Source organism: Bradyrhizobium sp. JHI2711 (assembly GCF_056156565.1).
In genome coordinates this window covers 445,359-498,986 of sequence record NZ_JBPZPT010000001.1, presented here as the reverse complement: position 1 = coordinate 498,986, position 53,628 = coordinate 445,359, and the positions used below count along the sequence as shown (strand labels likewise).

Below are 53,628 nucleotides of genomic sequence, written 5' to 3'. Positions count from 1 at the left end.
TCGCGTGAGCTTTAATTAGCAGAAAACCAACGCATTTGTGTTGCGACCTCGTCAACTGATTCTGCTTATGTTAGACTTAGGTCTCAAAGCAGGGAGGTCACCACGATGTCAGCGGTTGCTGAAGTGATGTCGACCGTAGCGCTAAGGCGTGATCCGCGTTGCAGCGAGTTGCCGACCTGTCCCGTCTGCGCCGACTCCATGGTCGCCGCTGAAGCATCTGCCTACGTCTCGGACCACATCATCAGCTACCTCTGGACTTGCGACAATTGCGGCTACGGCTTCGTGACCAAGCATGCCGTGAAGCGGCGGCTCGTGTGCAACTGAGTTTGGACTGTTGAGCTAGCGCGGGGCGATATCGCCCCTCGCCCAGTCCGCGCGCGTACGCTGATAGAACTCCTCGAAATTTCCTTGCGCGATCGCGTCCCTGATGCCCTGCATCAGGGACTGGTAGTACGCGACATTGATCTCGGACAGCAGCATCGCGCCCAGCGTCTCGCCGGCCTTGACGAGATGATGCAGATAGGCGCGCGCGCAGTTCCGCGTCGACGGCCATGAGCTCTCTTCATCGAGCGGGCGTGGATCGTCGGCATGGCGCGCGTTGCGCAAATTGACCTGGCCGTAGCGCGTGAAGGCGACGCCGTGCCGGCCGTTGCGGGTCGGCATCACGCAGTCGAACATGTCGATGCCGCGCTTCACCGCCTCGAGGATGTCGTCGGGCGTGCCGACGCCCATCAGATAGCGTGGCCGCTGCTTCGGCAGCAGCGGCGCGGTCTCGTCGATCATCGCCAGCATGACCGCCTGCGGTTCGCCGACGGCGAGCCCGCCGATCGCATAGCCATGGAAGCCGATCCCGACCAGGCCTTGCGCGCTCGCATGGCGCAGCTCGGGCACGTCGCCGCCCTGCACGATGCCGAACAGCATGTAGCCATCCGGGGCGCTCGCGAAGGCGCGCTTGCTTCTCTCCGCCCAGCGCAGCGACAATTGCATCGCGCGCTCGATGTCGGCGCGCTCGGCAGGCAACCGTACGCATTCATCCATCTGCATGGCGATGTCGGAGCCGAGCAAACGCTGCACCTCGATCGACCGCTCCGGCGACAGCTCGACCTTGGCGCCGTCGATGTGCGAGCGGAACGTGACGGCGTGCTCGCTGACCTTGCGCAAATCCGCCAGCGACATCACCTGGAAGCCGCCGGAATCGGTCAACATCGGTCCGTTCCAGCCTGTGAACGTCTGCAGGCCGCCGAGCGCCGCGATCCGCTCGGCGCTTGGACGCAGCATCAGATGGTAGGTGTTGCCGAGCACGATGTCGGCGCCGGCATCGCGCACCTCGCGCCAGTGCATGCCCTTCATGGCACCGGCGGTGCCGACCGGCATGAAGGCCGGGGTCCGCACCACGCCATGCGGGGTGGTCAGGCGCCCGGTGCGCGCGGCCCCGTCGGTGGCGAGCAACTCAAAGTGATTGGGAAGGTCATTGTCGGGATTCATGGCGGTGCTTATTGCGTGTCGGAGCAGGCTGATCAACCCGCCGACCGCGCTTCGGGCCGGTTTGTGCATCAGACTGGACAACGACCCACACAAGGATCGTGTGCCCGCACCCTTGTCAAACGAAACGATACAGTGTAGTTTTTGTCTGGGGGCTGGAACGAGATGCCGCGGCGAACTTGCCGGCGGCGGTAGATGCGTGATCGCCAGCCACCGACAATGCCGTACCCTCCGTGTTCGACCGACGCATCCGTCTCCTCGCGTGACCGGATCAGGCAGACTGGCGTCGGGCTGATCGGATCGGTGGTCCTGATCTGCAGCCTGGCGCTCGGCGCCTGCACCGCCCTGCCCCGCACGCCCTACACGGCCGCTGAAGCCAGCGCCTCGCGCGTGCTGGATATCGACGGCCTCCGGCGCTACGCCGACGAGCCGGCCACCAAGTTCAGCTTGGAGAAAGACAACAGCACTGCGACGAGAACCTATCTGGCGCTGTCCGGCGGCGGCGCTGACGGCGCCTATGGCGTCGGCGTGCTCAACGGCTGGACCGCGGCCCGAACCCGCCCCACCTTCTCGGTCGTCTCGGGCGTCAGCACCGGCGGCCTGATCGCGCCGTTCGCGTTTCTCGGACCGCAATATGACGACACGCTGAAGGAGGTCTACACCAGCGGCATCGCGGAGAGCCTCCTGAACGATCCCAGCATCATGCGCGTGCTGTTCGGATCCGGCCTGTTTGGCAACACTAGGCTGCGCGAGCTCGTTGCACGCTATGTCGGGCCCGAGATCATGGCGCAAGTCGCGCGCGAGCACGCCAAGGGCCGCAGGCTGCTCGTGGTGACGACCGACCTCGACACGCAGCGCACCGCGATCTGGGACATGGGCAAGATTGCCGCGGTCGGAACGCCCGAGGCGCTCAAGCTGTTTCGCGACGTGATGGCGGCCTCCGCCAGCATTCCCCTGGTGTTTCCGCCCATCATGATCGATGCCGAAGGCGGGGGCCGCAAGTTTCAGGAGATGCATGTCGATGGCGGCGTGACCGCGCCGGTGCTGACCTTGCCCGAAGCTCTGCTGTTCCAGAGTGGCCGTCTGCCCGGCAATGCGAAGGTGGACATCTACATCCTCGTCAACAAGAAGATCGAACGCAACTTCGAGCTCGTCTCCAACGGCACCATCGACGTCGCCTCGCGCAGCCTGTCGGCGATCACCCAATCGCAGACGCGCTCGATCATCTTCTCGACCTACGATTTCGCCAAGCGCAACCGGCTGGGCTTCCATCTCTCCTACATCGCGCGCGACTATCCTGCGCCGCCGTCGGAAGGGTTCGACACAACCTATATGCGGGCGCTCTACCAGTACGGATACGAGAAGGCTGCATCCGGCCAGGCCTGGACCTCGACGCTGCCGTGATCCCTCGTGACGGAACGAGGCAATACCGAAACCGTTGACGATATGGCCAATTCGGCCAGATTCGCGATGACGCCTCCGCTCCTGCGCGATATAGAGCGAATGACCGATATCACGACCGCGCAGGAATCATTGGGCATGGGATTGACTGCGACCAGGACAAGACCGGCAGCGCCACGGCGCGAGGTGCCGAAATCGCGTGGTGGTCGGCCGACGAAGACCGCTGCGATCGAGCGCGATCTGCGGCTGATCGAGGTCGCCACCCGCCTGTTCCTTGATCGCGGCTTTGATGCGACCTCGCTCGATGCGGTCGCGGAAGCTGCGCGGGTCAGCAAGCCCACCGTCTATTCCCGCTATGGCGACAAGCGCGGCCTGTTCGCGGCCGTGCTGAGGCGCGAGATCGAGCGCTGGCTTGCGCCGCTGTCGGCGGCGGCGGAGACGCAGCTCTCCAGCGCCTCGAACATCCCGGTCGAGCAGCGGCTGGTCGAGATCGGACGCGAGATGCTGACCTTCACCTGCGGCCCGGATGCCGTCGCCTTCAGCCGCATGATGACGGCACAGGCCATCAACTTCCCCGACGTCGCCAAGCTCGGCAAGGAGGAAGGCTGGCTCAAGGCCGTCGCCACCACGGCGCGCTTCTTCGACCATCTGGTCGCGCAAGGCGCGCTCGATGTCGACGACACCACCATCGCAGCCGAGGTGTTCCTCGACGTCGTCGTCGGCCACACCCACCGCATGGCGACGTTCGGAACGGCGCTGGAGCTGAAGGCTGCCGAGAAGCGCATGCGCGCGGCGATCAAGCTGTTCCTGGCCGGCGCGCTGGGACCTGCCGACCGCGTCCAGGACACCTCGAAACTCGCGCCACGGCGCCGCTCCTCCCGCTGACAATTCCGTGAGCTTGCGTGCTTTCCCCAGGCGGCGACGATGCGGCGTCATTGACCGAAATAAAACGATACGGTATGGTTTCATTACAGTCGGTTCGGGCCGCATTTTTCACCAGCCCCAAAGAGGTCCGGACCCGCTTCGATCGCCGCGGCGGGTACAGCCCGCCGCGGCGCTCCGCGGCCGGCCGATGCCCAAGGCCGGCCGCGAATTCTTTACGATCATCCGGCACACTCGCTGGCCGAGGGTTTCGAGCATGACGACTGCCCAACGATGGACCTCGCACCTGCTTGCGATCGCATTGCCCGCGTTGCTCATCGCTGCGCCGGCACATGCTGTCGTGACCGCGAGCACGCCGACCGCGCTTCACAGCGACACAGATGGTGATGCCGAAGCGGACCGCCAGGCAGTCAGCCGCGAAATAGAGCGATTCCGCGGCTCCTCGATCACGATCAGCCAGGCCATGGCGATTGCCGAAGCCCGCCATGCCGGCGCCACCACCGCCGATGTGAGCTTCGATGGCGGCTCGGGCGTGCCGGTCTACCGGGTGAAGACACTGCACAACGACCGGATCTGGCGCCACACCATAAATGCTGCGACCGGCGAACTGGTCGGCGGGGAAGCGGCCCTACCCCTCACCGAGCTCGACCGCGAGGACCGCAGCAACCTCGCAGCGCTGGGTGCGATCAGGCACCGCCTCTCCGATGCCGTACGCGTCGCCGAGCGCGCCGCCGCAGGCAAGGCCATCAGCGGCGGGCTGGTCCGCGAGCGCGGCCGGCTGAACTTCTCGATCGTCGTCGTCAGCGGCGACGACCTCAAGGAGGTCACCCTGGAGCCGCCTGGCGCCAAGGGGAAATAGCGGGTGCCAAATAGCGGCAGGCTGCCCCCGGCATCGGCCGGGCCGAAAAGCCATTGACGGCCGCAAGACTCTCCCGCATAAGTCGCCGCCATGTTCACGACTACCAAACGCACGACCAAAACCACCACGGCCGAAGGGGCCCGGGGAGGCGTGCGCGCGTAGGTCGTCGACTTAAACGCATCAGCTCTACGGCAAGCCCCGCCCTCGATGGTCCGGGGCTTTTTTGTTGTCTAAATTCTCAATGCAACGGAGGACAAAGTGAGTAACGATCCCGTCGTCGCGATTGTCGGCGTCACCGGTGCGGTGGGCGCCGAATTCATCGCCACCATGGACAAGCGCGGCTTTCGCGTCGGCAAGCTCAAGGCACTGGCGAGCGCCCGCTCGGCCGGCAAGACGGTGTCGTTCCGCGGGCAGAGCGTGGCCATCGAGGAGTTGACCGAGCGCTCCTTCGACGGCGTCGACATCGCGCTGTTCTCCGCCGGCGGCAGCATCTCCAGGAAGTATGCACCGATCGCGGTGAAGGCCGGCGCCGTCGTGGTCGACAATTCCTCGGCCTTCCGCATGGACCCAAACGTGCCGCTGGTGATCCCCGAGATCAACGCGAGCCGCATCCGCGACCACAAGGGCATCATTGCGAACCCGAACTGCGCCGCGATCACTGCGCTGGTGCCGCTGTGGCCGATCCACCAGCAGAACCGCATCAAGCGCGTGATCATCTCGACCTATCAGGCGGCCAGCGGCGCCGGCGCCGCCGCGATGGAGGAGCTCGTCGAATCCACCCGCGCCAACCTCAACGGGCAGGTCTATACGCCGAAGGTGATGCCACACCCCTACGCCTTCAACCTGTTCAACCACAACACCGCCATCGACCCCGAGACCGGCTACAACGACGAAGAGACCAAGGTCATCAAGGAGACCCGCAAGATCTTCGAGGACGAAAGCATCGCCGTCGGCGTCACCTGCGTGCGCGTGCCGGTGCTGCGCGCCCATTGCGAAGCCATCACCTTCGAATGCGAGAAGCCGATCAGCGAGGACCAGGTCCATGCCATCATGGCGCGGGCGCCCGGCGTCAAGGTGGTCGACGACCGCGCCAAGAACTACTTCCCGATGCCGATCGACGCCTCGGGCCAGGACGACGTCCTGGTCGGTCGCATCCGCAAGGATCTCAGCGATCCCACCGGCCATTCGATCTCGATGTTCGTGGCGGCCGACCAGCTGCTCAAGGGCGCGGCGCTCAATGCGGTGCAGATCGCCGAGCTGTTACCGCAGAAGGTGATGGCGTAACGGGAGGTGCGTAGGGTGGGTTAGCCTAGCGGATGCGCGAAGCGCGGCCGCTGGGCGTAACCCACCTCTTTCATATCCGCGGAAACAGAAGCGGTGGATTACGCCTGACGGCTAATCCACCCTACCGCTCGGCCCGAAGCAGCAAACACGCATCGCCATACGAATAGAACCGGTATCCGCTCGCGATCGCGTGAGCATAGGCCTGCTTCATCGTCTCCAGCCCCGAAAATGCCGACACCAGCATGAACAGCGTCGACTTCGGCAAATGGAAATTCGTCATCAGAATATCGACTGCGCGGAAGCGATAGCCGGGCGTGATGAAGATCGACGTCTCGGCGGCGAATGGCTGGATTGTGCCGTCCTCGCGCGCTGCGCTTTCGAGCAGCCGCAATGACGTGGTGCCGACGGCAACGATACGGCCGCCGGTCTCCCGCGCGGCGTTGAGCCGCTGCGCCGTTGCGGCCGAGATCGTGCCCCACTCGGCGTGCATCTTGTGGGCTTCGGTGTCGTCGACCTTCACCGGCAGGAACGTCCCTGCCCCGACATGCAGCGTCACGCGGTTGAGGCCGACGCCGCGGTCGCGCAGCGCCTGCTCCAGCGCGGGCGTGAAATGCAGCCCCGCGGTCGGCGCTGCAACTGCGCCTTCATTCGCCGCGAACATGGTCTGGTAGTCAGCGAGGTCCTGATCGTCTGGCGTGCGCTTGGAGGCGATATAGGGCGGCAGCGGCGGGCTGCCGAGATCGGCGATGGCCTGGTCCAGCGCCGGGCCGTGGAACGAGAACGCCAGCGTCACCTCGCCCTCGGTGCCCTTGGCCTCGACCTCGGCGTCGAGATGACCGAGCAGGCAGACCTTGCCTTCGTTGCCGAAGCGGATGCGGTCGCCGGGGGCGAGCTTCTTGGCCGGCTTCACCAGCGCCTGCCAGCGCGAGCCGTCGAGGCGCTTGATCAGCGTCGCCTCGATCTTCGGCTCGGTGTCGCGGCCGATGCGGCGGCCCTTCAATTGCGCCGCAATCACCTTGGTGTCGTTGACGACGAGCTGGTCGCCGGGCCTCAGCCATTGCGGCAGGTCGGAAATGATCTGATCGCGCAGCGCGCCATTCTCGACGACCAGCATCCTCGCGGAATCGCGCGGGCTCGCCGGGCGCAGCGCGATGCGCTCGGGCGGCAGATCGAAATCGAAGAGATCGGTGCGCATGAGCAGGCTTGGCGCGACACAGCCAGACCCTCATGGTGAGGAGGCGCTTAGCGCCGTCTCGAACCATGAAGGCCGGGTTGCAGCAGTGGGGCCTTCATCCTTCGAGACGCGCGTTCCGCGCTCCTCAGGATGAGGATCGAGTGACTATTCCTTGTCCGCGGCCATCCGCGCCTTGACGATCTTGTCGGGGTTCTGCACCGGCTCGCCGCGCTTGATCTTGTCGACGTTCTCCATGCCCTCGGTGACCTTGCCCCACACCGTGTACTGGTTGTCGAGGAAGCGGGCGTCGTCGAAGCAGATGAAGAACTGGCTGTCGCCGGAATCGGGATTGGCGGCGCGGGCCATCGAGGCGGTGCCGCGCACATGCGGCTCCTTGTTGAACTCGGCCTTCAGCTTCTTGCCGGAGCCGCCGGTGCCGGTGCCGTGCGGGCAGCCGGTCTGCGCCATGAAGCCCTCGATCACGCGGTGAAACACGATGCCGTCGTAGAAGCCCTCACGGACCAGCTCCTTGATACGCGCGACATGGCCGGGCGCGAGATCGGGGCGCATCTCGATGGTGACGGGGCCCTGCGTGGTCTCGAGGATCAGGGTGTTTTCGGTGACGCTCATGCTCGTCTCTCTTGCGTTGGGGGTGAAGTCTTGTCGGGTGACGTCTTGCGGCTGCGGAACTGGATCGCGAATGGACGTCCCGCGGCGGCGCCGGCCATTGCATCGGTAAATGGCACCGGCGTGCAGCGTTGCAACGCCTCCATCACCGCGATCCGGTATTGCAGCCGGTCGTTGTCAGAGGCCTCCGCGGATTCATAGGTAATCCTCGGATGGCCCAGAATGTTTCCGGCCCGGTTAAAGCTCACCAGGACGGTGATGTCGAGTGGGCGGGCCCTCGCCGGCGACGGCGGTCTCCAGCAGGTGCGCAGGTGCCGGAAGATGTCCTGGATCGTGTCGACCTGGGCGGCCTCCACGGCCGCAAGGGAGGTGGCGAGCAACAGCACCGCGGCAACCAGCAGGAGCCTGCCACCGCGGCGCGCCATGGCCGCGCCTATTTGATGTCTGAGGCGACCTGCACCTTCACCATCTTGTCGGGATCGGTGACGGAGCCGCCGGGCGAGCCGGGGGGCGCCTTCTTCAGCTTGTCGACGACGTCCATGCCCTGCACCACCTCGCCGATCACGGTGTACTGGCCGTCGAGGCTGCCGCCGTCGGCGAACATGATGAAGAACTGCGAGTTGGCGCTGTCGACGCTGTCGCCGCGCCGGGCCATGCCGACGATGCCGCGGGCAAAATGCACCTTGGAGAATTCCTGCTTCAAGTTCGGGTATTTCGAGCCGCCGGTGCCGTTGCCGTTCTGGCCGTCGCCGGTCTGCGCCATGAAGCCGTCCATGACGCGGTGGAACGGCACGTTGTTGTAGAAGCCTTCGCGCGCCAGCTGCTTGATGCGTTCGGCATGCTGGGGCGCGATGTCGGTCCTGAGCTTGATGACGATGCGGCCCTTGGTGCTGTCGATGACGATGGCGTTGGCCTTGTCGAGATTTGCCGGCAATTGCTGCGCCACCGCCGGCGCCGCGAACAGAAGCGCGGCAAGAACTGCGAGAATTCGGATCATGACAACTCCGGATCAGAGAGAAGAGGAAGCGCGCCGTTTTCAGGCGAATTTGGCCTTGAGCTGTGCCGCGACCTGCGGCGGGACGAAGGCCGAGACGTCCCCGCCCATGCCGGCGATCTGGCGCACCAAAGTGGCGGTGATCGGGCGGACCATGGGAGAGGCCGGCAGGAAGACCGTATGCACCTCCGGCGCCATGGCCTCGTTCATGCCGGCGAGCTGCATCTCGTAATCGAGGTCGGTGCCGTCGCGCAGGCCCCGGATCATGATGGTCGCGCCGTGCTTGCGCGCCGCGGTCACCGACAGATCGTCGAACGTCGTCGCCTCCAGCACGCAGCCGGCCTGCGCCGCGATCGGACCGCAGACGTCCTCGAGCATCTTGAGGCGCTCCTCGGTCGAGAACAGCGGCTTCTTGCCGGGATGCACCCCGATCGCGACCACGAGCCTGTCGCACAAGGAAACGCTGTGCCGGACCACGTCCAGATGGCCGTTGGTGATGGGGTCGAAGGAACCTGGGTAGAAGGCGATGCGCGGCATGGCCCCGTCCTACCGCGCCCCGCCCGGGCCGGCAAGCCGGGCAGGTTCCTAGCCCGTTTCCGGTCCAGCCCCTCCGAAAATGTCCCGTTGGGCGTCAGCGGCAGCCGGTTTGTTTCGTCTCGGGGCGGCCACGAAACAAAACGGAGCGCGAACGAAACCATTTCCCACATCGGCGAAGACGTCCGGAAACTGGCCATGGTTACTAATCCGGCCAACGAATGACGGGCCGCGTACTGGGCGTAGGCGGCCGCATCACAGGGGACTGTCATGATCAAGACCATTTCAGCGATCGCTCTGTCTGCGTGTGTTGCCGCGGCCCTCACCCTCCTGCCCGGCTTTGCTCCGAAGGTCGAAGCCAGCGTGCCGCAGCCGCTGGCCAAGAGCGACCGGCTCGACATCCGCAGCATCGGCCGTGACTGCTCGCAGCAGGCCTGGCCGAACTTCGAAGCGTCCTGCCTGCGTAGCGCCGGCACCAAGGCCAACGTCCGCGAGGCCCGCCTCGTGACCGCCAACCGCACGCCGTAATCGGATCTGTCAGGTTCGCGTCGGGCGGGTCCCTCAAGACCCCAGGAACATTTGTGACGTCTCGTCGCAGACTACGCGACGCTCGCGCCCGTCGGAATGGCCCGACGGGCGCGATCTCGTTCAGGGGCACTATCGGCTGCGAGGAACGGCGGGTGGATGAGTCCCGATTCGCCAGCCTCTATTCCCCGTTCGCTCCATTCCCGTTCTCGGCCTCTTCCGTGATGTGCTCGACTGACACCACGTGCTCGTCCTCGGCGGTGTCGAACACGATCACGCCTTGCGTCGAGCGGCCGGCGATGCGGATGCCTTCGACCGGGCAGCGGATCAGCTGGCCCTTGTCGGTGACCAGCATGATTTGATCCGCCTCCTCCACGGGGAACGAGGCGACGAGATTGCCGTTGCGGTGGTTGACGCTCATAGCGACGATGCCTTTGCCGCCGCGGCCGGTGGTGCGGTACTCGTAGGACGAGGTCCGCTTGCCGTAGCCGTTGACGGAGACGGTCAGCACGACCTGCTCCTGCGCCGACATCTCGACATAGCGCTCCTGCGGGAGCTGGAAGCTGCCCGAGGTCTCCTCGGCCTCGGCATCGGCCGGCGCCTCGTCTGCGGCGGCTTCGCCCGCGACCGCGCGGCGCATCTTCAAATAGGCCGAGCGCTCGTCCGAGGTGGTGTCGACGTGGCGCAGGATCGCCAGCGAAATCACCTTGTCGCCTTCGCCGAGCGCAATGCCGCGCACGCCCATCGAGGTGCGCCCGGTGAATACGCGCACATCGGTGACGGGGAAGCGGATGCACTGGCCGCCCGCAGCGGTCAGCAGCACGTCGTCGCGCTCGGTGCAGATCTGCACGTCGACGATCGCCTCGTTGTCGTCGAGCTTCATGGCGATGATGCCGGAGCGGCGGACGTCAACGAAGTCGGACAGCTTGTTGCGCCGGACGTTGCCGCCCGTGGTCGCGAACATCACGTCGAGCTGGCCCCAGGTCGATTCATCCTCCGGCAGCGGCATGATGGTGGTGATGCGCTCGCCCTGCTCCAGCGGCAGGATGTTGATCATGGCCTTGCCGCGCGCGTTCGGCGCGGCCATCGGCAGCCGCCAGACCTTTTCCTTGTAGACCTGGCCGCGCGAGGAGAAGAACAGCACCGGAGTATGGGTCGAGGCGACAAAGAGCCGGCTGACGAAGTCCTCGTCGCGGGTCTGCATGCCGGAGCGGCCCTTGCCGCCGCGGCGCTGCGCCCGGTAGGCCGACAGCGGCACGCGCTTGACGTAGCCGGCGTGCGAGACCGTGACGACCATGTCCTCGCGCTGGATCAGGTCCTCGTCCTCGACCTCGCCCTCCTGCTCCATGATCACGGTGCGGCGGGGCGTTGCGAACTCGGCCTTCACCTCGGCAAGCTCGGTCTTGATGATGTCCAGGATGCGCGCGCGTGAGCGCAGGATCGCGAGATAGTCGCCGATCTCCCCGGCGAGCTTCGACAGCTCGCCGCCAATCTCGTCGCGGCCGAGCGCGGTGAGACGTGCGAGACGCAATTCGAGGATCGCCCTCGCCTGCTCCAGCGAGAGGCGGATCGTGCCGTCCTCGTTGATCCGGTGACGCGGGTCATCGATCAGCGTGATGATGTCCTCGACGTCGCGCGCAGGCCAATCGCGCGTCATCAGGGTGTCACGGGCCGCCGCCGGTGTCGGCGAGGTGCGGATCACCTTGATGATCTCGTCGATGTTGGCGACCGCGATGGCGAGGCCGACCTGCTCATGGGCGCGCTCACGCGCCTTGCGCAGCTTGTACTTGGTGCGCCGGGTAACGACCTGCTCGCGGAAGCCGACGAAGATCGTCAACATATCCTTCAAGTTCATCGTCTGCGGACGCCCGGAATCGAGCGCAACCGCGTTGACGCCGAAGCTCGTCTGCAGCGGGGTGAACTTGTAGAGCTGGTTCAGTACCACGTCGGGCACGGCGTCGCGCTTGAGCTCGACGACGACGCGATAGCCCTCGCGGTCGGACTCGTCGCGCAGATCGGAGATGCCCTCGATCTTCTTTTCCTTGTAGAGCTCGGCGATGCGCTCGACCATCGTCGCCTTGTTCACCTGATACGGAATCTCGGTGATGACGATCGCCTCTCGATCCTTGCGAATGGTCTCGAACGTGACCTTGCCGCGCATCACGATGGAGCCGCGGCCGAGATGGTAGGCGCTGCGGATGCCCTGGCGTCCGAGGATGATGCCGCCGGTCGGGAAATCCGGGCCGGGAATGATGTTGATGAGCTCGTCGATGGTCAGCGAGGGATTGTCGATCAGCGCAATACAGGCGTCGATCACCTCGCCGAGATTGTGCGGCGGGATGTTGGTCGCCATGCCGACGGCAATGCCGCCCGCGCCGTTGACCAGCAGGTTCGGGAACCGCGCCGGCAGGACCACCGGCTCCTTCTCGGAACCGTCGTAATTGTCCTGGAAGTCGACGGTGTCGCTGTCGATGTCCTCGAGCAGCTTCAGCGCGATCTTGGTCAGGCGGGACTCGGTGTAGCGCATGGCCGCCGCCGGGTCGCCGTCGACCGAGCCGAAATTGCCCTGCCCGTCCACCAGCAACTCGCGCATCGAGAAGTCCTGCGCCATGCGCACCAGCGCGTCGTAGATCGCCTGGTCGCCATGAGGGTGGTATTTACCCATGACGTCACCGACGATACCGGCGGACTTCTTGTGCTTCTTGTCGGGCGTGAAGCCCTGCTCGTTCATCGAGAACAGGATGCGCCGATGCACCGGCTTCAGGCCGTCGCGCGCATCGGGCAGCGCGCGCGACACGATCACGCTCATGGCGTAATCGAGGTAGGACTTCTTCATCTCGTCGAGGATGGAGACGGGGCGAATGTCCGAGGGTTGCGCCGGCTGGTCGCCGGGCTTGTTATCGTCGTCAGCCAAGGGGAAATCCGGTGAGGTTTTATCTGGGAATCATATAGCGCATCACACCCCTGATAACCACCCTTGCCGAGCTTTGGGGAAGCGCTTTTTCCCACTGTTTTTCCAGAGACTTACGCCCTTCGCGCCACGGCCGCGGACGGGGCCGGAACGGACTGGGCGGAACCGGCTCTCACGCCCCGAAAGTCACCCGGTGCATGATGCGCCCAGGCACCAGCGTGAACAGTCCCGCCACCACCAGGGCGCCGAAGAAGATCAAGATCATCATCCGCCGGTGGTCGGCGACGCGATGGGTGCGCGCACGCCATACCGCCAGCGGCAGCACCGCCAGGGTGAAGATCGACAAGAAATGGATCGGGCTGAACGGCCCGACCAGACGGATCTCGTGGATCCAGAACGACGAGGCGGCCACGAACACCATCAGCACCACCCAGATCCAGCCGATAGTCCGGTGCGGCAGCGTGCCCTTGGGGGCGGAGAACTGGAAGAGGCCAAGCACAAGGGCGGCCATTGCGGCAAAGGCATGCAGCGGGACCACCGGCGCGGCCTCAAGCAGCGGCGCAAGGCTCATGCAGGGCTTCCTCGTGTCCGGCGGAGGCGCACATAAGCTTAGGCCGGAAAAGCCGTGGACCAAAGAACTGTATTTATGTAGCAGGAACTCTCGGAAGCCCGCCCGAGAAGCACCGACCAATCATTCCCGCCGATACCTGCCCGATCGTCTCCGAGAGCGGCAAAGTGACCAACGTCCTTTTCGTCTGCAGCGCCAATCGCCTCCGCAGCCCTACCGCCGAGCAGGTGTTTTCGACCTGGCCGGGGATCGAGACCGACTCGGCCGGCATTTCGAACGGCGCGGACGTCTTGCTGTCCGCCGAGCAGATTGAATGGGCCGACGTCATCTTCGTCATGGAAAAGACCCACCGGACCAAGCTGAACCGGAAATTCCGGTCCAGCTTGAACAACAAGCGGGTCATCTGTCTCGACATTCCGGACGACTATGAATTCATGGATCCTGTCCTGGTGCGGATCCTTGAAAACCGAGTCGGCCGTTATCTGCGCCGAGACTAGCCGCCTCTTCCCAAGTCCTAGAACGGGATATCGTCGTCCATGTCGCTGTTGCGGCCGCCGCCGGCGGCAACGGGACGGCGCGGCGCGCTGCTGACGGGTCCGGAGGAGCCGAAGTCGCCGCCCGGCTCGTCGCCGAAGCTGCCACCTCCGCCGCCGCCACCGCGGCCGTCCAGCATCGTCAGCGTTGAGTTGAAGCCCTGCAGCACGACCTCGGTCGAGTATTTCTCGACGCCGCTCTGGTCGGTGTACTTGCGGGTCTGGAGCGCGCCTTCGATGTAAACCTTTGCGCCCTTCTTCAGATACTGTTCGACGATCTTGCAAAGCGGCTCAGAGAAGATCACGACGCGATGCCACTCGGTCTTCTCCTTGCGCTCGCCGGTGTTCTTGTCGCGCCAGGTCTCCGAGGTCGCGATGCTCAAATTCGCGATCGGCCGCCCGTCCTGGGTGCGGCGGATTTCGGGATCCTTGCCGAGATTTCCAACCAGAATGACCTTGTTGACGCTTCCCGCCATCGCCGCTCTCCACTCCGAATGCCACTGAATTTCAAAAGGGCGAATCCGCTGCCCGCGTTCCTCTGCGCCCGCTAGGGCGACCCTATACGCTTGCGGACACCGATCAGCCTGCCACCCCCAAGGTTATCCCCACATATAGCATCGCGCGCACGTTTGTTCCAGATTTGTTCTTCATCATGGGCGGGCAGACATTTTCCCGCGTGCCGCGAAAAACGTCAGCCCCGAATGGAACCTTTTCGAGTTCCCTTGAATAGGAAAAAACTCTTAACATTCATCAAGATGGAACCTGTCAATAGTCTGGCGAGTGTGGCTTTCCGGAGACGGACTCTGCCCTTTCCTTAGGCTACCTTTGCCTTGGAATTGATTCATATGGGTGTCGCGTCTGATCAGCCGCTTCAGGGACTTTCATGAAGCGGACGAAACTTGGGGAGACTGCAATGAATAAGATTCTTTTCGGCGTAATCTGTGCAATGGCATTGGGGCTGTCGGCTCCGGCAAGCGCGGCGGATATGGCTGCGCGTCCCTACACCAAGGCTCCGGCCCCGGCGGTCGCCGCGGTTTACGACTGGAGCGGCTTCTACATCGGCGTCAACGGCGGCGGCGGCACGAGCCGCAAGTGCTGGGACTTCGTGACCCCGGTCACGGGCGTTCTGGTGGCTGAAGGCTGTCACGATGCGACCGGCGGCACGGTCGGTGGTCAGATCGGCTACCGCTGGCAGTCGGCCAATTGGGTGTTCGGCCTCGAGGGCCAGGGCAACTGGGCTGACTTCTCGGGGGACAACGTCAGCCTCCTCTTCCCTGGAAGCGCTTTGGTCACCGGTGATCGTAACCGCTCTCACATCGATGCTTTTGGCCTGATCACGGGCCAGGTCGGTTATGCCTGGAACAACGTGCTGCTCTATGTGAAGGGCGGCGCCGCCGTAGTCGGGGACAAGTACGACGTCTATGCCGCGCCTGGCACGCCTGGCGCCGGCACGCTGCTGGCGTCGGCTCGCGAGACCCGCTGGGGCGGCACCGTTGGCGCCGGCCTGGAATTCGGATTTGCTCCGAACTGGACGCTCGGCGTCGAGTACAACCACATCTTCCTCGGCGACCGTACGATCGCCTTCACGACGCCTGCGGGCGTTGCCTTCGGGAGCGATCGCATCAGTCAGGACGTCGACATGGGTCTAGTCCGCCTGAATTATCGCTTCGGCGGCCCGTTGGTCGCGAGGTACTGATATCCCACCTATCGTGAGCGAAACGAAGGGCCGGCCCCAGCGCCGGCCCTTTTTTTTGCAGCACGACGGCTGGACGTAGATAAGTCAGCAACCATCACCTTTTCCGCTGTTGTGGCTTTTCGGAGACACAACTTGCGGCTTTGGTGGTGTAAAGACGGCGTCAGTTGGGCCGTTTGAGTCCGCTGCCCTTCCGCCACGGAAGGCAACAACAGAAACTGGGACTGGGATTAAGTTGAAAATGAAGAAGGTTTTGTTGGCTTCGGCCTGTGTATTCGCCCTTGCGGCCCCCGCTTCGGCTGCTGATCTGGCAGCCCGCCCCTACACCAAGGCCCCCGCGCCTGTGGCCTCGGTCTACAACTGGACCGGCTTCTATCTCGGTATCGTCGGCGGCGGCGCCTGGGAAAACAGCTCCGATGATCCGCGCATGCAGGGCGGTTTCGTCGGCGGCACCGTTGGCTACAACTGGCAGACCTCCAACGTCGTGTTCGGCATCGAAGCTGATGGCGCGTGGGCTGACGTAAACGCCTCGGCGACCGGTCTTGTTGATTTTGGTGGCGCCCTCGTTCCCACGACGGTCAGTTCGCGTATCGACGCGCTCGGCACCGTGCGTGGTCGCATCGGCTGGCTCGCTTCCCCGAGCGTCCTGCTGTACGCCACGGGTGGTTACGCCTGGATCAACAACAAGATCAGCGTCAGCGCGCCCCCCGTTCTGAGCCTCTCGGAGAGCCAGTTCCATTCGGGCTGGACGGTCGGCGCGGGCGTCGAGGCGATGTTTGCTCCGAACTGGTCGGTCAAGGGCGAGTACCTCTATCGCAGCCTGGGCGGCGAGACCTACTTCTCGGGCGTCTTCCCGGTCAACACCGGCACTCTCGACCTCCACACCGTGCAGGTCGGCGTGAACTACCACTTCGGCGGCCCGGTCGTCGCCAAGTACTGAGCTTCGTCTCTGACGCATCATCGTCACGAAAGGCCGGCCTCGCGCCGGCCTTTTTGTTTGTTGCGGCCGCCCGTTCGCTCGCGTTTTCGGAGGGATGTGACCTCTAGGTGACACAACCTTTGGCTTCAATGGTGTAAAGCAATGACGTTGCTTGGGTCATAAGTCCGCTGCTCTTCCGCTCTCCGGAAGACCGGAATGAGAAATGGAAGTGGGGAATGGATATGAAGAAGCTTTTGCTGGCTTCGGCCAGCTTGTTCGCACTCAGCGCGTTGGCACCGGCCTCGGCGGCCGATTTGGCGGCCCGCCCCTACGCCAAGGCACCGGTGGCGCCGATCGCGGCGTACAACTGGAGCGGTTTCTACCTCGGCGCCAACGCCGGCGGTGGCTGGAGCCGCAACTGTTGGGATCTCACCAGTGTCGGCCCCTTCGTGGTCGCTCCGGCGGTGGCCGAAGGTTGTCACAATGCGACCGGCGCACTCGTCGGCGGCCAGATCGGTTATCGCTGGCAGTCCGCCAACTGGGTGTTCGGTCTCGAAGCCCAGGGCGACTGGGCTGACCTGAAGGGTTCGAACATCAGCTCGCCTGCCGCGCTCGCGCCGCTGGTGAACGAGACCAGGATCGACGCCATCGGCCTCTTCACTGGCCAGGTCGGTTATGCCTGGAACAACGTGCTTTGGTACGTGAAGGGCGGCGCTGCCGTCACTCACAACAAGTACACTGGTAGTTTTGGCGGCGTTACGCTCGACACCGCGAACGAAACGCGCTGGGGCGGTACCGTCGGCACCGGCATAGAATTCGGCTTCGCTCCGAACTGGTCGGTCGGTGTCGAATACAACCACCTGTTCATGGGCAGGCACAACGAGACCTTCACCTTCCTCGGCGTGACCACTCGCACCGACAGCATCAAGCAGGACGTGGACATGGCTACCGTTCGACTCAACTACACCTTCGGTGGCCCGGTGGTCGCGAAGTACTGATCACGATCGACGTCACATCGTCACGAAAGGCCGGCCTCGCGCCGGCCTTTTTGTTTTGGCTGGGTGCTCCGCGAGCGGTTCCGCGCGTTCCTGCTGCCAGATCCCGCCAGCACGCCAACAATCCGTTGACGATTCGCAAGTCCCACTGGAAATCCGCCGCCGTTCTTCCTACGTTCGCTGCCATACCCATCGGCGCCGATCCCGGTTCCGGGCGCAGCGCGCCTTTTTTGTTGGCGCGATCGCGCACCTTTGGGCTTCCTTGAGGGCAACTCGGATGGATGAAGTGATCAAGGCGAAGCGCCAACAACAGAACGCGGGCTCCAGCCTGCGCGCAATTACGATCCGCGGCGCGCGCGAGCACAACCTCAAGAATATCGACGTCGAGATTCCCCGCGACAAGCTGGTGGTGTTCACCGGGCTATCCGGCTCCGGCAAATCCTCGCTCGCCTTCGACACCATCTATGCCGAGGGCCAGCGCCGCTACGTCGAATCGCTGTCGGCCTATGCCCGCCAGTTCCTGGAGATGATGCAGAAGCCCGACGTCGACCAGATCGACGGCCTGTCGCCGGCGATCTCGATCGAGCAGAAGACGACGTCGAAGAACCCGCGCTCGACCGTCGGCACCGTCACCGAGATCTACGACTACATGCGCCTGCTCTGGGCCCGCGTCGGCGTGCCCTATTCGCCGGCCACGGGCCTGCCGATCGAGAGCCAGACCGTCTCGCAGATGGTCGACCGCGTGCTGGCGTTGCCCGAGGGCACCCGCCTCTATCTGCTCGCCCCCGTCGTGCGCGGCCGCAAGGGCGAGTACAGGAAGGAGCTCGCCGAATGGCTCAAGAAGGGCTTTCAGCGCGTCAAGATCGACGGCACCTTCCATGAGCTGGCGGAAGCTCCTAGCCTCGACAAGAAATTCCCGCACGATATCGACGTGGTGGTCGATCGCATCGTGGTGCGTGCCGATATCGGCCAGCGCCTCGCCGAGAGCTTTGAGACCGCGCTAAAGCTCGCCGAAGGCCTTGCCGTCGTCGAGTTCGCCGATGCGTCCGCGGCGGCTGCGCCTGCGGAGGAAAAGAAGAAGACCGCGAAAATCCACGACAAGAGCGGGCCCGAGCGCATCCTGTTCTCGGAAAAGTTCGCCTGCCCGGTCTCCGGCTTCACCATCCCCGAGATCGAGCCGCGCCTGTTCTCCTTCAACAATCCCTACGGCGCCTGCCCCGCCTGCGGCGGCCTCGGCGTCGAGCAGCATGTCGACGAAGACCTCGTCATCCCTGAGAAGGATCTGACGCTGCGCAAGGGCGCGATCGCGCCCTGGGCCAAGTCGTCGTCGCCCTATTACGTGCAGACGCTGACCGCGCTCGGCAAGCACTACAAGTTCACGCTCGACACCAAGTGGAAGGATCTGCCGAAGAAGACGCAAAACGCGATTCTCTACGGCTCGGGCGAGGACGAGATCAAGTTCTCCTACGAGGACGGGGTGCGCTCCTACGACACCAAGAAGCCGTTCGAAGGCGTCATCACCAACATCAACCGCCGCTACCGCGAGACCGAGAGCGAGTGGGCCCGCGAGGAGCTGGCGAAATATTTTCACGACGTGCCCTGCGAGGGCTGCAAGGGCTTCCGGCTCAAGCCCGAGGCGCTCTGCGTCAAGGTCGGTGGCAAGCATATCGGCGAAATCTCGGAGCTGTCCGTGAAGGGCGCCGGCGCATGGTTCGAGACCGTGCCGGAGGCGCTGAACGCGCAGCAGAACGAGATCGCGGGCCGCATCCTGAAGGAGATCCGCGAGCGCCTCACCTTCCTGCTCGACGTCGGCCTCAATTATCTGACGCTGTCCCGCTCCTCCGGCACGCTGTCCGGCGGCGAGAGCCAGCGCATCCGCCTCGCCTCGCAGATCGGCTCGGGGCTCACAGGCGTGCTCTACGTGCTGGACGAGCCTTCGATCGGCCTGCACCAGCGCGACAACGCCCGCCTGCTCGATACGCTGAAGCGGCTGCGCGACCTCGGCAACACCGTGGTCGTGGTCGAGCATGATGAGGACGCCATCCGCCTTGCGGACTACGTGCTCGACATCGGCCCAGGCGCCGGCATGCATGGCGGCAACATCGTCGCCGAAGGCACGCCCGCCGAGATCATGCGCAACCCGAAATCGCTGACCGGCAAATACCTGACCGGCGAGCTCGAGGTCGAGGTGCCGGAGCGGCGTCCGCCGAACCATCGCCGCACCATCAAGGTGGTGAACGCGCGCGGCAATAACCTCAAGAACGTCACGGCGGAAATTCCGCTCGGCCTGTTCACCTGCGTCACCGGCGTCTCCGGCGGCGGCAAGTCGACGCTGCTGATCGATACCCTCTACCGCGCCATCGCCCGCAAGCTGAACAATGCCAGCGAGGGCGCCGCCCCGCACGACCGCATCGAGGGCCTCGAGCACATCGACAAGATCATCGACATCGACCAGTCGCCGATCGGCCGCACGCCGCGCTCGAATCCGGCGACCTATACCGGCGCGTTCACGCCGATCCGCGAATGGTTCGCCGGCCTGCCGGAAGCGAAAGCACGTGGCTACGAGCCCGGCCGCTTCTCCTTCAACGTCAAGGGCGGCCGCTGCGAGGCCTGCCAGGGCGACGGCGTCATCAAGATCGAGATGCACTTCCTGCCCGACGTCTACGTCACCTGCGACGTCTGCAAGGGCAAGCGCTACAACCGCGAGACGCTGGAGGTGCTGTTCAAGGGCAAGAGCATCGCCGACGTGCTCGACATGACTGTCGAGGAAGCTGCCGAGTTCTTCAAGGCGGTGCCGCGCGTGCGCGAGACTTTTCAGACATTGCACCGCGTCGGCCTCGACTACATCCATGTCGGCCAGCAAGCGACGACGCTCTCGGGCGGCGAAGCCCAGCGCGTCAAGCTGGCAAAAGAATTGTCAAAGCGCGCCACCGGCCGCACGCTCTACATCCTGGACGAGCCCACCACCGGCCTGCACTTCCACGACGTCAAGAAGCTGCTGGAGGTGCTGCACGAGCTGGTCGCGCAGGGCAACACGGTCGTCGTCATCGAGCACAATCTCGAGGTCATCAAGACCGCCGACTGGGTCATCGATCTAGGGCCCGAAGGCGGCGACGGCGGCGGCGAGATCGTGGCGTGGGGACCTCCGGAAGACATTGCGAAGGCGCCGCGAAGCTATACGGGCAAATTTTTGGCTCCGGTGCTGGAGAAGGCGCGAAAGCCAAAGCGGAGGCGTGCGGCGAGCGAGGCGGCGGAGTAGATTGCGCTGCATCGAAGCCGCAGGGCTGTAGGGCGGATTAGCTGAGCGTAATCCGCCACTATTCGATCGGGAAAGAACCGACATGTCCGCTGGACTCGTCCAAACCTACCGCGCCTTCGCCCACAACAACGCTTGGGCGAACCATCGCCTGCTCGCCGCCTGCGCTGCGCTATCCCAGTCTGAATTCGAAGCCCCCCGCACCGGCTTCTTTCCAAGCCTGCAGCGTACGCTGAACCACATCTACATCATCGACTTCTTCTACATCGATGCGCTTGAAGGGGGCTGGCTCGGACCGGCAGCCTGGAAGAACGAGGTGCCGTACCCCTCGTTAGCCGAGCTCAAAACTGCCCAGGCCGCAATGGACAACCGCCTGATTGCGATCTGCGATGCGCTGACAACTGAACGGCTCGACGCCTTCGTCCGGATCAACCGCGACACGACCGTGCAGACCGAACGCTGCGACCGACTGCTCATGCATCTCTTCCAGCATCAAATTCATCATCGCGGACAGGCGCATGCCATGCTGTGCGAAACGGATGTCGCGCCCCCGCAGCTCGACGAGTTCTTCGCGGAAGGCGAAGCGCCGCTGCGAGCCGCCGAATTCGCCGAACTCGGCTGGACCGAGGAGACCGTTTGGAAATCCAGGACGTAAGCTACGCCGGGAACTCCGGCGGCACATGGTCGGTCAGCCACACACCGTTCTCTGCGCGAAAAAACTTGAATCCCTTGGCATGCATGCTGCCGGCATCGACCTTGAAGATGTGCGGCTTGCCGTGGCGCTGACCGACACGCTGCGCAGTTGCCTCGTCGGAGGACAGATGCACCTGCTGGCGCGCCTGCGGCTTCAGGCCCTCGGACAGGATCGCCTCGACAAACCGTGTCGCCGTGCCATGATACAGGATCGACGGCGGCTCCTGCGGCGCCAAGCCAAGTTCAACCGAGACGGCTTGCGCGGCGCGAATGCGATCAGTTCCAGGGGATAGCGAGAAACGCTTCTTGTCGCTCTCTGCGACGACGCGCAGCAGATCGTCGCGGCCAAACTTTGTGCCGGCGGCATTTGCCTTGGCGATCAGGTCGTCGATGCTGGCCCACCCGTGCGAATCCAGCACCAACCCGATCGTTTCCGGCTGGTGGCGCAGGACCAGGCTCAGAAATTTGCTGAGCTGGGTGTCATTGATCGGCATGGTTACACTTCCAGTCCCGCATCACTACACTCAAGTGGTTGGCAAGGCCAGATGATCGATCTGGAGGGAGCAATGAGCCAGTCGAACCTATACGCTATTTCGGAACGCGATCCTCGCCGAGCAACAGGTGACTTGCGTCTACGAGGGTCGCCGTCGCGAGCTCTGTCCGCATATCATCGGCACCGACAAGTCCGGTGACGAAGCCGTGCTGGCCTGGCAGTTTGCAGGCGAAAGCAGCAGGCGCTGCCGCAATGGGCGCTGCCTGAAGCTGGCCAATGTCAGTGGGGCCCGGGCGCGGGATGGCCGCTGGCATGAAGGCGGCTCGCATAGGAGCACCCAGACCTGCGTGACGAATATCGATCTCGACATCAATGTCGATGTTCGTAAGTTGCGGTGAGGGAGCTACAGGGGTCGAGATCGGAATCGAACCTCGTCGATCACGACGTAACGGCCGATCGCAGGGTTGATTTCGATCCGCTCGTGTCGCATGGCTGTCCTCGAACTCCACGAATATTAGCACGCGACCTCACGCTTGTCAGCGAGCTCAAAATCCGGCCTCATGCCCTATTCCCTCGCCATATTCGACCTCGACGGTACCCTCGCCGACAGCTTCCCGTGGTTCCTGCGCACCATCAACGACGTCGCGGACCGCTTCGGCTTTCGCCGCGTAAAGGACGAGGATGTCGAGGAGCTGCGCCACGCCTCGTCGCGCGAGATCCTCGCCAAGCTCGAAGTGCCCATGTGGAAGCTGCCGGCGATCGCGCGGCATGCGCGGCGGCTGAAGGCGGAGGCGGCTTCCGAGATTTCGCTGTTCGCAGACGTCGAGACGATGCTGCGAACCCTGGCCGAGAACGGCGTGCAGCTCGCGCTGGTGACGTCCGACAGCGAGGCCAATGCGCGCGAGAAGCTCGGGGACGCCGCAGCGCTGTTCTCGCATTTCGACTGCGCAGCGTCGCTGTTCGGCAAGGCCGCGAAATTCCGCCGGGTCATCCGCCGCGCCGGCGTCGCGCCTAGCAGGGTGATCTCGATCGGCGACGAGGTCCGCGACATCGACGCGGCGCGGGCGGTCGGGATCGCCTGCGGCGCGGTGTGCTGGGGCTATGCGGCACCGGCGGCGCTAACGGCGCTTCGGCCCGACCATGTGTTCGAGCACATCCGTGACATCGCGCCGGCGCTGATCGGCGTCACAGCTCCGATGAGGGCTTAACACCACCGCGCGGCCGTATTGCTTTTCCATCGAGAGCCCGGGCCGGCCCTCACTCACTCGCCGGATCGACCGGCAGCCTTGCGCGAGGCTCCCGCTCCGATCTCCCGGTTCAGGCACGCAAAAGCCTCTTTCACGTAGACGGCCAAGGGCCGCTTGCCCTGGTCGCGATTCCAACTGTCCATCGCAAGCCGCAAGGCTCCGACCGACATCATGGCGACCACGCGCAGCGCAGCCTGCCGATGCGGCTGCGGCCACATCTGGGACAGCGCCGCGAACACGGCAGCTTCCTTCTCGACGTATTTCGCCTGCTGCCGGATGCGAAGCGACTCGTTCGCGGACATCAGGCGCTCGATCACTTTTGTTTGCTTGTAATCGACCGGGAAGCGGGCTGTCAGCTCCAGCAGGCCGTTCCTTGCGGCATCGAGCGGCGACTGCTTGGTCGTTTGCTCGAGCACGGCGGCACGCAAGGTCTCGCTGAAACCACCATCCTGCCACGCCAGGAGGATCTCTTCCTTGGACTTGAAGTAGTAGAAGAACGTCCGCCGCGAGATCCCCGCCGCCTCCGCGATCGCGTCGAGCGTGGTGGCATCATAGCCCCTGGTCAGAAACAGTTTAAGGCCCTGCTCGGCGATACGATGCAGCGTTTCGCGCCGCTTCCGCTCGCGCAGGCCTTCCTCCTTCCGGCATGAACTTTTCATGACCTGTTTTGCCATGAAATCGACCAGTTTGCAAAATTACACTAAGTGCAATACGTCGATTACACTTGGTGCGACTTCATACAAGGTGCCTTCATGGTGAACGGGTTGAGCGACACTTCCTCTCAGCATGTGCGATCCGCGCACGCGAATGGCGCGGACGGTGCGAGCGGAGCGACAAGCCTGACCCGACGGCGGTTCGGTGCCGCGCTGCTGGCGGTCGCCGTCACGGCCACGCTCGCCGCGCCTCCAGCCCGGGCGCAGTCCGCGCCCCCCGCGGTCGTCGACTTCGACTGGGTCGATCCGGCGCGTTCGCGGCCCGTTCCGGCGCGCCTGCACTGGCCGGCGGATGTTGCGCCGGGATCGCGCGTGCCGCTCATCGTGTTCTCCCATGGGCTCGGCGGCTCTCGCCGGGGCTACAGCTATCTGGGGCGATATTGGTCGGCCCGCGGCGTCGCCAGCCTGCATGTTCAGCATGCCGGCAGCGATTCCTCGCTCTGGGCGGGCAATCCCCTCGCCGTCGTGGACCGCCTGCAGCGTGCCGCTCACGAGAGCGAGGCGCTGGCGCGAGCCCTGGATCTGCGCTTTGCCCTGGATCGCATGCTGTCGAGTCCCCATGGTGCCCACGTAGACCGCCGGCGCATCATGGCGGCGGGGCATTCCTATGGGGCGAACACGGCGCTTGTTGCGGTTGGCGCCCGCGTGATGCGCGACGGCAAGTGGGTCGAGGCGCGCGACCCGCGCTTTGCCGCCGCCATCGTCATTTCGGCCCCTCCATTCTATGGCGAACCCGATCTTGCCTCGGTGTTGAGCAGGATCACCGTTCCAACCCTGCACGTGACGGCGACGAAGGACGTCATCCAGATCCCCGGATATTACTCACCCGCTGCCGACCGGCTGGAGGTCTTCAACGCCATTGCCACACCGCGCAAGCTGCTTGCCGTGTTCGAAGGCGGCTCGCACAGCATCTTCACCGATCGCTCGTTCACCGGTGGTCCGGCGCTCAACCCGAAGGTGAAGCTCGCGACGGCCGAGCTCACCCTGGCCTTTCTCGACCTGGTTTTCGATGGCAACGGTGCCACGCTGGCGCGCTGGAACGTGACCTGGCAGCCCATGCTCGCCTCGGCGCCGGGCGCCGCACCTTCTCCCCTGCCCGTCGCGCAGTCCCGGCGCGTGGCCCAGGGAGTGGCGACCGGTCTCGTTCCCTCGCCATGAGGTGGCTCGCAGTTGCGGTCTTGAGCTCGATGGCCGCCGGTTGCGCGGCGGCTCCGCTGGAACGAGCGGGGTCGCTGGCCTCCTACGACGATCTCACGCCGTCCGATGGTCTCTTGACCAAGTCGCAGCTCCGGATCAGCAAGGCTGATGTTCTCGCCGCGAAGACCGCTCGCATCGAGCCGACCGCGTTCACGGCGACCGCAGCCAGCCAGCCGTTCACGCCGCAGCAGCGCAGGCTGATCAAGAACGCAATCAACAGAGCGATGTGTCTTGCGCTCAGCGAGCGCTTCCGGATCGTAGCTCCCACGGAGGCTGCGGACTTGAATGTTCGCGCCGTCATCACACAGATTGCGCCGACCGATGCGGCGGCAGCCGGCGTCTCCAAGGTCGCGAGCGTCGTGCCGTCCATCGTCGCTCCCGGCGTGCCCATTCCGGTGCCGCGCCTTCCGATCGGACTGGGAAGCCTGTCCGTCGAGGCCGAGGCCCGTGACCGCAGCGGCAACCAACAGGCGGCCATGATCTGGGCGCGCGGAGCGAACTCCTTCACCAGCGCTCCGCGTGTATCGAGCGATGGCGACGCCTATGACCTGGCCGAGGCTTTCGGAAGCGATTTCGGGAGGTTTCTCGTTGCCGCGGAGAGCCCGTTCGGGAAGGTCCCCACGCCGCCTTCCGTCGACAGATTGAGCGCCTCTCTCGGTGGTGCGCCCAAGGAAGCGATCTGCGAAACATTCGGCCGGGCGCCAGGATTGGCAGGCCTGGCCGGAGAAAGAATCGGGCTGCCGCCGGACTGGACCGACCGAGGCGCGCCGGAGAACACGATCTTGGAAGCGCAGAACGTCAATTGAGCTCTGGCGGAATGGCCGCTTGAATTCGGCCGGCCGGAGCAAGCGGCCTCGGGTTGTGACGAACTACTCCGTCCTGCGCAGGAACGCCCCGAACGCCCTTGGGCCGTCGCCGGTCTTGATCTCGCCGATCACCTTGAGCTCGGCCGCATCGATGATGCTTAGCGTGTTGCTTTCCCAGCAGGCGACAATGACGCGCTTGCCGTCGGCAGTCGCCGCAATGCCTTCGGGATAGTCGCCGACATGGATGCGCTTGACCGGCTTGAGGCTCGCCAGGTCGAACACGCTGACGGTGCCGCCATATTGGTCGGTGACGAAGCCTCGGCCTAGCGTCAGCGCCACCGCATATGGGCGCATGCCGACCGGCACGCGGCCGATCTCGCGGCCTTCCGCGATATCGATCACGGAGACATCGTCGGAGCCGACATTGGCGGTGTAGGCGCGCTTGCCCTCGGCATCGATGGTGACGCCGAACGGGCGGGTGCCGACCTTGATCACGGCCTTGCGTTGGCGCGTTGCCGTTTCGACCACCGAGACGCTGTCGTCGTCGCGGTCCGCCGAGAGCAGCAGCTTGCCGTCGGGCGTCACCGCAAGACCCGACGGCGAGGCGCCGACCGCGATGCTGGCGACAACGCTGCGCGAGGCCGTATCGATCACCCGCACCGCGGCCGCGTACCAATCGGCGACATAGACCGTCTTGCCATCGGGCGCCACGGCAATGCCGAGCGGCCCGCCGCCGACCTCGACGCGGCCGGCGACCTGCCGCGTGGCAGCGTCGACCACCGTCACCGCCTTGGCATCCGGGCTCGTGACATAGGCAAAGCGCCCGTCGGCGCTGACGGCGACGCCGGCCGGCTTGCCGCCGATTGGGATGGTCGCAACGCCGCGCGCGCCAGCGAGATCCACCACCATCAGATCTTCGCTGAGCTGGTTGGTGACGAACGCCTCGTCGGCGCGCGCGCTTCCAAAGCCGGCGTAACAAAGGCTGGCGGCGAGCGCCGCCAGAACCAGCGCTCGCACGATCAGCTGCCGCTCTCGATCTTCTTCTTGAGCGCCTCGAGCCCGGCCTTGTACAGCCCGCTCACGGCCTTGATCGCGGCCTCGTCGCTCAGCTCCGGCGGCGGGTCGTTGTTGGGATAGCCGCGATAGAACGCGCCGGCCCATTCCAGCTTGGCCTTGCCATCAGGCGCGGGCGAGACCGTCAGGGTCGAGGAATAATTGGTCACAGGCAGCACCTTCACGTCGACCTTGGTGATCCGGTACGAATAGCTCTGCATGTCGGGCTCGTATTTGTAGAGCTCCTCCTCGACCGTCCCGCCGCCCGTCAGGGTCAGCTTGCGCGTCGCGCCGATCTCGTTGCCCTTCTCGCCTTCGGTCTTGGTGACCGGCTGAAGCCAGCTCATGTCCTGGAAATTGCCGATCACCGCCCACACCTTGGCGGGGGCCGCGTTGATCTCGATGGATTCCCTCACCTTCTGCCGCGTCGGCCCATGGGCCCAGACCGGCTCGAAGGCGGTCATCAGAGCCATCCCCGCCACCGCCAGCGCCGCCACCCCGGCGATCGCCGGTCCGCTTCTCATCCTCATCTCGTTTCCTCGTTTCTCAATCTGCGCGACTTGGAACGCGCGCTGAGGTCATGCTAGCGCATTTTTGGGCCATGGGGAGACCCGTTCGTGGCACGGTGGTGGCAAAGCCAATGCACACCATTGATTGGGTTGGTCGACGGGCAAAACACCAGACCGGGGTCAACCTGGCCAAGCCGAAATAATTCGCTTTACGCGAATTCGGAATTATCGCATGTTGCGGCCACCCCAACCCGGGCCGAGGGGCGCATCGCGATCGTCACGAACGCGGGATGGGAGGTGGTGGACGCAGGCAGCGTCGCGCGCAAGCGGTTTGCAGGGCGGATCACTCCGTGAGCAGGCGAGGCGCGCACACGACGGGCGCAGTCTGCGTACGGCAAAATCGTGTGGTCCTGGCGCCCGGGGTCTGTGCGCCAAGGCTTGCGGTGACGTTGCGGGCCGACCGGGCCCGCACCGTCAGTCATCCGCAAGGCGACGGGGGCAATAGTGCATCGCTCCCCGGGGAGAGCACGACATAAGCCGTCAACCCACTGCGCAGGGAAGGCCGGATGTTTGGCTTCACCTGTATGCCGCTGTGCAGCTTTTTCAAGCACACGCTTCGCACAGTGGACCGCGGGTGCCAGCCGGCACCCGGCCTTCCCTGCGCCCTCGGCACTCTCGAGGGTGGCGAATGCAGCAAAGCTCGGGCGGACTCTGCCGCGAGGATGTGAAGCCGCGCCAGCGAATTGATAACGGTCTCGTGCCACAGACGCTGCGCAGCACCATAAGCGCGTTCACGCGCGTCTTCGACGCTATGGTGATGCGCTGCAGAACCGGAGCCCATGCATCCGCGATGCTGCGGCTTTCTGAGTCCCGGCTCTGCGCCGCAATGCTCACGCGTTGCAGCTTGACCGGGACACGGGAGTTGGCGCACTGCTGCTCCACACTCCGTCATTGCGAGCGCAGCGAAGCAATCCAGACTGCTGCCGCGGAAAGATTCTGGATTGCTTCGCTGCGCTCGCAACGACGACAGAGAGAGCTACTGTTACAGGATTCCCTCACCTAGTCCCCCAGCGTCGCCTCCACGAACCCGCGCGGATCGACACAAAACTCACGCATCAACCGGTAATGGTCGGTCTGCTCCACCGTGACAGGCTCCAGGCCGTATTTGCCGAGCCGCAGCAGCCGCGCGTTGGGATAGGCCATGAGCATCGGCGAATGCGTTGCCATGATGACCTGGCAGATGCGGGAGTCTTCCATGCGCCGCAGTAGCTTGAGGAATTCGATCTGGCGCGCCGGCGACAGCGCCGATTCCGGCTCGTCGAAGATGAAGATGCCCTGGCGCTGGCAACGCTCCTCGAAGAAGCGCAGAAAACCTTCGCCATGGGAGTGCGACAAGAAATCGGGACCGACCTGGCCGGCGTCGCGCGCAGCCTTGTCCAGATATCGCGCGACCGAGAAAAAGCTCTCCGCACGAAAGAACCAGCCGTTGGTGATCTTCGGCAGCCAGCTTGCGCGCAGCGCCTTGGAGAGTTGGCCGCCCATCTCCTCGCGCGCTTCGGAATGATCGACCGGCTTGTAGCCCTTGCCGCCACCGGCATCGTCATAGCCGGCGAGCGCTGCGATGCCTTCGAGGATGGTCGACTTCCCGGTACCGTTCTCTCCAACGATGATCGTGATGGGGCTGTCGAAGCTAAGCTCGAAATCGTCAGGGAAGATGGGCAAGCAGAACGGATAGGCCTCGCGGTCGCGAACCTGCGACGGATCGAGCCATACCCGCTTCAGATACGGCGCTGGCAGGTTGATCGTTCGATTGCCTCTTCGTGCCATGACGTCCCGCCGCTACTCGCATCCCCAACGGAACATGACAGGAACATTTGGAGTGCAAAAGCGCTATCTTGCACCCACTCCCTTACGGCTGACGAGCTAGTCCCCTGCCTCCAGCACCAGCTCCATCGTCATCAGTACCGGATTGTCGCCACGGATCAGACGCCCCTCCGCAACGCGGCCGGTATAGTCGATCAGGGCGACATCGAGCGCAGCTTCCAGCGCGCCGGAGGCGCCGGGCGCGATTGTCCCTGCCGTAATCGCCAGCTCCGTCGCAAACGGCTCGGTCACGCCGCCATGGCTGAAGCGCGCGCCGATGGTCGAGCCGACGCCGCCGTGGATCTTCGCGTGGGCGATGCCGTTCGTGCGGCAGAACGCTTCGAGTGCGCCGGCAAAATCCTGGTTCGGGCGCAGGCGGAGCGCGAAGGCGCGGCTCGTCGTGCGCGCGTCGGTGCTTGCAGCCGCGACCGGTCCGAACAGCTTGAAGTTGGTCTCCGCATCAGGCTCGGCCGTGAACACCGCCCCGTTCAGACCGAAGGCCTCGACCTCGAACGGCTCGGCGACGACGGTCTCGTCCGGCATCATGTGGCCGCCGCTCGTCTTGCCGTCAGCCTCCGTCCACAGTCCGTGGCAATGAAAGAACGGCGCAGCGTCGCGCGTGCCGAGCGTCATGCTGCCGAGCCTCAAACGCGTCACGCCAGCGGGCCGGAACGTATCGCTGTAGAACGCCGCATTCTCACCGGTCTTCGACAGCGCCGGCATGACATAGGCGAACGGCCCGAGCGCGCCATGGCGAAAATTCAGCACGCCGCCGGCGAAGCCCTCCGCGGCAAAGCCGCGCCGCGCGGCCTCCAGCAGCGGCAGACCGGCCTGAAGTGTGAACGAGAAAGCGCGTCCCCTCGCCTCCACCCATTGAATGCGTTCGGGAAGCGGCGCGCCCGGCTGCTTGATGCTCCGCATGTGGTGCGCTCAGCTCGCCTTGTCGAGGTCGAGCAGCCCGCGCGCCTCGAGCTCGTCGCGCACCATGCGCTTCGGCACCTTGCCGTAGCCCGATTTCGGCAGCGCGTCCCAGAAGAAGAAGCGCTTCGGCATCTTGTAGCGCGGGACCTTCGGCGACAGGAACGCCGCCATCTCCGCTTCGGTCACCGCCTTCGCGCCTTCTCGGACAACGCAGACGGCGACACCGACCTCGCCCCAGGTCGCGTCGGGCACGCCGAGCACGGCGACCTCGCCGATCCCGGGATGGGTCAGGATCTTCTCCTCGATCTCGCGCGGATAGATATTGGAGCCGCCGGAGATGTACATGTCCGACGCACGTCCTGTGATGTACACAAAACCCTCCTCGTCCATGTGGCCGAGGTCGCCGGTGCGGAACCAGCCATTGCGGAACGCCTTCGCATTGGCTTCGGGGTTGTCGTAATAGCCGGCGAACACGGCAGGCCCGATCACGCAGATCTCACCGCTCTGGTTAGCCTTGAGCTCGCGGCCCTCATCGTCCTGAATCGACACCTGCATGCCGGTGCGCTCGAAGCCGCAGGTGCCGATCCTGGCGTGCGGGCCGTCCTCCGGGTCGTGCAGCGCCGCCGGCAGCACGGTGATGTTGCCGGTGACCTCACCGAGGCCAAAATACTGCACGATCACCTTGCCGAGCTTCTTCAACGCCGCCTTCTGGTCCTCGCGATACATCGGCGCGCCCGCATAGATGACGTAGCGCAGCGAGGAATGGTCGTATTTGCCGGCGGCGGGATGCTCGACCATCATCTTCAGGATGGTCGGCACGGTGAAGAGATTGCTGACGCGATGCGCCTCGATCAGGCGGAACGCCTCGTTGATGTCGAATTTCTCGGTCGGCAGCAGCACGGTGCGCGCGCCGCGCGCGGTCTGCATCAATTGGTGCACGCCGGCACCGTGCGACAACGGTGCCACCACCAGCGAGGCATCCTGCTCGGTCGTGCCGGGCGTCAGATCGGCGAGATGATTGGTAACGACGAATCCCATCTGGCCGTGGGTGAGCACGGCCGCCTTGGAGCGTCCAGTGGTGCCGGAGGTGAAGAAGAACCAGCAGGGATCGTCATGCTCGACCGCGACATTCTCCACAACGGCGCCCGCATGCGAGGCGATCGCATCGGCCACCGAGCGCTCGCCGAACGCGGCCTTGCCGTCGACGCTCCAGGTGAACTCCAGCGCACCGTCCTTCACCGCCGCGGCGTGCTCGGGGAAATCGACATGGCACAGGAACGCCTTGGCGCCGGAGGCCTGCGCGAGATAGCTGACCTCATCAGGCATCAGACGGAAATTGGTGGGCACCCAGACCGCGCCGAGCCGAAACGCGGCGAACATCGAGACAAACATCTCATCGCCATTCTTGGCATGGACGAGGATGCGGTCGCCCTTGGCAATGCCCCGCGCGGCGAGCGCCGCGGCCAGGGCGGAGACCTGCGCATCGATCTCGCGCCAGGTCCAGGACTTGTCCCCCCAAACGAAGCCGGGACGCGCGCCATGCCGCCGCGCATTCTGGGTGAGCATATAGGCGAGATTCATGACGCGGCGGGACATGCGCAGGGGCTGCATCGGGCTTCCTCTTGGACGACGGGCGGCACGCAAGCCGTCCGTTCATTGCAGCCCATTTATCGCCAACGCCGTTGCCCCCGCAAGGCCGGCTGCCGCAGACTTGGCCTACTGCTTGAACGCAAAAGGCGTCGCCGTGATGGCCTTGGTCTTCCAGCAGGCTTGCGGACCAAAGCCGCCGCAGAAACTGCCATGCAGATCGAAGCGGATGGTGCGCGTGGCGCCGCGCTTCACCGGCGCTGCCATGATCTTGTAGCGAAGAACGTAGCCGTCGAACACCTCGCGCAGATTGCCGTCCGGCAGCGTCACCAGGATCTTCATAACGCAACCGCCGGTTCCGCAATAGGTCGTCTCGCGATCGCCGCATTTGGTGTCCTGGAAATCGACGATGTAGTCCTCACGACCATCGCCGGTCAGGTCGATCCTGCGAACCGTATCATGCGCGAAGGTCACCTCGCCGCCTTGCTGGCTCTCGCATTCCTCATTGGCAAAGCGCACAGCCTTCTGCACGCCGGGCGGATAATCGGCCGGATTGAACGGCTTTGCGTCGTCGGCACGCGCGCCGGTCACGAGCAAGCTGAGCAGGAGGATCAGATATCGCATTGGTGTTGGTCGCAACCACAAACGATATCGTTCAGGAAATCTTAAACATGATCGACGCAACCTCGCTCAGTTCTCGCGTACAGAGTGCCGCATCATGGTCAAAGCGCCTGCCCTCCTTCTGTTGTCACTGGCGCTCGCCGGATGTGCCGCGACTCCGCAAGCGCATCTGGCATCCGATCTCGCCGTCAAGCCTGCGCGTTATGCCTGGGATGGCGCCGGCGAGGATCCCAACCGGCCCCGCGCCGCCTCGCAGCCGACACGAACCTCCAGCCGCTCCGAGCGCAACAGGTTGCAAGCCGACGCTCAGCCCCATTCGAAGGAACGGTGGCAGGCGCAGGATGGCATCGAGGCCGAACAGGACGCCAGGGTCAGCCGCTCCCTGGTCATCTGCCAGGGCTGCCTCCGCCCGCAGCCACAAGCCGAAGATTCCAGGCTCGCCAAAGCGACCGATTGAACGGAACAGCTTCGGATTGGAAACCCCGGCCGGACCGCGCGTTACGATCTCGTGCGCGAGGCCGGCAGCTGCAAGGCAATGATATGAGCGACGTCATCAACAACAAGGCCCATCACCGCTATGAGCTCGACGTGGAGGGTCATCTTGCGACCGAGCACTACCGGCTCGACGGCGGTGTCATCACCTTCGAGCACACCGACGTGCCGAAGGAGCTTGGCGGCAAGGGCATTGGCTCGAAGCTGGTGCAAGGCGCGCTCGACCAGGTCCGCGCCGACGGATTGAAGCTGATCCCGCAATGCCCGTTCGTGAAGGCGTGGATCGACAAGCACCCGGACTATGCGGATCTCGTGACACGGTGAGTGCACAGGCCCGCCGCTCGTGGCCGGCGGGCCTGCCGTACTTACGGTCTATTGTCCGTGCTTGAGCAAGTCCTGGTCATTCATATCCCAGTCCTGCCATAGCTGGAGAATGCCGAGCAGCACCACCACCGCACCGAGGGTCGTGTGATAGATGCGGAGAAATCCCTCACCGGAATAGCCGATCACGTATGGCGAGGCGATGAGCCACAGTCCGGCCAGGATCGTCATCACCTCCTGCCAGCGCTGCAAGGCGACATATTCGAGCTGGCTGATGCCAAATACGACGAGACCGATCGCAACGGTGTTCAGGATGGCCGTCTGGTGACCGGAGATCGCCTGATCCTGGATCGGGAACCACGGCGAGGCCACGATCAACGCGCCCAGCAGCATCCCACACCAGTCTTCCCACGTTCGATGAGTCTTCAAGAAACCAGAATCCGACATCGTACCCTCCTGCAAAAGAGGCATACGTCTGCGGCTGGCGATCATGACACTCCGAATATCTGGCGACCCTGCCGGCCGCATTCGGGCGTATGTCCTTTCCAGGACGTGGGAACCGAAGTCCGGCTTGCAAGAGCGGTATCGGGAATTATTTGCGGAGTCGCGGGACCATGCTCGCCGGGCGCCATGGCCATACCGCAGTGCGGTCAGGGCGGCGCGCATTTGCAGATATCTCGTCTGCGCAATCTCCCCCTGGTCTCACCTTGGCAAGGGCCGTGTCAGCCTCCTAGATCAGGAGGCACCTGCAGTTCGGAGGGACCCCGCATGGCGGCTTCGGTACGCGACAACAAGGACAGGAGCCGCTTCGAGCTCGATGTCGGCGACGACATCGCCTTCGCCAATTACCGGCTGACGCCGTCGGCCGTAATCATCACCCACACCGAGACGCCGCGCGCGTTGCGCGGGCGCGGCATCGGCTCCGAGCTGGTCAAGGGCGCGCTCGACCTGATCCGGCGCGACGGCAAGAAGGTGATCGCCGGCTGCGGCTTCGTCGTCGACTATCTCGATCGGCATCCGGAGGATGCGGATCTGGTCGCCTGAATGCAAAAGGGCCGGCGGCGATCGCGGGCCCCTGAGGCACTACCCCAGGTCCGGTCAGTGCTTGATCTCCGGCGGCAGCTTGCCGCCATTAGCGGCGAGCTTGGACATCACCTGCTTGTGCAGCCAGACGTTCATGCTCGCCGAGTCGTTCATGTCGCCGCTGTAGCCCAGCTCCTTGGCGAGATCCTTGCGCGCAGCGAGGCTGGAATCGATGTCGAGCGCCTTCATGAGGTCGACGATGGAGGTACGCCATTCCAGCTTCTCGCCCTTGTGCGCGGCGGCCGCCTTGTCGACGATCGCCGCCACGTCGACCGCAGCCATGGGTGCGGCGGCCGGCGCCGAAGGACTTGCCGACCCTGCGGGGGCGCCCGGCGAAGCGGCGCCACCGGCCGGCGCAGCGGAGGCCGGCTGGCCGCCGAAGATCGCGCTGATGATTTTCCCGAAAATGCTCATGTCTGCTCCCCGAAAAGGAAACCATTGGAAGGGCCTTGCGTGGCACTTATAGACGAAGTTGGTGCGCCGCGCCCGCGAAGTTGCGCGAACGGACAGCAGCATCAGCTTATCTGCGGCGAAATGACGACAGAATGACGCCGCATTGATTGCGTCGCGGCATCGAAATTTCACCCAAGCGTGAGGGACAGGACTCGGACTTGGGAGTATGCTTGCCGTTCAGCTCGCGATCCATCCGGAATTCGCGTCTGGTCGGGATCGTGGGATTTCAAGAGAATGGGCGGCCGCTTGTGCCGTTTGCCGGCGCCGGATGCAGCCGCTTGGCAAGGGAGCTAGCGACCATGGCCACACTCTACCAGGGCAATGTCCCCACGATGGCCCAGCCCACGGATGAGGCTGGACTGGTGATCCGAACCATACAATTGTCCGATCTGCACGACGCGCTCAGGCGCGGCTGGGAGGATTTCAAGGCCGTTCCGAGCCACGCCATCATCCTCTGCGTGATCTACCCGGTGCTCGGCCTCGTGCTCGCCCGTGTGGTGATGGGCTATTCGGTGCTGCCGCTGCTGTTTCCGCTCGCCGCGGGCTTCGCGCTGATCGGGCCTTTCGCTGCGCTCGGGCTCTACGAGCTTTCCAGCCGGCGCGAGCGCTATGAACCGGCCAGCGCCTGGAATGCCATGGAGGTGCTGCGATCGCCGTCGTTCGGCGCGATGCTCGGCCTCGGTACATTGCTGCTCGCCCTGTTCGTCACCTGGGTGGCGACCGCGCAGGCGATCTATGTCGCGGCGTTCGGCTACGAGGGCGTCACCGGATTCTCGGACTTCATGATGCGCGTGCTGACGACGCAGCAAGGCTGGTGGCTGATCGTGGTTGGCTGCGGCACCGGATTCCTGTTCGCGCTCGCCGCGCTCTGTCTCAGTGCCGTGTCGTTCCCCTTGATGCTGGACCGCCATGCCGGTGCGTTCGAGGCGATGAGCACCTCGCTGCGCGTGGTCGCGAAAAACCCGGTGCCGATGGCGGCCTGGGGCCTAATCGTGGCGGTGCTGCTCGCGCTTGGCACGATCCCGGCCTTCCTCGGCCTCGCCGTTGTGGTCCCGCTGCTCGGGCACGCCACGTGGCACCTTTACCGCAAGGTGATCGCGTCCGATCCGGGCGCACGTCCGGTCCCCCCTCCGCCGCATCGGGCGCGCAAGCCGGCCGCCGACTTCCCGGCCAACCTTTTCCCGTGGCGGAATCGGACTGACGTCTGACAATCTCGTGACGTGCGGCCCTGGCCGGTTCGGACAGGGCCGCGCGCCTTGCTTTGGCCGCGGTTACAGCCGAGATTATGCTGCCGGTCAGGTCAATTCACGGAAATCCATTTCATCTGATGACTCCGACGATTTCTCGTCTTGCTCTCGCAGCCTTGGCCGTCTCCGCGTCCCTTCTCTCAGTCCAGCCAGCGCCCGCCGCGGTTGCCTGCGACTCGGGCAATTTCGACGCTTGGCTGGCTGATTTCAAAACCGACGCTGCGGCGAAGGGCATCTCGCAGCAGACCATCACTGCCGGGCTTGCCGGCGTCACGTTCGACCAGAGCGTGCTCAACCGCGACCGCTCGCAAAAGGTCTTTACCCAGAGTTTCGAGGAGTTCTCCGGCCGCATGGTGCCGCCACGCTTGGAGCGCGGCTCCAACAGGATGAAGCAATACGGCTCGGTGCTGTCGCGCATCGAGCAGGCCTATGGCGTCCCGGGCGAAGTCCTGGTCGCGATCTGGGGCCTGGAGACCGATTTCGGCGTCAACACCGGCAAGTTTGCAACGATCCGCTCGCTTGCAACGCTCGCTTACGATTGCCGTCGCTCCGAGCAGTTTCGCGCCGAGCTGTTGGATGCGTTGCGCATCGTCCAGCGCGGCGATCTTGCGCCTGCCGACATGAAAGGCGCCTGGGCCGGCGAGCTCGGCCAGACCCAGTTCATGCCGTCATCCTGGATGAAATATGCCATCGACTTCGACGGCAACGGCAAGCGCGATCTTCTGCATAACGTGCCCGACGTGCTCGCCTCCACGGCCAATTATCTGGTCGGCTATGGCTGGCAGAAGGGCAAGGACTGGCAGCCGGGCAGCCCGAACTTTGAGGTGCTCAAGCAGTGGAACAAGAGCGAGGTCTACTCCAAGACCGTGGCCTATTTTGCCGCCCAGCTCGCACGCGCCCCTTAGATCTCAGCCCAGCCGAAGCGCGCCGAATCGCCGCTGCCGAACCCCGGCAAGCGGGCCTAGCCTGTAGCGGCGCCAGCGCATCGCTCATGGGCGCATTTTCGGTATTCAATGGATCTTAAAGTGAATCTATATTCATATAATAGCGTCGCGTCCTATGCGAATCAGGCAGGCATGACTTGAGTCTATAAGCTGCTGGGTTGAACTTGCTGGCCGCTCATAGGCAACCTATTTCCGCGATGACCCAGATCAATCTTTGACATAAACCCGTTATTTCACGGGTACTTATCGCCGACACCGGACGACCTTGGCTAAGCTCTGGGCGGGAGCGCCTTCCGGTTAATCATCCGTTACGTACGCCATGCGCATAGCGCTTAGCTGCATCGCAACATCGAAACTTTCGCACTGCACCACTCTCACCTATATTCATTTCAACGATGAGGCCTCCAGCAAAGGCTGAATCGAACTACAGGAGACTACCAATGCTGCTCTCGCTCATCCGCATGATCCAGGCCTTCCGGGACTATCAGCGCAATGTTGCCGAGCTGTCCCAGCTCAGCGATCGCGAATTGGCCGATATCGGCCTCGATCGCTCGGACATCCCGCGCGTTGCCGCCGGTCAGTATCAGGGCTGATGTCCTTCAGCCCTTCACTAGAACGGACCGATAGCGCCCGCCTCGTGCGGGCGTTGTCGCATCTGGTGGCAGAAAACTCGATCTCGGCGATTCCACTCTCCGCCGAAAAGCGCTACCTGTCCGCCCCATGACAGGACCCCAATCCAACCTCGTCCACGTGATCGGTGCCGGCCTCGCCGGTTCGGAAGCTGCCTGGCAAATTGCGAAGTCCGGCGTGCCCGTGGTGCTGCACGAGATGCGGCCGACCCGCATGACCGAGGCGCACCGCACCGACGGACTTGCCGAGCTCGTCTGCTCCAACTCGTTCCGCTCGGATGACGCCGCCAACAACGCCGTCGGCCTGCTGCATGCGGAGATGCGCCGCCTCGGCTCGCTGATCATGCGCGCGGCCGACGCCAACCAGGTGCCCGCCGGCGGCGCACTCGCGGTCGATCGCGACGGCTTCTCGGCGGCCGTCACCAAGGCGCTGAACGATCATCCCCTGATCGAGATCGCGCGCGGCGAGATCGCGGGCCTGCCGCCGGCCGCGTGGAGCAACGTCATCGTCGCCACCGGCCCCCTCACCTCCGCGCCGCTGGCGGACGCCATCCGCGAGCTCACCGACGAGAACGCGCTCGCCTTCTTCGACGCCATCGCGCCGATCGTGCACCGCGAGTCCATCGACATGTCGGTGGCCTGGTTCCAATCGCGCTACGACAAGGTCGGCCCCGGCGGCAACGGTGCCGACTACATCAACTGCCCCATGACCAAGGAGCAGTATGAGGGCTTCGTCGCCGCGCTGATCGCCGGCGAGAAGACCGAGTTCAAGGAATGGGAGACCAACACGCCCTATTTCGACGGCTGCCTGCCGATCGAGGTGATGGCTGAACGTGGCTCCGAGACGCTGCGCCATGGTCCCATGAAGCCGGTCGGCCTCACCAACCCGCACGATCCCACCACGAAACCGTACGCGATCGTGCAACTGCGCCAGGACAACAAGCTCGGCACGCTCTACAACATCGTCGGCTTCCAGACCAAGCTGAAGTATGGCGAGCAGCAGCGCATCTTCCGCACCATTCCGGGGTTGGAGAACGCCGAATTCGCCCGCCTCGGCGGCCTGCATCGCAACACCTTCTTGAACTCGCCGAAGCTGCTCGACGGCCAGCTGCGGCTGCGCGCACAGACGCGGCTGCGCTTCGCCGGCCAGATGACGGGCTGCGAAGGCTATGTGGAATCCGCCAGCGTCGGCTTGATCGCGGGTCTCTATGCAGCCGCGGAAGTGCGCGGCGAGACGCTTGTCAGCCCGCCGGCTACGACCGCACTGGGATCGCTGCTCGGTCACATCACCGGCGGCCATATCGAGACCATCGAGCCGGGCACGCGCTCGTTCCAGCCGATGAACATCAATTTCGGCCTGTTTCCACCGCTCACGAGCGTGCCAACGAAGAAGCCCGACGGCACGCGGCTGCGCGGCAACGAGAAGACGGTGGCCAAGAAGCAGGCGCTGAGCGCACGGGCGCTCGCCGATCTCGATCGCTGGATCGCCGATCACCTGCGCATTGCCGCCGCCGCGTGAGTTTGCAATGAGCTTGCCCAAAGACGACGCCGCAGAGCTGTCGGCGCGCTGGACCGAAGGCGTGATGCTCAAGCGCGACGTGTTCTCGACCGTCGAGCGCGGCCGTTTCCGCAGCGAAAGCGGCGAGATCGACGCGGTGCTGCGCCGGCTCGACGAGGTGCCATGGTGGTCGTTTCTGCTGGCACGCCACCTGTTCGCCCGCGAGAAGCAGGCCCTGGTGCGGGCCAAAGGCCTCGACGTCGGCCCCGAGCTGCTCTGGGCCGGGCGCCGCGCTCTGGTGCGCGGCTTCGTCGACGGCGTCGCGCTGCACCTGGCAAAGCCCCATGGCGATGTCGCCTATTTCCGCTCCGCCAAGGCCGCACTGCGTCGGCTGCGCCGCGCCGGCATCTGCCACAACGATCTCGCCAAGGAGCAGAACTGGCTGGTCGGCCGCGACGGCCGCGCCTATGTCACCGACTTCCAGCTCGCCGCGTGCTTCAAGCGCCGCGGCCGGCTCTATCGCATCCTCGCCTATGAGGACCTCCGGCATCTGCTCAAGCACAAGCGCTCCTACGCGCCCGAGGCGCTGACGCCGCGAGAGCGAAAGATCCTGGCGAGGAAGTCGTTCGCCGCGAGCCTATGGCTCGCCACCGGCAAGAAGGTCTATCGCGCCATCACCCGCGGCCTGTTCAACTTCACCGATCGCGAGGGCGGCGGCCGTCGGCTCGTCAACGACGCGCCGGTGCTGGCCGAGCTGATCCGCCGGAATCCCGCCGTGCGCGACGCCGCCATCGTCGCCTTTGCCGACCGTCGCTCCGGTGTCGGGCTTTACGCCTTCGTCGAAGCCGATCAGGCCGCGCTCGAGGGCCAGCTCCGCAGCGAGCTTGCCGCCGCCAAGGGACCGAAGCCGCCCGAGCACATCCAGGTCGTGCACGCCCTGCCACGCAACGCCAGCGGCAAGCCACGCATCGAGGTCCTGCAACTGGTCGCCATGAACCAGCTCGACCTGATCGAGCCGATGATGAAGAACGAGCAGGATCGCGCCTTCCTCAAGGATATCCTGGAGCAGCGCAAGAACCTGCGCGACCGCTTCAATTTCGAGGCGAAGCTCCCGACGAGCTAGCGCGGAATCTGCGCCTTGAAGCCTCCACAATGGCGATCGAGAAGCGCTTGGATCAGGAAGGGTTGGCAGAGATCATGGGCGCTCGGGGGACGATGATGCATCGTATGGTTGGCGGAACGATCGCCGGCCTTGTGCTGCTGGCAGGGGCGCCTGCGCTGGCCGACTCACCGGCGGAGCTGATCTCCAGCTTCCGTCTCAAGCATGGTGAGGCCCGCGTCGTGCGCGACGCCACCCTCGATCGCATCGCCATGGATCAGGCCCGCGCGATGGCGGCGAAGGACGACCTCAGCCACGACACACTCGGCCCATTCAATCGCCGCGTCGCACCGGCCGGCGCGGGCCGCGCCGCAGAGAACATCGCCTACGGCTACGACAGTTTCGACAAGACGCTGGGCCAGTGGATCGACTCCTCCGGGCACCGCAAGAACCTGTTGCTGCACAATGCCTCCCGCGTCGGCATTGCCAGCGCCAAGAATGCGAGTGGCAAGCGCACCTATTGGGCCATGGTCATCGCCGGCGACTACGAGAAGGGCAAAGGCAAGAAAAAGGACAAGGAGCCCGTCGTCGCGGTGAAGCGCGAGGTACCGCCCGCGAGCAAGCCGAAGTCCGGCAACTGTCACGTCAAGCTGCTCGGCCTCTGCATCTGAGGCGCGACCGTCTCAGCCGCGGCGCGCGGCTTCGATCGCGGCGACGTCGATCTTCGTCATCCCCATCATCGCATCGAAGGCGCGCTTGGCCTCCGTGCCACCGGCGGCCAGCGCCTCGGTCAGCACCCGCGGCGTGATCTGCCAGGAGACTCCCCATCTATCCTTGCACCAGCCGCACGCACTCTCCTGCCCGCCATTGCCGACGATGGCGTTCCAGTAGCGATCGGTCTCCGCCTGATCGTCGGTGGCGATCTGGAACGAGAAGGCCTCGTTGTGCTTGAAGACGGGTCCGCCATTGAGACCGAGACAGGCAACGCCGGCTACCGTGAACTCGACGGTCAGGACATCGCCTGCCTTGCCGGACGGATAGTCGCTGGGCGCGCGATGGACCGCACTCACCGCGCTGTCGGGAAACGTCTCGGCATAGAAGCGGGCCGCGGCTTCAGCATCCTTGTCGTACCAGAGGCAGATCGTGTTCTTTGCCATTGGGTATTCCCTGTGATTCCGTGCCAGATTGCGCTTCCGATCAGCATAGGCATCCCGATCTGCATGCTCCAGCTGGAACAGTCGTTTGCCCGAGCTTGCTCGCGTGCGTCATTGTGTCTACGAGGAACCTGAAGATGGAGGCTCTGACGTGATCGACATCAACCAGATTCGTGCCGACACGCCTGCTGCCTCCCGGCTCGCGTATCTCCACAATGCCGGTGCGGCTCTCATGCCCGCGCCCATCGTCGCGGCGATGAAGGGACATATCGATCTCGAGAGCGAGATCGGCGGCTATGCCGCAGCCGATCGCGCGTCAGATCGGCTCGAAGCCGTTTACGGCTCAGTGGCCCGGCTCCTGAACGCATCGCCGGATGAAATCGCCCTGGTGGAGAACGCGACGGTTGCCTGGCAGATGGCGTTCTATTCGCTTTCATTTCGAGAGGGCGACCGGATCCTGACGGCCGAAGCGGAGTACGCCGCCAACTATGTTGCGTTTCTTCAGGCCGCCAAACGCACAGGCGCGGTCATCGATGTGGTGCCGAGCGATGCGACGGGCGAGTTCGATGTCGGCGCACTCGAACGTATGATCGACGAACGCGTGAAGCTGATCGCCATCACCTGGGTTCCGACCAATGGCGGGCTGACCAATCCCGCAGCGGCCATCGGCAGAATTGCGCGAGCACACGGCATCCCCTATCTGCTCGATGCCTGCCAGGCGGTCGGCCAGATGGAGGTCGACGTCGAGGCCATCGGCTGCGACATGCTGTCGGCCACGGGACGCAAATTCCTGCGGGGACCGCGTGGTACCGGCTTTCTCTATGTGCGCGGGGCGCTCCTGCAGCAGCTCGAGCCACCGATGATCGACCATTTTGCAGCGCCCTGGGTCTCGCGCGATGAGTATCGGCTCCGCGACGATGCCCGCCGCTTCGAGACATGGGAGAATAATTACGCCGCCCGGCTTGGGCTCGGCGCTGCCGTCGATTATGCGCTCGACATCGGCATGGATGCCATCGAGGAGCGCTGCCGGCTGCTCGCGGGCCGCCTTCGCAGCGGCCTCGCTTCCATTCGCGGCATCACTATTCACGACCTTGGCCGCAAGCCTGGCGCCATCGTCAGCTTCACTTTGGATGGATATGAAGCGGAGGCCATTGTCAGCAGCGCCGCGGCGGCGGGCATCACAATCGGCGCTTCAGACCCGTCGAGTACCCGCATCGATGCCGAGAACCGCGAGCTGCCGCCGCTCGTCCGAGCTTCCCCCCACTACTACAACACCCAAGCCGAGATCGACCGGCTGATCGACCACGTCGCGGATTTGGCGTCACGTTAGCGCGTGCTCAGGTGCAGCGCGCGCTCAGTCCGGATGCGCTGAGCCTGGCCATCACCTCGTTGAGATGGGCGGCATCGCGGGTCTCGATGACAAGCTGCAGCAGCGTCGCCTTGGCCGGCAGGTCGGAGAAGGTCCGCTGGTGTGAGACCTCGATGATATTCGCACCCGCTTCGGCCAGCAGTGCCGCTACCGCGGCGAGCTGCCCCGGCCTGTCGGGGATATCGAGCGACAATTGCGTCAGCCGCCCCTCGCGCGCGAGCTCGCGGGTGAGCACGGAGGCGATCAGCCGCGTGTCGATATTGCCTCCGCTCAGCACGAGGCCGACCTTCTCGCCGGCAAAGCGGGACGGATCGGACATCAGCGCGGCGAGGCCGGCGGCGCCGGCGCCCTCGACGACGGTCTTCTCGATCGAGATCAGGGTCGCGACTGCACGCTCGAGCTCGGCTTCGTTGACGAGCGCAATATCGTCGACGAGGCGCCGAACGATTTCGGTGGTGATCTTGCCCGGTGATTTCACCGCGATGCCCTCGGCGAGCGTATCGCCGCGCGCCGGCAGATTGCCGTCGTGAATGGCGTTGTACATCGAGGGATAGAGCCAGGCCTCGACGCCCAGTATCCTGAGCGACGGCTTGATCGACTTCGCGGCAATGGCAATTCCGCTGATCAAACCGCCGCCGCCGATCGGGACGACCAGCGTGTCGAGCTCCGGGACCGCCTTCAGCATTTCCAGCCCGATCGTGCCCTGCCCGGCGATGACGAGCGGATCGTCGTAAGGATGGACGAAGACCATGCCGTGCGCTTCACCGTGGCTGCGCGCAAAGGCGGCCGCCTCCTCCAGCGTCGCGCCCGTGACCACCACCTCGGCGCCGTGATGCCGGGTGTTCTCGATCTTCACCATGGGCGTGCCGATCGGCATCACGATGGTGGCGGGAATGCCGAGCCGCTTGGCGTGGTAGGCAACGCCTTGCGCGTGGTTGCCCGCGGACATCGCGATCACGCCCCGCGCGCGCTCCTCCGCCGTCAGAGCGGTAAGCCGGTTGAGCGCGCCGCGCTCCTTGAACGAGGAGGTGAACTGCAGGTTCTCGAATTTGAGCCAGATGTCGCAGCCGCAGATGCTGCTCAGCGTCCGGCTATGGCTACAAGGCGTCTCGACGACGGCGCCTTGTATGGTCTTGGCGGCGGCCTGAATGTCTTCCGGTGCGACCGGAAGGCCGCTGAGATCGAACGAGCTTTGGGACATGTCAGCCATAGGACAGCATAGAGCATTTGGGCGGGCCAAGCGATAAGCCGGCGTCTATTTGGTAAATTCACGCGATCGCGAGGCGCGCCACAGCGTCCAGAGCGTGCGCAACCGCGAGGTCGGCTGCAACCTAAACGGATTGCGTCCCGGGCGCGACAGGCGCTCGAGATCGGCCTGCGCCTGGCGCAGCGGCAGAAACGCCGGCCGCAACGGCGGCGCCAGCTGCGCCAGCAGCGATGAAGCCGCGGTCATATGCTGCCGGGCTTCACCCGCCAGTTGCTCAAGCACCGCATGGAGATTGGGTGTTTCCTTGCCGGCGAAGACATCCTCCATGCTGCAATCGTGCTGCTCCAGCACCTGCTGCGGCACGAACAATTGCCGGTGCGCGGCATCGCGCGGCAGATTGGCGATGACCTGCACGATACCCTGCGCCAGCCCGGCATGGCGGGCGACATGCTCGGCCGCCTCCGAAGGCGGTCCCAAGACCTGCGCTGCCAGGGCGAACAGCGCCGATGAGGTCGCCGCGAGGTAACCTTCCAGCGCGGCCATCGTCGGCATCGGGTCGTTGTAGAGATCGAACTGATGCTCCTCGGCAAGCAGCGACAGCGGCTCGACCGGCAGGTCGAAATCGCGGATCGCGCGAAGCAGCTCGGCCGCCACCGGATTGCCTTCGGCGCTGCCATGGACGTGGCCCGACAGCATGTCGGTCCACCATTGCAGGCGGATCTCGCCGGGTAGGGGCTGGCTCACCTGGTCGCGGACGCGAACGATCTCGACGTTGAAGGCATAGATCGCCAGTAACGCGCGGCGCTCGGCGGCCGGCGCGAACAGGGTCGCGGCGTAGCGGGGAAAGTCGTGGCTGCGCACGAGATCGGCGCAGAACGCGGCGGAGTCGGATGGCGGGTTGCTCATGGCACGGCGATCAGCGCGGCGGCAACCCGCCGCCGTTCGCCGATCATGATGTTGTAGGTACGCACGGCCGGGCCGGTCTGCATCGTGTCCAGCACCACCCTCACCGCCTTGAGCGCCTGACGCAGCTCCGGCGGCGGGAGCCACAGCCCCGTTCCAGTGCCGACCAGGAGCGTGTCGATGCTGTTGGCCGCCGTGAACACCCGATCCAGCGAGTAGCGGTCGATCTTCGCGGGATCGATCACGTCCCAGGCCCAGATCGCGTCGGGCAGACAGAGCAGCGAGCCCCGATGCGACATGCCGGCAAAGGCGAAGCCGCCCTTGCCATAGGCATCGATCGGCGCCGAGCGCGGAAAATGCGGAGCGTTGGGATCGCCGGCCATGAGCTTCGTCCGAATGGGCTTACTGCCCTCGCAAACGCCTGCAAGGGCATGAGGTTCGGATCATGCTTTGGTTTTCTTCGCCGGCGTCGCCGTATCGGGCGCGTCTTCGCGGTGCTCGCCGACGCCGAGATAGATCAGGATCGGCGCTGCAATGAAGATCGAGGTGTAGGTGCCGACCAGCACCACGCCGAACATCATTACCGCGGTGAAGCTGTGGATAGCATGGCCGCCGAACAAGAGCAGCGCGAGCAGCGCGAGCGTCACCGTGACGTGGGTGATGATCGAGCGCGACAGCGTCGAGTTGATGGATTCATTGAGCAGCTGCGGCATCGGCATCTTCTTGTAGCGACGCAGCATTTCCCGGATGCGGTCGTAGATGACGACGGTGTCGTTGAGCGAGTAGCCGAGAATCGTCAGAAGCGCGGCGATGCTGGTCAGATCGAAATCGACCTGGCTGATCGACATGAAGCCGATCGTCAGCACGATGTCGTGCACGTTGGCGATCATGGCGCCCAGCGCGAACTGCCATTCGAACCGGAACCAGAGGTAGATCAGGATCCCGAGAATCGCGAGCATCAGGCCGAGCATGCCGAAGGCCAGCAATTCGCCAGAGACGCGCGGGCCGACCACCTCGACACGGCGATATTCGACGGAATCGCCGAGCGCGGCGCGGACCTTCTGCACGGCTTCCTGCTGGGCGGTGTCCCCACCCGGCTGCTCCGCGACGCGGATCAGGACGTTCTCTGGCCCGCCGAACTGCTGCAACTGCACTTCGCCGAGACGCAAGGAATCGAGCGTCGTGCGCATCGCCGCGATGTCGGCGGCGCCCGATTTTGCCTTAACCTCCAGCAGCGTGCCGCCGCGAAAATCGATGCCGAAATTCAGGCCGTGGGTGAAGAACAATACGATAGCGAGGATCGACAGCGCCGCCGAGATCGGAAAGCTGATGCGACGGAAACGCGTGAAGTCGAAATGCGTATCGTCGGGGACGATGCGCAGCGACGGCAGCAGGCCGAGGGCCGAGACCACGGTGAGGATGGCAATGAGGACGCCGAGCCCGATGAGAACGGTGTGAGTCACGATCAGGCTCCTAGATCGGCACGCTCTGCGGCCGCTTCCACCGCACCCACCAGGCGACGATCAGCCGGGTCAGGGTGAAGGCGGTGAACACCGTGGTGATGATGCCGATGCCGAGCGTCACGGCAAAGCCGCGCACCGGACCGGTGCCGATGTAGAACAGCACCGCGGCAGCAATGAAGGTGGTGATGTTGGAATCGAGGATGGTGGCGAGCGCCCGCTTGAATCCGGCGTCGATCGCCGAGATCGCATTGCGGCCGCCGCGCAATTCCTCGCGGATGCGTTCGTAGATCAGCACGTTGGAGTCGACCGCGATGCCGACGGTGAGCACGATGCCGGCGATGCCGGGCAGCGTCAGCGTGGCGTTGAGCAGCGACAATAAGCCGAAGATCATGGCGACGTTGATGGCCACCGCGATGTTGGCGAACACTCCGAACAGCCGGTAGGTCAGCAGCATGAAGATGATGACAAGGATCGAGCCGACATAGGCCGCGAGCTGGCCCTTCTCGATCGAGTCCTGGCCGAGGCCCGGACCGACGGTGCGCTCCTCGACCACCGTGAGCGGCGCCGGCAATGCGCCGGCGCGCAACAGGATGGCCAGATCGTTGGCCGATTGCACCGTGAAATTGCCGGAGATCTGGCCCTGGCCGCCGGTGATGGGCTCGCGGATGACCGGTGCCGAGATCACCTTGTTGTCGAGCACGATCGCGAACGGCAGCCCCACGTTCTCCTGCGTGGCCTGCGAGAATTTGCGCGCGCCCGAGGTGTTGAACTTGAAGCTGACGACCGGCTCACCCGTGCGCTGGTCAAAGGTCGCCTGCGCATCGGTCAGGTCGCCGCCGGCGACCAGCACCTGCTTCTTGACCACGTAGGGCGTCGGCGGAGGCGAGGCGCTCATCAGCAGTTCGGATTCCGGCGGCACCCTGCCCGCTTGCGCCTGATCCGGCGGCACGGAGGTGTCGACCATGCGGAATTCCATCTTCGCGGTCCTGCCCAGCAGTTCCTTCAGGCGGGTCGGGTCCTGAAGACCGGGGACCTGCACCAGGATGCGGTCGTTGCCCTGGCGCTGGATGACGGGCTCGACGGTGCCGAGCTCGTTGACGCGGCGTTCGACGATCTGGATCGACTGCTCGATGGTCTTGCGCAGGCGATCGAGCACCGCAGCCTGCGGGACGCTCAGGCGGATCACCCCGCCGCCGGCATCAGTCACCTCGAGGTCGCGCTGACCGCTGGATCCCATCAGGCCGCCCAGCGGCTGGGACAGCTCGCGCAACTTGGCAAGCGCCGGCTGCGCATCGGTCTCCTTGGTGATGCGAACCTCGACGGCATCGTTGCGCACGGTGACGCCGCCGGTGAATCCGATCTTGGCGTCGCGCAGGGTCCGGCGAACGTCGTCGCGGATCTGGTCGAGCCGCTCCTTCTTCACATAGGCAGCGTCGACCTCGAGCAGCAGATAGGAGCCGCCCTGGAGGTCGAGGCCGAGCACGATGCGGCGCTGCGCCCAGGCGGGCCAGCTCTTGACTTGCGCCTCGGGGAAGAAGTTGGGGACCGCGCAGAGGCACACGATCAGCGCCGTCAGGATAATCCCCAGCGCCTTCCACCGCGTGAAATACAACATCGACTGGACCTGTCAGATCAGGAGACTTGAGACTCGCGGTGAAGCTCTCACTTCGCCGCGGTGTCGTCCTTGGCGCTCTCTTTTGCGCTTTCCTTGGCCGGCTCGCCCTTGGCGCGCACGCCCGAGATCATCTGGCGCATCTGCCGCACGCGCACGCCGTCGGAAATCTCGAACTCGATCTGGTCGTCGTCGACCACCTTGGTGACCTTGCCGACGAGGCCTCCCGAGGTCACGATGGTGTCGCCGCGGCGGATATTCTTCACGAGCTCGGCGTGGTCGCGGACCTTCTTCTGCTGCGGGCGCAGAATCAGGAAGTACATGATCACGAAGATCAGGGCGAACGGCAGCAGCGACATCAACATGCTGTTGGTGTCGCCAGCGGCCGCGGCCTGGGCATACGCAGGGGTAATCAGCATTCGGACGATCCTCGCGAGAACGGGGGAAAGCCGGTCAGGCCCTCAAAGGCGACCGGTTCGGTCAAATTCGCGCGGACTATAGCGGCCATTGCCCCAATTGCAACGCTGCCAGACTGCCCTTTTGGGCCACCTTGCGGCGGCCCGTCAGGCCCGATAAGGCTGCGTTCTCAGGAACTTCGGACATGCCCAAAAACCATAGCAAAAGCCCGGCCGGCAAAGGCCCCCGCACCCCTGCCAACAAGCCCACCCGCCTCGCGGCAAAACGCCCCACGGCGGCGGTCACCAAGGCAGGCCCGGACCTCGCGCAGGAGCGCATCGTCCACGCCCTGGAGACCATTGCGGCGCACCTCTCCGCGCAGGGCAAGCCGGCGGTCGAGGCCGAGTCGTTCAAGCGGGCGGACGCCTATGTCTGGCATCCCGACGGACGCCTCTCGGCGGTGCCGCGCGTGAGCCGAGTCGAGCTGTTCCTGCTCAAGGGCGTCGACCGGATGCGCGACATCCTGATGGAGAACACCGAGCGCTTCGCCAACGGCCTGCCCGCCAACAATGCCCTGCTCTGGGGCGCACGCGGCATGGGCAAGTCGTCACTGGTGAAGGCGGCGCATGCCAGCATCAACGCGGAGCGCAAACCGGCCGACAAGCTCAAGCTGATCGAGATCCACCGTGAGGACATCGAGAGCCTGCCGGCCCTGATGGAGCAGCTGCGGGCCTCCTCCTTCCGTTTCATCGTGTTCTGCGACGACCTCTCCTTCGACGGCAATGATGCCTCCTACAAGTCGCTCAAGGCGGTCCTCGAAGGCGGCATCGAGGGCCGGCCCGAGAACGTCATCCTCTACGCCACCTCCAACCGGCGCCATCTGCTGGCGCGCGAGATGATCGAGAACGAGCGCTCGACCGCGATCAATCCGGGCGAAGCGGTGGAGGAGAAGGTCTCGCTGTCGGATCGCTTCGGCCTCTGGCTCGGCTTCCACCGCTGCAGCCAGGACGAATATCTCGCCATGGTGCGCGGCTATTGCAGCCATTTCGGGATCAGGGTCGACGACGAGACGCTCGAGCGCGAGGCGCTGGAATGGTCGACGACGCGCGGCTCGCGCTCGGGCCGCGTCGCCTGGCAGTTCGTGCAGGAGCTGGCGGGACGGCTGGGTGTGAAGCTGACGGCGTAGTAGCGCGAGCTGTTACCCCGAATTCAACTGTCATCGCCCGCCTTGTGCGTACTTGCGCACTGGAGCGGGCGATGCAGTATTCCAGAGACGGTTGTTGTCAATCGAGAGGCCGCGGCGTACTGGGTCGCCCGGTCGAGCCGGGCGACGACACCGTTCGCGCGGAGGCTACGTAAGCCTCACGCCCCGTTGAGGAATTGAAGCGGGTCAACCGGGCTCGATCCCTTGCGGATCTCGAAGTGGAGCTGCGGCGACGCCACCTCCCCGGATTGACCCGACTTGGCAATGACCTGGCCGCGCTTGATGGTATCGCCGCGCTTCACCAACAGCTCACTCGCATGGGCATATGCGGTGACGTAGCCGTTGGAGTGCCGAACCAGAACCAGATTGCCGTAACCCTTCAGCTCGTTGCCGGAATAGGCGACGACGCCATCTTCGGCCGCCTTGACCGGCGTCCCCTCGGGCACCGCCAGATTGATGCCGTCATTGGACTTGCCATTGGTCTTGGCACCGTAGCTCGTGACCACCTTGCCGCGGACGGGCCAGCGGAAGGTCGGCAGCGCGCCGGTGGCCTCCGCAGCCTTCGCCGGCGTCTCGGCAGCCTTCTCTTCCACATTGCTCGTGGCCTGGGCGAGCCGCGCGCTCTGCACGGGCGCGGCGGCAGTGGCCATCTTGGTCGCGGGTGCCGGAGCTGCCGCAACGGGCTGGAGCGTTCCGGCCACCGGTGCAGCCGCGACCGGAGCCGCAGCAACCGGCGCCGCAACGGCAGCGGTCTTGGCCCCGGGCACTGTCAGCTTGGTGCCGAGCTTCAGCTTCGCCGACGGATCGATGCCGTTGGCACGGGCGAGCTCTACCGCCGAGATGCGGTTCTTGCGCGCGATGCTGGCGAGCGTGTCGCCACGGTTGACGAAGTGCGTGCTCGGCGGTGCCGCGACGGCAGCAACCGGCTTCGCCGCAGGCGCTGCGGGGACTGGAGCTGTCGCTGGCGCCGGCGCCGCTGCCGTTGCCGGCGACGGAATGATCAGCTGCTGGCCGGGCGAGAGCGCCCGCGGACCCTTGTAGCCGTTGGCGGCAAGGATCGCCTGCGGCGTGACGCGATAGCGCTTGGCGAGCACGTCGAGCGTGTCGCTGGTGCCGACGATGATCTTGGTCCCGCCGGCCGGCTGGGCTGCCGCGACCGACCGCGGCGGGACAGTGGCCGTGGTCTCCAGATGCGGTTGCGCCGGAGGCGCATATGAGCTGACGCCGCGTCCGCCGCCGGACACCCCGCCCCCGGAGGCAACGGGATAGGACTGCGGGGCAGATACCGCGGGCGGAGGCAAAGCCTGCGACTGGTAGTAACCGGGCTGCGTCTGCGGCCGCGCATATTGCGGCAACTCACGCTGCGGCGGCGGCGGCTGCTGCACCGAACCGGTCTGCTCGGAGGCGAAAGGATTGGAGAAGTTGGTCTGGGACAGCCGCGACGACATGTCGGCGCTGCACCCTGCAAAGCTGAAGGAGATCAGCGCCAGCACCGCGACCTGCGGCACGCGGCGCGAGTAAAGCAACTCGGCGACAGCGGACATGGTTACTCACTCGTACGCAACAGAACTGGTGTTTTAAGTAAACACGCGGCGAGTAAATAACGGCTTAACCCTCACAATAAGATGTTGGCGGCACTGCCGATCCGGGATTCTACAGCTCCCGCGCCACCCCGGGCAGTGCCGGCACGAAGCGGACCTCGACGAGTTCCTTGCGCTCGATTCCGGTTTCGCTGCGGGCCAGGCGGGTCAGCGTCTGCACGCCCTGATGCGGGCCGACCGGGGCAATCAGGATGCCCCCGACCTCAAGCCGCTCGACCAGGTTCTCCGGTATCTGCTCCATCGCCGCGGTGACGATGATGCGATCGAACGGGCCGATGTTGGGAGGCAGATTGAGACCGTCACCGAGCATCACCTCGACATTGTGACAATCGAGCTTCTCAAGCCGGGCGCGTGCCGTGTCGGCGAGCTTGCGATAGCGCTCGACGGTCAGGACCTGGCCGGCGAGCCGCGACAGCACGGCGGCCTGGTAGCCGGAGCCGGTGCCGATTTCGAGCACCCGGTGCTGCTTCTGGAGCTGGAGCTGCTCGGTCATGTAGGCGACGACGAAGGGCTGGCTGATGGTCTGCCCGCAGGCGATCGGCAGCGCGCTGTCACGATAGGCGCCCTCGCGATCGGCCTCGTCGACGAAAAGCTCGCGCGGCACCTCTTCCATGGTCCGCAGCACGGCCTGATCGCTGATGCCCCGACGCCTCAGCGTGAGCTGAAACATCATCTTTTCCGGCGGGTGCTGGTGGGACGTCATTGCTGCTATCGCTCGTCTCGTCTGGCGGATCGCCGTACTGCACCGCAAGAACCCGAGACGAGAATCTTGTTCCGGCTCAGGAACTCATGATATCCTTTCGGCACAGCATTTGACCACAACAAGGCCTTCAAAGCGCTAAGCCATTTGCGAGGTTTGCGTTCGCCGAAACGCGCATTGCGTCGCCTATCGTTATCTGCGAACGTTTACGAGAATGGGCAAGGACTCAACCATGACTGCGACAGGGCTTTCGGGCCGCTCTGTTTTCCTCGTCGAGGACGAGGTCATGATCAGAATGATGGTCGCAGACATGCTGGAGGAGCTTGGCTACAAGGTTGCCGCCGAAGCGGGCGACATCAATGAGGCCATGCGGCTTGCGCAATCCACCGAGTTCGATCTCGCCATTCTCGACGTCAACGTCAACGGCAAGGTCATCTCGCCGGTCGCCGATGTCATCATGGCCAAGGGCTGCCCGTTCATCTTCGCCACCGGCTACGGCTCCTCCGGCCTGCCCGAGCAATATCGCGACCGGCCGGCGCTCCAGAAGCCGTTTCAGCTCGACGCGCTCGGCAAGACCATCGAGGCCGCGCTTCGCGGCAGCTAACACTTATTTCAGGGTGAGGCCAAGCTGCTCCGAAAACGCCTCGTCAGTGCGGTCGAGCCTGAGCGGGGTGACCGAGACGTAGCGCTCGCGCAGCGCCGCAAGATCGGTGCCATCGGCGGGCGTGTCGAGCATCGCGGTCCGCTCGAAGCCGATCCAGAAATAAGGATTGCCGCGGCCGTCCCGGCGCTCGTCGATCCTGAGGAAGCCGAGATTGCGCTTGCCTTGCCGCGTGACGCGGATGCCAAGCACATCCTCCGGCGCGCAGGATGGGAAGTTGATGTTGATGACGGTGTCCTTCGGAACGCCGGCGGCGATCACCTTGCGCAGGATATCGGGCCCGAATTTGCGGGCCGTGTCCCACGGCGGCCGTTCGCGGGTCTCGACGCTGAACTCCTGCGACAATGCGAATGACGGCAACCCCAGGATGGTGCCTTCCAATGCGCCGGCAATGGTGCCGGAATAGACCACGTCCTCGGCGACGTTGCGGCCCTTGTTGACGCCGGACAGCACGAGATCGGGCAGCTTGGCTCCCAGGATATGGCGCGCTCCCATGATGACGCAGTCGGTCGGCGTGCCGCGCACGGCGAAGTGCCGTGGGCCGACCTCGCGCAGACGCAAGGGATCGTTCAGCGACAGCGAGTGCGACACGCCGGACTGGTCGAGCTCGGGCGCCACCACCCAGACATCATCGGTCAAAGCGCGCGCAATCTCCTCCACGACCTTGAGGCCGGGAGCGTGGATGCCGTCGTCATTGGTGCAGAGAATGCGCATGCGGAAGGTTCGATTCCTGAAAGCGGGTCTGAGCCGTCTTATCCGGCCAGCGCCGATCAGGCAAACCGGACGATTGCGGTCCGGCGGCTGGTTCCCTGGCTGGTCCCGCTAGCGGCGAACGCGCCATTGCGGCAGGAAGCGCGCAAGCCGGCCTTCTGCACGCAGTTGCATCGCCGGCACGACCGGGTTCACGACGGAAGCCTCGATGACGCCGAGCGCCTTCAGCTGCGCGAGGAACGGATCGGAGGTCGGCTCCTGCGGAAAGCGTTCGCGTGCCACGCTCAACGCCTTGTCGAAATCCGCGGCATTGACCCCGGGCTTGGCCCGCCGGCTCTGCACGAGATCGTCGTCCCAGAGCCGCGCGATCCCGATGTCGAGAACGCCGCGGAGGCGCTGGTCGATGGCCTGGATCCCGGCCCCGGTCACCGCCCATTGTCTTCCGACCCAGAAGATGTCGCGGTGCAAGGCCATGAGGGGAGGGTTCGCGTGGACGGGCCGGCAGGATAGCCGGCCGCCCGATCTTCGCAACGCGATTCTC

At 64.8% G+C, this 53,628-nt stretch carries 58 protein-coding genes; 28 read left to right on the top strand and 30 right to left on the bottom strand.

Translation table 11 applies throughout. The features are described 5' to 3' along the window. Positions 1-105: 105 nt before the first annotated feature. A complete protein-coding gene (locus tag ACTEK7_RS02410; RefSeq protein WP_036028144.1) occupies positions 106-324 on the top strand; it encodes a hypothetical protein in 219 nt (72 codons plus the stop codon). A 15-nt stretch (positions 325-339) separates the two neighbouring features. Here ACTEK7_RS02410 and tgt read toward each other — a convergent pair whose 3' ends face one another. After that, positions 340-1,485 (bottom strand): tRNA guanosine(34) transglycosylase Tgt, encoded by a 1,146-nt coding sequence (gene tgt, locus ACTEK7_RS02405; RefSeq protein WP_036028145.1) that lies wholly within the window; start codon positions 1,483-1,485, stop codon positions 340-342. A gap of 216 nt (positions 1,486-1,701) precedes the next feature. Here tgt and ACTEK7_RS02400 point away from each other — a divergent pair, with 216 nt between their 5' ends. The 4 genes from ACTEK7_RS02400 to ACTEK7_RS02385 all read left to right on the top strand — a co-directional run bounded on the left by ACTEK7_RS02400 (position 1,702) and on the right by ACTEK7_RS02385 (position 5,908). Then, positions 1,702-2,886 carry a patatin-like phospholipase family protein gene (locus ACTEK7_RS02400; RefSeq protein ID WP_225147084.1) on the top strand — a complete coding sequence of 395 codons (1,185 nt, stop codon included), beginning with the start codon at positions 1,702-1,704 and terminating at the stop codon, positions 2,884-2,886. 135 nt (positions 2,887-3,021) lie between these two features. Continuing rightward, positions 3,022-3,768, top strand: coding sequence for a TetR/AcrR family transcriptional regulator (locus tag ACTEK7_RS02395; RefSeq protein WP_036012628.1), 747 nt, complete (start codon positions 3,022-3,024; stop codon positions 3,766-3,768). Positions 3,769-4,021: 253 nt separating this feature from the next. Further along, positions 4,022-4,624 (top strand): PepSY domain-containing protein, encoded by a 603-nt coding sequence (locus tag ACTEK7_RS02390; RefSeq protein ID WP_225112458.1) that lies wholly within the window; start codon positions 4,022-4,024, stop codon positions 4,622-4,624. A 258-nt stretch (positions 4,625-4,882) separates the two neighbouring features. Further along, positions 4,883-5,908, top strand: a complete 1,026-nt coding sequence (locus ACTEK7_RS02385; RefSeq protein ID WP_225147085.1) for an aspartate-semialdehyde dehydrogenase — start codon at positions 4,883-4,885, stop codon at positions 5,906-5,908. A gap of 121 nt (positions 5,909-6,029) precedes the next feature. Here the strand turns inward: ACTEK7_RS02385 and queA are convergent, their stop codons facing one another. The 5 genes from queA to coaD form a co-directional block, all read right to left on the bottom strand. Next, positions 6,030-7,103, bottom strand: coding sequence for a tRNA preQ1(34) S-adenosylmethionine ribosyltransferase-isomerase QueA (queA, locus tag ACTEK7_RS02380; protein ID WP_225147086.1), 1,074 nt, complete (start codon positions 7,101-7,103; stop codon positions 6,030-6,032). A 144-nt stretch (positions 7,104-7,247) separates the two neighbouring features. Further along, positions 7,248-7,712 carry a peptidylprolyl isomerase gene (locus tag ACTEK7_RS02375; RefSeq protein WP_018642141.1) on the bottom strand — a complete coding sequence of 155 codons (465 nt, stop codon included), beginning with the start codon at positions 7,710-7,712 and terminating at the stop codon, positions 7,248-7,250. After that, the gene (locus tag ACTEK7_RS02370; RefSeq protein ID WP_225112461.1) at positions 7,709-8,134 is read right to left on the bottom strand and encodes a hypothetical protein; all 426 of its coding nucleotides are present in this window, start codon (positions 8,132-8,134) and stop codon (positions 7,709-7,711) included. The genes ACTEK7_RS02375 and ACTEK7_RS02370 overlap by 4 nt, the downstream gene beginning before the upstream one ends. Positions 8,135-8,142: 8 nt before the next feature. Next, positions 8,143-8,706, bottom strand: a complete 564-nt coding sequence (locus ACTEK7_RS02365) for a peptidylprolyl isomerase (RefSeq protein WP_036012644.1) — start codon at positions 8,704-8,706, stop codon at positions 8,143-8,145. Between the two features lie 39 nt (positions 8,707-8,745). After that, positions 8,746-9,240: a pantetheine-phosphate adenylyltransferase gene (coaD, locus tag ACTEK7_RS02360; RefSeq protein ID WP_036028155.1), complete on the bottom strand. Its 495-nt coding sequence runs from the start codon at positions 9,238-9,240 to the stop codon at positions 8,746-8,748. 267 nt (positions 9,241-9,507) lie between these two features. Between coaD and ACTEK7_RS02355 the strand changes: the two genes are divergently transcribed. Then, positions 9,508-9,765 (top strand): hypothetical protein, encoded by a 258-nt coding sequence (locus tag ACTEK7_RS02355; protein ID WP_036012649.1) that lies wholly within the window; start codon positions 9,508-9,510, stop codon positions 9,763-9,765. 178 nt (positions 9,766-9,943) lie between these two features. Here ACTEK7_RS02355 and gyrA read toward each other — a convergent pair whose 3' ends face one another. Beyond that, positions 9,944-12,676: a DNA gyrase subunit A gene (gyrA, locus tag ACTEK7_RS02350; RefSeq protein WP_225112462.1), complete on the bottom strand. Its 2,733-nt coding sequence runs from the start codon at positions 12,674-12,676 to the stop codon at positions 9,944-9,946. Between the two features lie 169 nt (positions 12,677-12,845). Beyond that, positions 12,846-13,244 (bottom strand): DUF2306 domain-containing protein, encoded by a 399-nt coding sequence (locus ACTEK7_RS02345; protein WP_036028159.1) that lies wholly within the window; start codon positions 13,242-13,244, stop codon positions 12,846-12,848. A 164-nt stretch (positions 13,245-13,408) separates the two neighbouring features. Here ACTEK7_RS02345 and ACTEK7_RS02340 point away from each other — a divergent pair, with 164 nt between their 5' ends. Then, entirely contained in the window at positions 13,409-13,738 is a 330-nt protein-coding gene (locus ACTEK7_RS02340) for a low molecular weight protein tyrosine phosphatase family protein (protein WP_036028161.1), read from the top strand. A gap of 17 nt (positions 13,739-13,755) precedes the next feature. Here the strand turns inward: ACTEK7_RS02340 and ACTEK7_RS02335 are convergent, their stop codons facing one another. After that, positions 13,756-14,250 carry a single-stranded DNA-binding protein gene (locus ACTEK7_RS02335; RefSeq protein ID WP_025036423.1) on the bottom strand — a complete coding sequence of 165 codons (495 nt, stop codon included), beginning with the start codon at positions 14,248-14,250 and terminating at the stop codon, positions 13,756-13,758. Between the two features lie 437 nt (positions 14,251-14,687). Between ACTEK7_RS02335 and ACTEK7_RS02330 the strand changes: the two genes are divergently transcribed. From ACTEK7_RS02330 to ACTEK7_RS02310, 5 genes are all read left to right on the top strand, one after another. After that, the gene (locus ACTEK7_RS02330; protein ID WP_225147087.1) at positions 14,688-15,470 is read left to right on the top strand and encodes an outer membrane protein; all 783 of its coding nucleotides are present in this window, start codon (positions 14,688-14,690) and stop codon (positions 15,468-15,470) included. 238 nt (positions 15,471-15,708) lie between these two features. Continuing rightward, positions 15,709-16,407: an outer membrane protein gene (locus ACTEK7_RS02325; protein ID WP_036012666.1), complete on the top strand. Its 699-nt coding sequence runs from the start codon at positions 15,709-15,711 to the stop codon at positions 16,405-16,407. Between the two features lie 221 nt (positions 16,408-16,628). Beyond that, on the top strand, positions 16,629-17,384 hold the full coding sequence (locus ACTEK7_RS02320) for an outer membrane protein (RefSeq protein ID WP_225147209.1): 756 nt from the start codon (positions 16,629-16,631) through the stop codon (positions 17,382-17,384). Between the two features lie 274 nt (positions 17,385-17,658). Then, positions 17,659-20,640 carry an excinuclease ABC subunit UvrA gene (gene uvrA, locus ACTEK7_RS02315; protein ID WP_225147088.1) on the top strand — a complete coding sequence of 994 codons (2,982 nt, stop codon included), beginning with the start codon at positions 17,659-17,661 and terminating at the stop codon, positions 20,638-20,640. An 82-nt stretch (positions 20,641-20,722) separates the two neighbouring features. Further along, on the top strand, positions 20,723-21,292 hold the full coding sequence (locus ACTEK7_RS02310; protein ID WP_036012672.1) for a DinB family protein: 570 nt from the start codon (positions 20,723-20,725) through the stop codon (positions 21,290-21,292). A 1-nt stretch (position 21,293) separates the two neighbouring features. Here the strand turns inward: ACTEK7_RS02310 and ACTEK7_RS02305 are convergent, their stop codons facing one another. Then, on the bottom strand, positions 21,294-21,824 hold the full coding sequence (locus tag ACTEK7_RS02305) for an RNA 2'-phosphotransferase (protein WP_225147089.1): 531 nt from the start codon (positions 21,822-21,824) through the stop codon (positions 21,294-21,296). Positions 21,825-21,951: 127 nt separating this feature from the next. On the opposite strand from ACTEK7_RS02305, the gene ACTEK7_RS02300 reads away from it, so the two are divergent. Together ACTEK7_RS02300 and ACTEK7_RS02295 are read left to right on the top strand one after the other, a co-directional pair. Further along, positions 21,952-22,221 (top strand): hypothetical protein, encoded by a 270-nt coding sequence (locus ACTEK7_RS02300; RefSeq protein WP_225147090.1) that lies wholly within the window; start codon positions 21,952-21,954, stop codon positions 22,219-22,221. Between the two features lie 162 nt (positions 22,222-22,383). Next, the gene (locus ACTEK7_RS02295; protein ID WP_036012680.1) at positions 22,384-23,031 is read left to right on the top strand and encodes an HAD-IA family hydrolase; all 648 of its coding nucleotides are present in this window, start codon (positions 22,384-22,386) and stop codon (positions 23,029-23,031) included. A 53-nt stretch (positions 23,032-23,084) separates the two neighbouring features. On the opposite strand, the gene ACTEK7_RS02290 is transcribed toward ACTEK7_RS02295, so the two are convergent. Further along, the gene (locus tag ACTEK7_RS02290) at positions 23,085-23,729 is read right to left on the bottom strand and encodes a TetR/AcrR family transcriptional regulator (protein ID WP_225147091.1); all 645 of its coding nucleotides are present in this window, start codon (positions 23,727-23,729) and stop codon (positions 23,085-23,087) included. Between the two features lie 105 nt (positions 23,730-23,834). Here ACTEK7_RS02290 and ACTEK7_RS02285 point away from each other — a divergent pair, with 105 nt between their 5' ends. Together ACTEK7_RS02285 and ACTEK7_RS02280 are read left to right on the top strand one after the other, a co-directional pair. Next, positions 23,835-24,941: an alpha/beta hydrolase family protein gene (locus ACTEK7_RS02285; RefSeq protein ID WP_225112467.1), complete on the top strand. Its 1,107-nt coding sequence runs from the start codon at positions 23,835-23,837 to the stop codon at positions 24,939-24,941. Positions 24,942-24,970: 29 nt separating this feature from the next. Beyond that, positions 24,971-25,786: a DUF3313 domain-containing protein gene (locus ACTEK7_RS02280; protein WP_306469099.1), complete on the top strand. Its 816-nt coding sequence runs from the start codon at positions 24,971-24,973 to the stop codon at positions 25,784-25,786. A gap of 63 nt (positions 25,787-25,849) precedes the next feature. Here the strand turns inward: ACTEK7_RS02280 and ACTEK7_RS02275 are convergent, their stop codons facing one another. The 6 genes from ACTEK7_RS02275 to ACTEK7_RS02250 form a co-directional block, all read right to left on the bottom strand. Beyond that, a complete protein-coding gene (locus ACTEK7_RS02275) occupies positions 25,850-26,803 on the bottom strand; it encodes a YVTN family beta-propeller repeat protein (protein WP_109143677.1) in 954 nt (317 codons plus the stop codon). Positions 26,804-26,805: 2 nt separating this feature from the next. Beyond that, a complete protein-coding gene (locus tag ACTEK7_RS02270) occupies positions 26,806-27,369 on the bottom strand; it encodes an SRPBCC family protein (protein ID WP_036044199.1) in 564 nt (187 codons plus the stop codon). A gap of 1,038 nt (positions 27,370-28,407) precedes the next feature. Next, complete coding sequence (locus ACTEK7_RS02265) at positions 28,408-29,175, bottom strand: AAA family ATPase (protein ID WP_225147092.1); 768 nt, start codon at positions 29,173-29,175, stop codon at positions 28,408-28,410. A gap of 96 nt (positions 29,176-29,271) precedes the next feature. Further along, positions 29,272-30,132, bottom strand: coding sequence for a PCC domain-containing protein (locus ACTEK7_RS02260; protein ID WP_225147093.1), 861 nt, complete (start codon positions 30,130-30,132; stop codon positions 29,272-29,274). A gap of 9 nt (positions 30,133-30,141) precedes the next feature. Then, a complete protein-coding gene (locus ACTEK7_RS02255) occupies positions 30,142-31,743 on the bottom strand; it encodes an acyl-CoA synthetase (RefSeq protein ID WP_036012717.1) in 1,602 nt (533 codons plus the stop codon). Between the two features lie 105 nt (positions 31,744-31,848). Next, positions 31,849-32,343, bottom strand: coding sequence for a hypothetical protein (locus ACTEK7_RS02250; RefSeq protein ID WP_225133680.1), 495 nt, complete (start codon positions 32,341-32,343; stop codon positions 31,849-31,851). Between the two features lie 94 nt (positions 32,344-32,437). Here ACTEK7_RS02250 and ACTEK7_RS02245 point away from each other — a divergent pair, with 94 nt between their 5' ends. Then, entirely contained in the window at positions 32,438-32,797 is a 360-nt protein-coding gene (locus tag ACTEK7_RS02245; protein WP_109143671.1) for a hypothetical protein, read from the top strand. A gap of 83 nt (positions 32,798-32,880) precedes the next feature. Next, positions 32,881-33,156 (top strand): GNAT family N-acetyltransferase, encoded by a 276-nt coding sequence (locus ACTEK7_RS02240; RefSeq protein WP_036028195.1) that lies wholly within the window; start codon positions 32,881-32,883, stop codon positions 33,154-33,156. Positions 33,157-33,204: 48 nt separating this feature from the next. Here the strand turns inward: ACTEK7_RS02240 and ACTEK7_RS02235 are convergent, their stop codons facing one another. Then, positions 33,205-33,645 (bottom strand): SPW repeat protein, encoded by a 441-nt coding sequence (locus ACTEK7_RS02235; protein WP_311735376.1) that lies wholly within the window; start codon positions 33,643-33,645, stop codon positions 33,205-33,207. A gap of 276 nt (positions 33,646-33,921) precedes the next feature. On the opposite strand from ACTEK7_RS02235, the gene ACTEK7_RS02230 reads away from it, so the two are divergent. Then, on the top strand, positions 33,922-34,197 hold the full coding sequence (locus ACTEK7_RS02230; RefSeq protein WP_036044205.1) for a GNAT family N-acetyltransferase: 276 nt from the start codon (positions 33,922-33,924) through the stop codon (positions 34,195-34,197). A gap of 54 nt (positions 34,198-34,251) precedes the next feature. Here ACTEK7_RS02230 and ACTEK7_RS02225 read toward each other — a convergent pair whose 3' ends face one another. Continuing rightward, on the bottom strand, positions 34,252-34,650 hold the full coding sequence (locus ACTEK7_RS02225; RefSeq protein WP_036028199.1) for a DUF3597 domain-containing protein: 399 nt from the start codon (positions 34,648-34,650) through the stop codon (positions 34,252-34,254). Positions 34,651-34,988: 338 nt separating this feature from the next. On the opposite strand from ACTEK7_RS02225, the gene ACTEK7_RS02220 reads away from it, so the two are divergent. From ACTEK7_RS02220 to ACTEK7_RS02195, 6 genes are all read left to right on the top strand, one after another. Then, entirely contained in the window at positions 34,989-35,897 is a 909-nt protein-coding gene (locus ACTEK7_RS02220; protein ID WP_225147094.1) for a DUF2189 domain-containing protein, read from the top strand. Positions 35,898-36,016: 119 nt separating this feature from the next. Beyond that, a complete protein-coding gene (locus tag ACTEK7_RS02215) occupies positions 36,017-36,841 on the top strand; it encodes a lytic murein transglycosylase (RefSeq protein ID WP_036028201.1) in 825 nt (274 codons plus the stop codon). A gap of 479 nt (positions 36,842-37,320) precedes the next feature. Further along, entirely contained in the window at positions 37,321-37,473 is a 153-nt protein-coding gene (locus ACTEK7_RS02210) for a DUF1127 domain-containing protein (protein WP_007590701.1), read from the top strand. Between the two features lie 127 nt (positions 37,474-37,600). After that, entirely contained in the window at positions 37,601-39,028 is a 1,428-nt protein-coding gene (gene trmFO, locus ACTEK7_RS02205) for a methylenetetrahydrofolate--tRNA-(uracil(54)-C(5))-methyltransferase (FADH(2)-oxidizing) TrmFO (protein ID WP_225147095.1), read from the top strand. Between the two features lie 7 nt (positions 39,029-39,035). After that, the gene (locus tag ACTEK7_RS02200; RefSeq protein WP_225147096.1) at positions 39,036-40,130 is read left to right on the top strand and encodes an AMP-binding enzyme; all 1,095 of its coding nucleotides are present in this window, start codon (positions 39,036-39,038) and stop codon (positions 40,128-40,130) included. A 95-nt stretch (positions 40,131-40,225) separates the two neighbouring features. After that, a complete protein-coding gene (locus ACTEK7_RS02195; RefSeq protein ID WP_036028219.1) occupies positions 40,226-40,777 on the top strand; it encodes a CAP domain-containing protein in 552 nt (183 codons plus the stop codon). A gap of 12 nt (positions 40,778-40,789) precedes the next feature. Here ACTEK7_RS02195 and ACTEK7_RS02190 read toward each other — a convergent pair whose 3' ends face one another. Next, complete coding sequence (locus tag ACTEK7_RS02190) at positions 40,790-41,263, bottom strand: VOC family protein (RefSeq protein WP_008547150.1); 474 nt, start codon at positions 41,261-41,263, stop codon at positions 40,790-40,792. 148 nt (positions 41,264-41,411) lie between these two features. Between ACTEK7_RS02190 and ACTEK7_RS02185 the strand changes: the two genes are divergently transcribed. After that, on the top strand, positions 41,412-42,590 hold the full coding sequence (locus ACTEK7_RS02185) for an aminotransferase class V-fold PLP-dependent enzyme (protein ID WP_225147097.1): 1,179 nt from the start codon (positions 41,412-41,414) through the stop codon (positions 42,588-42,590). A 7-nt stretch (positions 42,591-42,597) separates the two neighbouring features. Here ACTEK7_RS02185 and ACTEK7_RS02180 read toward each other — a convergent pair whose 3' ends face one another. From ACTEK7_RS02180 to yajC, 6 genes are read right to left on the bottom strand one after another with little or no spacing between them, the layout of a single operon-like run. Beyond that, positions 42,598-43,839, bottom strand: a complete 1,242-nt coding sequence (locus ACTEK7_RS02180; RefSeq protein ID WP_225112479.1) for a threonine ammonia-lyase — start codon at positions 43,837-43,839, stop codon at positions 42,598-42,600. A gap of 45 nt (positions 43,840-43,884) precedes the next feature. Beyond that, positions 43,885-44,742 (bottom strand): phytoene/squalene synthase family protein, encoded by an 858-nt coding sequence (locus ACTEK7_RS02175; protein ID WP_225125281.1) that lies wholly within the window; start codon positions 44,740-44,742, stop codon positions 43,885-43,887. Beyond that, positions 44,739-45,122, bottom strand: a complete 384-nt coding sequence (locus ACTEK7_RS02170) for an Mth938-like domain-containing protein (RefSeq protein WP_128261560.1) — start codon at positions 45,120-45,122, stop codon at positions 44,739-44,741. The genes ACTEK7_RS02175 and ACTEK7_RS02170 overlap by 4 nt, the downstream gene beginning before the upstream one ends. Before the next feature lie 60 nt (positions 45,123-45,182). After that, positions 45,183-46,202: a protein translocase subunit SecF gene (secF, locus tag ACTEK7_RS02165; RefSeq protein ID WP_225147098.1), complete on the bottom strand. Its 1,020-nt coding sequence runs from the start codon at positions 46,200-46,202 to the stop codon at positions 45,183-45,185. A gap of 10 nt (positions 46,203-46,212) precedes the next feature. Further along, positions 46,213-47,817: a protein translocase subunit SecD gene (gene secD, locus ACTEK7_RS02160; protein ID WP_225147099.1), complete on the bottom strand. Its 1,605-nt coding sequence runs from the start codon at positions 47,815-47,817 to the stop codon at positions 46,213-46,215. Between the two features lie 47 nt (positions 47,818-47,864). After that, positions 47,865-48,233 carry a preprotein translocase subunit YajC gene (gene yajC / locus ACTEK7_RS02155; RefSeq protein WP_036012751.1) on the bottom strand — a complete coding sequence of 123 codons (369 nt, stop codon included), beginning with the start codon at positions 48,231-48,233 and terminating at the stop codon, positions 47,865-47,867. A gap of 182 nt (positions 48,234-48,415) precedes the next feature. Between yajC and ACTEK7_RS02150 the strand changes: the two genes are divergently transcribed. Next, positions 48,416-49,396, top strand: a complete 981-nt coding sequence (locus tag ACTEK7_RS02150; protein ID WP_225147100.1) for an ATP-binding protein — start codon at positions 48,416-48,418, stop codon at positions 49,394-49,396. 176 nt (positions 49,397-49,572) lie between these two features. Here ACTEK7_RS02150 and ACTEK7_RS02145 read toward each other — a convergent pair whose 3' ends face one another. Then, positions 49,573-50,958: a LysM peptidoglycan-binding domain-containing M23 family metallopeptidase gene (locus tag ACTEK7_RS02145; RefSeq protein ID WP_225147101.1), complete on the bottom strand. Its 1,386-nt coding sequence runs from the start codon at positions 50,956-50,958 to the stop codon at positions 49,573-49,575. 109 nt (positions 50,959-51,067) lie between these two features. Beyond that, positions 51,068-51,718 (bottom strand): protein-L-isoaspartate(D-aspartate) O-methyltransferase, encoded by a 651-nt coding sequence (locus ACTEK7_RS02140; RefSeq protein WP_085969151.1) that lies wholly within the window; start codon positions 51,716-51,718, stop codon positions 51,068-51,070. A gap of 229 nt (positions 51,719-51,947) precedes the next feature. On the opposite strand from ACTEK7_RS02140, the gene ACTEK7_RS02135 reads away from it, so the two are divergent. Then, on the top strand, positions 51,948-52,319 hold the full coding sequence (locus ACTEK7_RS02135; protein WP_036044248.1) for a response regulator: 372 nt from the start codon (positions 51,948-51,950) through the stop codon (positions 52,317-52,319). A 3-nt stretch (positions 52,320-52,322) separates the two neighbouring features. On the opposite strand, the gene surE is transcribed toward ACTEK7_RS02135, so the two are convergent. Together surE and ACTEK7_RS02125 are read right to left on the bottom strand one after the other, a co-directional pair. Further along, positions 52,323-53,090: a 5'/3'-nucleotidase SurE gene (gene surE / locus ACTEK7_RS02130; protein ID WP_036012754.1), complete on the bottom strand. Its 768-nt coding sequence runs from the start codon at positions 53,088-53,090 to the stop codon at positions 52,323-52,325. A gap of 108 nt (positions 53,091-53,198) precedes the next feature. Further along, positions 53,199-53,561: a hypothetical protein gene (locus ACTEK7_RS02125; RefSeq protein ID WP_057029282.1), complete on the bottom strand. Its 363-nt coding sequence runs from the start codon at positions 53,559-53,561 to the stop codon at positions 53,199-53,201. Positions 53,562-53,628 lie beyond the last annotated feature (67 nt).

What these genes read in the sequence shown, in the direction of transcription:
- ACTEK7_RS02260 (WP_225147093.1), bottom strand. Translation starts at nt 30,132, where the DNA reads ATGCGGAGCATCAAGCAGCCGGGCGCGCCGCTTCCCGAACGCATTCAA.
- ACTEK7_RS02240 (WP_036028195.1), top strand. Translation starts at nt 32,881, where the DNA reads ATGAGCGACGTCATCAACAACAAGGCCCATCACCGCTATGAGCTCGAC.
- ACTEK7_RS02190 (WP_008547150.1), bottom strand. Translation starts at nt 41,263, where the DNA reads ATGGCAAAGAACACGATCTGCCTCTGGTACGACAAGGATGCTGAAGCC.
- ACTEK7_RS02295 (WP_036012680.1), top strand. Translation starts at nt 22,384, where the DNA reads ATGCCCTATTCCCTCGCCATATTCGACCTCGACGGTACCCTCGCCGAC.
- ACTEK7_RS02135 (WP_036044248.1), top strand. Translation starts at nt 51,948, where the DNA reads ATGACTGCGACAGGGCTTTCGGGCCGCTCTGTTTTCCTCGTCGAGGAC.
- ACTEK7_RS02355 (WP_036012649.1), top strand. Translation starts at nt 9,508, where the DNA reads ATGATCAAGACCATTTCAGCGATCGCTCTGTCTGCGTGTGTTGCCGCG.
- ACTEK7_RS02390 (WP_225112458.1), top strand. Translation starts at nt 4,022, where the DNA reads ATGACGACTGCCCAACGATGGACCTCGCACCTGCTTGCGATCGCATTG.
- ACTEK7_RS02310 (WP_036012672.1), top strand. Translation starts at nt 20,723, where the DNA reads ATGTCCGCTGGACTCGTCCAAACCTACCGCGCCTTCGCCCACAACAAC.
- coaD (WP_036028155.1), bottom strand. Translation starts at nt 9,240, where the DNA reads ATGCCGCGCATCGCCTTCTACCCAGGTTCCTTCGACCCCATCACCAAC.
- ACTEK7_RS02410 (WP_036028144.1), top strand. Translation starts at nt 106, where the DNA reads ATGTCAGCGGTTGCTGAAGTGATGTCGACCGTAGCGCTAAGGCGTGAT.
- ACTEK7_RS02140 (WP_085969151.1), bottom strand. Translation starts at nt 51,718, where the DNA reads ATGACGTCCCACCAGCACCCGCCGGAAAAGATGATGTTTCAGCTCACG.
- ACTEK7_RS02145 (WP_225147101.1), bottom strand. Translation starts at nt 50,958, where the DNA reads ATGTCCGCTGTCGCCGAGTTGCTTTACTCGCGCCGCGTGCCGCAGGTC.
- secD (WP_225147099.1), bottom strand. Translation starts at nt 47,817, where the DNA reads ATGTTGTATTTCACGCGGTGGAAGGCGCTGGGGATTATCCTGACGGCG.
- ACTEK7_RS02230 (WP_036044205.1), top strand. Translation starts at nt 33,922, where the DNA reads ATGGCGGCTTCGGTACGCGACAACAAGGACAGGAGCCGCTTCGAGCTC.
- ACTEK7_RS02270 (WP_036044199.1), bottom strand. Translation starts at nt 27,369, where the DNA reads ATGAGGATGAGAAGCGGACCGGCGATCGCCGGGGTGGCGGCGCTGGCG.
- surE (WP_036012754.1), bottom strand. Translation starts at nt 53,090, where the DNA reads ATGCGCATTCTCTGCACCAATGACGACGGCATCCACGCTCCCGGCCTC.
- ACTEK7_RS02400 (WP_225147084.1), top strand. Translation starts at nt 1,702, where the DNA reads ATGCCGTACCCTCCGTGTTCGACCGACGCATCCGTCTCCTCGCGTGAC.
- ACTEK7_RS02210 (WP_007590701.1), top strand. Translation starts at nt 37,321, where the DNA reads ATGCTGCTCTCGCTCATCCGCATGATCCAGGCCTTCCGGGACTATCAG.
- ACTEK7_RS02280 (WP_306469099.1), top strand. Translation starts at nt 24,971, where the DNA reads ATGGCCGCCGGTTGCGCGGCGGCTCCGCTGGAACGAGCGGGGTCGCTG.
- ACTEK7_RS02375 (WP_018642141.1), bottom strand. Translation starts at nt 7,712, where the DNA reads ATGAGCGTCACCGAAAACACCCTGATCCTCGAGACCACGCAGGGCCCC.
- ACTEK7_RS02320 (WP_225147209.1), top strand. Translation starts at nt 16,629, where the DNA reads ATGAAGAAGCTTTTGCTGGCTTCGGCCAGCTTGTTCGCACTCAGCGCG.
- ACTEK7_RS02225 (WP_036028199.1), bottom strand. Translation starts at nt 34,650, where the DNA reads ATGAGCATTTTCGGGAAAATCATCAGCGCGATCTTCGGCGGCCAGCCG.
- ACTEK7_RS02370 (WP_225112461.1), bottom strand. Translation starts at nt 8,134, where the DNA reads ATGGCGCGCCGCGGTGGCAGGCTCCTGCTGGTTGCCGCGGTGCTGTTG.
- ACTEK7_RS02125 (WP_057029282.1), bottom strand. Translation starts at nt 53,561, where the DNA reads ATGGCCTTGCACCGCGACATCTTCTGGGTCGGAAGACAATGGGCGGTG.
- ACTEK7_RS02330 (WP_225147087.1), top strand. Translation starts at nt 14,688, where the DNA reads ATGAATAAGATTCTTTTCGGCGTAATCTGTGCAATGGCATTGGGGCTG.
- trmFO (WP_225147095.1), top strand. Translation starts at nt 37,601, where the DNA reads ATGACAGGACCCCAATCCAACCTCGTCCACGTGATCGGTGCCGGCCTC.
- tgt (WP_036028145.1), bottom strand. Translation starts at nt 1,485, where the DNA reads ATGAATCCCGACAATGACCTTCCCAATCACTTTGAGTTGCTCGCCACC.
- ACTEK7_RS02250 (WP_225133680.1), bottom strand. Translation starts at nt 32,343, where the DNA reads ATGCGATATCTGATCCTCCTGCTCAGCTTGCTCGTGACCGGCGCGCGT.
- ACTEK7_RS02235 (WP_311735376.1), bottom strand. Translation starts at nt 33,645, where the DNA reads ATGATCGCCAGCCGCAGACGTATGCCTCTTTTGCAGGAGGGTACGATG.
- ACTEK7_RS02170 (WP_128261560.1), bottom strand. Translation starts at nt 45,122, where the DNA reads ATGGCCGGCGATCCCAACGCTCCGCATTTTCCGCGCTCGGCGCCGATC.
- ACTEK7_RS02150 (WP_225147100.1), top strand. Translation starts at nt 48,416, where the DNA reads ATGCCCAAAAACCATAGCAAAAGCCCGGCCGGCAAAGGCCCCCGCACC.
- ACTEK7_RS02220 (WP_225147094.1), top strand. Translation starts at nt 34,989, where the DNA reads ATGGCCACACTCTACCAGGGCAATGTCCCCACGATGGCCCAGCCCACG.
- ACTEK7_RS02395 (WP_036012628.1), top strand. Translation starts at nt 3,022, where the DNA reads ATGGGATTGACTGCGACCAGGACAAGACCGGCAGCGCCACGGCGCGAG.
- ACTEK7_RS02180 (WP_225112479.1), bottom strand. Translation starts at nt 43,839, where the DNA reads ATGGCTGACATGTCCCAAAGCTCGTTCGATCTCAGCGGCCTTCCGGTC.
- ACTEK7_RS02215 (WP_036028201.1), top strand. Translation starts at nt 36,017, where the DNA reads ATGACTCCGACGATTTCTCGTCTTGCTCTCGCAGCCTTGGCCGTCTCC.
- ACTEK7_RS02195 (WP_036028219.1), top strand. Translation starts at nt 40,226, where the DNA reads ATGCATCGTATGGTTGGCGGAACGATCGCCGGCCTTGTGCTGCTGGCA.
- ACTEK7_RS02365 (WP_036012644.1), bottom strand. Translation starts at nt 8,706, where the DNA reads ATGATCCGAATTCTCGCAGTTCTTGCCGCGCTTCTGTTCGCGGCGCCG.
- ACTEK7_RS02290 (WP_225147091.1), bottom strand. Translation starts at nt 23,729, where the DNA reads ATGAAAAGTTCATGCCGGAAGGAGGAAGGCCTGCGCGAGCGGAAGCGG.
- ACTEK7_RS02255 (WP_036012717.1), bottom strand. Translation starts at nt 31,743, where the DNA reads ATGCAGCCCCTGCGCATGTCCCGCCGCGTCATGAATCTCGCCTATATG.
- ACTEK7_RS02345 (WP_036028159.1), bottom strand. Translation starts at nt 13,244, where the DNA reads ATGAGCCTTGCGCCGCTGCTTGAGGCCGCGCCGGTGGTCCCGCTGCAT.
- ACTEK7_RS02245 (WP_109143671.1), top strand. Translation starts at nt 32,438, where the DNA reads ATGGTCAAAGCGCCTGCCCTCCTTCTGTTGTCACTGGCGCTCGCCGGA.
- uvrA (WP_225147088.1), top strand. Translation starts at nt 17,659, where the DNA reads ATGGATGAAGTGATCAAGGCGAAGCGCCAACAACAGAACGCGGGCTCC.
- ACTEK7_RS02325 (WP_036012666.1), top strand. Translation starts at nt 15,709, where the DNA reads ATGAAGAAGGTTTTGTTGGCTTCGGCCTGTGTATTCGCCCTTGCGGCC.
- queA (WP_225147086.1), bottom strand. Translation starts at nt 7,103, where the DNA reads ATGCGCACCGATCTCTTCGATTTCGATCTGCCGCCCGAGCGCATCGCG.
- ACTEK7_RS02265 (WP_225147092.1), bottom strand. Translation starts at nt 29,175, where the DNA reads ATGGCACGAAGAGGCAATCGAACGATCAACCTGCCAGCGCCGTATCTG.
- ACTEK7_RS02175 (WP_225125281.1), bottom strand. Translation starts at nt 44,742, where the DNA reads ATGAGCAACCCGCCATCCGACTCCGCCGCGTTCTGCGCCGATCTCGTG.
- ACTEK7_RS02200 (WP_225147096.1), top strand. Translation starts at nt 39,036, where the DNA reads ATGAGCTTGCCCAAAGACGACGCCGCAGAGCTGTCGGCGCGCTGGACC.
- ACTEK7_RS02305 (WP_225147089.1), bottom strand. Translation starts at nt 21,824, where the DNA reads ATGCCGATCAATGACACCCAGCTCAGCAAATTTCTGAGCCTGGTCCTG.
- yajC (WP_036012751.1), bottom strand. Translation starts at nt 48,233, where the DNA reads ATGCTGATTACCCCTGCGTATGCCCAGGCCGCGGCCGCTGGCGACACC.
- ACTEK7_RS02335 (WP_025036423.1), bottom strand. Translation starts at nt 14,250, where the DNA reads ATGGCGGGAAGCGTCAACAAGGTCATTCTGGTTGGAAATCTCGGCAAG.